Raw genomic sequence first — 56,691 nt, forward strand, 5'->3', positions numbered from 1 at the left:
GATCGGCGGCCCGCCACGGGTCCGCTTCGGCCGCAAGGCGGTCGGCGAGCGCGCCGGCGGGCCACAGGTCGTGGAGGGACGGCTGGGCGTCGCGGACTGCGGTGGCCGGGACGAGCCCCAGGAGCACCCGGGCCGCGCCGGGGCGCAGCCGCACCCCCGCGATCACGGTCCCCGGGGCCAGTGGCACGTCCCGGGGGCCGGTGTCGGGCCCGGCGACTTCGAGGCGACCGCCAGTCCACAGCAGGTCGGTGCAGGCGTCGGGGACGATGCGGGCCGCAGCGGCGCCCGGGCTGCGGCGCACCCACAGGCACGGCGACCACGCGGCCGCATCGCCGGGCGCGGGCCGCTCCGCGTAGCCCTCCTGGGGGCCGCCGGGCGCGGTGTCCATGCCCCCGACCGTAACGCGCTGCACCGACATCGGCGGCGGCCTGCGCGACTGCAGGGCGGGGCAGTGTCGGACCCTGCGTGTAGGTATTGGAGGATGCAGTCCAGTTCACCAGGCCGCGCCTTCGCGCGCCGTGCCTCCGAACCCATGTGAAGGAGCCCCCGATGTCACTGTCGAGTGCCGACATCGCCCATCTCGAAACGGTGCTGGCGCAAGGGAAGAAACCGAAGGTGGTGTTCACCGACGCCGCCGGGCAGGTCGCCGGGCGCACCGGGAAGGTCGTCGCCCTCGACCCGGCCGGCGTCGACGACTTCGTGCAGGTCGCGTTCGGGTCCGACGAGCTGTCGTTCTCCGCGGCGGAACTGCGCCTGCCCGCCCCCGGCGAGGGGGCCCGGCGCACGCCCGCGCCCCGGCAGCGCTCGACCGCCCCGGCCGGGCCCGGGCTGCTCCCCGACGACGCGCCCGAGCCCAAACCCGCACCGAAACCAGTTGTGAGCGAGAGGAAACCCGTGACCGAACCCGAGACGCCCGCGCCCGAGCCCGTGGTGAAGAAGAAGGCCGCCCGCCCGCGCGCGGCCGCCGCGAAGCACCCCGAGCTGACCGTCACGCTGACCTATGAGGACGGCGAGTGGTCCGTGGCGGCCACCCGCGGCGCCCGCACGGTCGTCAAGGGCGCGAAGGTCGCCCACACGAACGCGCTGACGATGTGCCAGGCGTCGGGGTCGGACGAGGTCAACGAGGTCGTGTCCGAAGTGGTCGAGAAGATCCGCTCCGAGGCCGCCGAGGAGGCCGCCCGCCTGCGCCGCCAGCTCGAAGAGGCCGAAGCGCGCCTCGCCGAACTGAAGTAAGCCGCCCCGCGCGGAGCCGACGGGCCCGGTCCGCCTTGCGGCGTCCCGGGCCCGGCTGTCTACCCGGGGCCTGCGACCGGGGGCGCGGCCCCCGCGGTCGGGCGTGTCCGTTCGCGGCCGCCCCCGGCTGCAACAGTGCCACTGGGGACCGACACTCGCCGCCGGGCCGCGCCTCGGCGGCGGCCGGGGCGGTTAGTCGCGGGCGTGCTTGATGTAGATCATGACCGCTTCGCGGGTGGTCTTGACGCCCAGGGACTGGCGGGCGGCGGCGATGCGGCGGTTGGCGGTGCGCAAGGAAACGAACTCGGCCTCCGCGGCGGCGGCGATCGTCGAGCCGGCGGCCAGGCGCGACAGGAGCGCGCGCTGCTCGGCGTCGAGGTCGAGGCCGTCGGCGGCCTCGGCCTTCCCCGGAGTGAGCCCGAGGGGGCCGACGCGGCGCAGGTCCGCGGCCAGGTTGAGCGCGAGCTGCCCGGAGGCGACGGCGATGATCCCCGCCCCGCGCGCGGCGGCCAGGACCGCTTGGGACGCGGTGTGGTCGTCGCCGACCGTGCCGTGGCACACCAGGCGCCGGTCGGCCAGGTCCCACGCCGGCTCCAGGAGCGCGAACCCGCGGTGCGCCGACCAGCCCGCGGCCGCGCAGCGGCGCACCAGCGTGTCCGCGTCGCCCGCGGCGGGCACCACGTGCAGGGGCACCTGTTCGCCCATCAGGCGTCACCGCCTTCGAGGGGCGCGGCCGACAGCAGCACCGCGGCCTCGGTGCGGGTCTTCGCGCCGAGCTTGCGCATCCCCGAGCGGATGTGCGTCTCCACCGTCTCGGCGGTGATCCCCAGGATCTCGGCGATCCGCCGCGACGGGTGACCGGAGGCCACATGCCGCAGCACCTCCGCCTCGCGGTCGGTCAGGCCCCCGCCCCCGCGCGCCGAACGGCGGTCGCGGCGCACGTCGTGGCGGCGCAGCCCCCGCCGGGCCCGCCCGGCCAGGACGATCAGCCCGTGCTCGTCGGCGATCCGCTCGGCCGCCTCAAGGGCCGCGACCGCGGCCTGCGGGTCCCCCGAGTGCGCCGCGAGCGCCAGGAGGCACCGGACCTGCTCGCGGGCGGCGAGACCGTCCCATGCCGAGGCGGCCTGTGCGAACGGCCCCGGCGCGGCCTTGTCCCACGCGGCGAGGGTCGTCGCCACCGGCGCCGGCCACGGCGTGGTGTCCGCGGCGACCGGCTCGGTCCCGGTGTCGTAGGCGATCCACCGGCCGGTGATGTGCGCGAGCCCCCCGACCAGGCCCGGCTGGGCCTCGGGGGCCTCGGGGCCGGGCTGGCCGTCGAGCCACGCGGTCTCGTGCTCCAGCCACGCCACGAGCCCGTCGAGCGCCGCCGGGGCGTCGTGCAGGCGCGACAGGCGCGCCCGCGCCGCACCCAGGGCCCCGGTGTCGGCCTCGGCGAGCGCGATGGAGGCGGCGATGAGCGTGTCGGCGACCGCCGGGAGCGCGTGGTCGGCGAGCGACTGCGCGGCCGCGATCACGTTGTCCAGGCCCGTCCCCGACAGGACCAGGCACCACGCGGCGGCGGCCAGGAACCGGGTCTGCCACGAGTAGGCGCCGTCGGCCCCGGCCCGGTCGGCCGCCTCGTGCGCGACCGCCTCGGCCTCGACCAGGCGCGCGGCGTCGGCGAGGGCGATCACCCGCGACCACGCGCACCACGCGGCGGTCGTCGCGTCCCCCGCCGCACGCGCGAGGGCCTCGGCGGCGGCGAGCGCGTCCGGGTCGTCCCCGGCCAGCGCCGCGGCGAGCCCGGGGTGGTCGAGCTCGGGGTAGGCGGCGCGGATCTCGTCGGCGAGCAGGTGCCGCTCGGACGCGCTCGCGCACAGCAGCCGCAGCTGGTCGGTCTCGGGCCCCTCGGGGGCCTCGGCGAGGGCGGCCCGGGCGCGGCCGGTCTCGCCGACGGCCAGGAGCGCCCACGCCCGCACCACGGCGGTGTCGCCGGAGGCGGGCGCCCGGTCGAGGACGGCCAGGGCGGCGTTGGTGCGGCCCGCTTCCAGGGCCGCGCGGGCGGCGGGGACGGCGTGGGCGGGGTCGAGTTCGGCGGCGAGCAGGAGCGCTTCGGCGCGGGTCTGCGGGGACCCGTCCTCGGCGGCCGCGAGCGCGGCGGCCAGGGCGCGGCCGGCGAGCCCGGCGGCGTGGGCGTGGCGGGCGGACTCGACGCCGCCGGTGGCGTCGGCGAGGTGCTCGTGCATGGACCGGCGGGCCTCGGCGTCGAGGATGCCCGCGGCGATCTCGGCCATCCACGGCGACGCGGGGCGCAGGAACGGGCCCTCGGGGACGGCGAGCCCGGCGTCGGCCAGGACCTGCGCGCCCTCACCGAGGAGCGTGGGGTGCGCGGGGCGCCCGAGCAGGCCCAGGACGGCCAGGGCGGTGCGCCCGGCGCGGGGCAGGTCGGCGATGGCCGCCGCGGCGGCGGAGGCGGGGTCGCCGGGCAGGCCCGGGTCCGGTTCGCCCGGGCCGGTGTGGGCGGCCCGCTTGGCGAGCGCGGTCAGGGCGAGGGGGTTGCCGCCGGCGCGGGAGGCCAGCGCCGCGGCGCGTGTGGGCGCCAGCGCCGGGGCGCACTCGGCGACCAGGGCCGCGGCCTCGGCGTCGGTGAGGTCGGGGACGGCGATCACGGTGGCGGCGGCGAGGAGGCGCGCGAGGGCGTCCTCGCCGAGCCGGTTGGGGGTCCGCAGCGCCGCCGCGACCGGGAGGCGCTCGGCCAGGACCGGCAGGACCGCGAGCGTGGCCGCGTCGCACCACTGGAGGTCGTCGATGACCAGCAGGCCCCCGCGGGTGCGCGAGTACACGGCCTCGGCCAGCAGCGGGAGGTCCTCGGCGGGCATGCGCGCCCTGGTGGCCCGCTCCAGGGCGAGCGCGGGCTGGCCCGAGAGCATCGCGAGGCCGCCGCCGGCGTGCACGGGCCGCTTGGAGGCGCGCGCGAGGCGCTCCAGCAGGCGGGTGCGCCCCGAGCCGGGCGGGCCGGTGACGACCACCAGGCCCGGTCCCGCCAGCGCGCCGGCCATGGCGCGCAGTGCATCGTCGCGGTTCGCGACCCCGTGGGGCGCCGGGGCGACGGGGGGCGCCAGTCCGGGGGTGGGCGGGGCGGCCAAGGGGGCTCCTTACGCTGTGGCACGAATGGGGGAGGCGGCCGGGCGGTCGCGGTTTGTAATCTCGTTGTTGTCGACGGACCGCCGACGCCTCTCATGATATTGCGGAAGCTTCGATGCCGCAGACCGGCGTCGGCGACCGGAGTGCCGCATACCGGACGGTACGCCCGGACGGACCGACGAGACTACAGGAGAGGGCGGACACGGGGACCATGGTGGCAGGACAACTCACCACGAGCGTGGCGGGCATGTGCGAGGAACTGGCCGGCAAGGTCTCCAGCGCGTCGCGCCCCGTGGTCGAGGAGGTCGCGTCCCGGCTGGGGCAGCCCCTTCGCGTCGCCGTCGCCGGACGGTTGAAGGCCGGGAAGTCCACGCTCGTCAACGCGCTCATCGGGCGCCGCGTCGCGCCGACCGCGGCCGGGGAGTGCACGCGGGTGGTGACCCAGTTCCGGTACGGCCCGGCCGACCGGGTCGACGTGGTCGCCCGCAACGGCGTCAAGCACGCCGTGCCCTTGGACGCGAACGGGATGATCCCGACGTCGCTGCCGATCCCGGCCGACGAGGCCGCGATGATCGACGTGCAGCTGTCCTCCGACCGCCTGCGGGACCTGACCGTGGTCGACACGCCCGGGTTGCAGTCGGTGAACACCGACATCTCCGAGGCCGCCCGCGAGATGCTGTTCGCCGCGCCGATCGCCGAGGACGTCGACGACGACTCCAAGGCCGCCGTCGAGTCGGCCGAGGCGATCATCTACGTGTTCACCCAGCAGGTCCGCGCCGACGACGTCGAGGCGCTCGAAGCGTTCTCGAAGGCCTCGCAGCAGCTGTCGTCCTCGCCGATGAACGCCCTGGGCCTGTACAACAAGGCCGACAAGCTCGCCCCCGGCCCCGGCCAGGACCCCTGGCCCGTCGCGGGCCCGATCGCCGGGGACCAGGCGAACGTGCTGCGCCGCGCCGTGTGCGACGTCGTCCCCGTCGTGGGCCTGCTCGCCGAGACCGCCGAGGCCGGGCTCCTGACGGCCGCCGACTGCGAGGCCCTGCGGACCCTCGCGGGGCTCGGGGAGGAGAAGCGGGCGCTCATGCTCGCCTCCGCCGGGCTGTTCCTGTCGACCGAGTCGCCCGTGGACGAGCACCAGCGCCGCCGCCTCCTGGAGCGCCTGGACCTGTACGGCATCCACTTCGCGATCGCCCACCTCCAGGCGTCCCCGCACCTGGCGACCGGCGAGCTCGTGCGGCTGCTGTTCGCCGCCTCCGGGTTCCCGCGCCTGCGCACCACCCTCCACCAGATCTTCGGCGTGCGCGCCGACGTCATCAAGGCCGGATGGGCCCTGGGCCGACTCGACGCCGCCGCGGCCTCGGGCCCGGCCGCCGACCGCGACCTCCTGAGAGGCGCCGTCGAGTCGATCGTCGCCCGCCCCGAGTACCACCGGCTGCCGCTGCTGGAGGCGGCCGCGCAGGTCACCACCGGGCAGGTCGCGCTCCCCGAGGCCATGGAGGCCGAGGTCGCCCGGCTCGCGCTCACCGACGACGCCGGGGTCGTCCTGGGCCTGCCCGGCGAGGCGCGCCCGCAGCTGCGCCGCGCCGCCATCGAGGCGGCCGCGCGCTGGCGGGCCTTCGCCAACGGCGGCGCCACCCCGTCCCAGGCCCGGGTGGCGAACGTGGTGCATCGTGGTTTCCATCTGCTGGCCCAACGCCTCGGCTGACAGCGACAAGCGTTCACACTGTAAGGAGAGCAAAGTGACGAATCGACTCGGCGGACCGCTGGTGGGGGCCCTCGCGGGCCTCGCCGCCGCGGCCCTCGGCGCGGTGTTCCTCACCGGCGGCGGGTTCGATGCGCGCGTCCTGGCCATAGCCGCCGGCTCGGTCCTCGTCACCGCCGCCGTCGCCTTCATCGCCGGCAAGTCCATCGCCGCCGCCGCCCCCGCCCCCCTCAAGCCCCCGCCGTTCGCCCCCGCGCCCGGCACCGGCGCCTCCGGCGCCATCCCCGTCAACCAGCTCCAGGACTCGGCGCGGGCCGCCCAGAACGCCGCCGACCGCACCGTCCTGGTCGAGGCGTGCGTGTGGATGCGGGACCGCGCCACCTCCCCCGCGCTCGCCCAGCACCTCGACGGCGCGTTCGTGAAGGTCGGCGTCGCCCAGGTCGACGCCACCGGCCAGCGCTTCGACCCCGCCGTCCACGAGGCCGGGTCCACGGTCGCCGCGCGGGGCCCCGCCGACGAGGGCATCATCGCCCGCACCGAGCAGATCGGGTACACCGACCGCGGCCGCATCCTGCGCCACCCCATCGTCACCGTCTACCGGGGCCAGGGGGTGCGGGCATGACCGACACCGCCGCCCCCGCCGCCGCGGCGTCCTCCCCGGCGAACCCCGCGCCCGCGAAGAAGGCCGCCGCCAAACCGAACCCGGCCGTGGCGATCCACAAGCTGTGCGCCAAGGCCGCGAAGGCCGGGAACGCGTCTCTGCGGACCGTGGACGCCCGCGCGGCGGCCGAGGTCGACGAGGTCGCGCGCTGGCAGCCCGACAAGCCCGTGGCCGTGGTCGTCGGCGAGACCAAGCGCGGCAAGTCCTCGCTGGTGAACGCGCTCCTGGGCATGCCGGGCCTGTCGCCGGTGGACGCGCAGGTCGCCACGACCGCGTACCTGGAGTTCGCGTACGCCGAGCAGGCGTCGGTGCGGGCCTGGCAGCCCGGTGCGGCCGACCCGATGCTCCTGGGCGTCGGGGACCTGCGGAACTGGGCGACGCGCCTGGGCACGATGCCCCCGGGGATGATCCCGCCGCGGCGGATGCTCGTGGGCCACCCCTCGGCGCTGCTCAAGCACATGTCGGTGGTGGACACGCCCGGCACCGGCGGCCTGGACCCCGACCACGCGCAGATCGCCCTCGAAGCGGTCGCGCGGGCGACGTGCCTGATCATGGTCACCGACGCGTCCTCTCCGATGGCGAAGACCGAGCTCGACTTCCTCACTGAAGCGTCGAAGCGCGTCAACTTCGTGGTGTTCGCTTTGACGAAGACCGACACGTACCCGGGGTGGAAGACCGTCCTGGAGGAGAACCGGTCGCTGATCGAGGCGCACGCGCCGCGGTTCCGCAACGCCCCGCACTTCCCGGTCTCGGCGATGCTCGCCGAGCACGCCCTCAACTCGCAGGGCCCCACCCGCCAGGCCCTGGCCAAGGAGTCGGGGATCGGGCGCATGCAGCGCGCCCTGGTGAAAGTGGGCGCGGCGGGGAAGGCCCTGGTCGCGGCGAACGTGGTGCGCGCGGTGCGCACGGAGTTCTCGCGTCTGGCGGTCTCGGCGCAGGAGGACATGAAGGCGTACGACCCCGACCCCGAGACGGCGAACCGCCTCAAAGAGGAGAAGAAGTCGGCGCTGAACGCGCGCCGCACCGAGACGAAGAAGGCGAACCTCGCGTTGCGCGTGGAGACCCAGCGCGCGAAGATCGAGGTCCAGGGGCGGCTGCGCGCCCACCTCCAGGAGCTCGAAGAGGCCCTGCTCAACGAGTTGGAGAAGGCCAACAAGGCCGCGCTCGAATCGCTGCCCCAGCGCATCGACATCGCCCTCCAGGGCATCGCCGCGCGCCTCTCCGGTGAGCTGCACCAGCGGTTCGTGCTCCTGGCCGAGCGCGTCCTGCGGCAGGTGTTCACCGAGGACGAGCTCATGCAGGCGACGAACTCGATCTCCGCGGGCCTGCGCGCCGCGGCCTCGGGGCGCGCGCGGCGCGACGCGAACCAGGACGGGGCCCTGCTCATGGCCTCCTCCGCGGGCGTGGCGATGATGGCCGGGCGCGCGGTGACCGCGGGCGCGGGCATGATCGGCCTGACCGCCGTCGCCGGATCGGTCGCCTCGGTCGCCTTGACGGCCTCGGGCGTGGGCATCGGGCTCGCGGCGGCGGCGTTCCTGCTGTACCGGCGCAAGATCCAGGGCGACCGCCAGGCCGCCAAGCAGTGGGTGCAGCGCGTCATCGCCGAGGCCCGCGCGAACCTCAACGAGGAGATCGGGTTCCGCTTCACCGAGGTCGAGTTCGTGTTCAACTCCACGCTCGACGACGCCTTGGAGCGCCGCGCCGCCGAGTTCGACGCGCGGATCTCCGCGGCCGAGAACGCCGCCAAGGCCGACCAGGCCGCCCGGGCCAAGAAGCAGGCCGCGTTGAAGCAGCGCCGCGACTCCATGGCCCAGAAGGTCAAGCAGCTCGACGAGGTGCTCGCCAAGGCCCGCACCCTCGTACCAGGAGATGAGGAATCCGATGGATGAGTTCGACGAGTTCGATCCCGAAGGGGGCGAAGGCGACTTCCCCGACCTGGACGACGACGGCGAGGAGGCCCCCGGGTTCGACGAGTTCGACACCGGCGAGGTTCCCGACGAGGACGGCCTTGAGGCGTTCGCCTTCGGCGACGGCGACGACGTCGACGAGGACGAGCCGCTCGACGAGGGCTTCGGCGTCGACGCCGAGTACGAGGAGGCCGACGACGAGACCGCGGGCGGCGACGAGACCGCCTACGCCGCCACGTACGAGGACCTGCTCCTGGACGAGGCCGACAACCCGCCGACGTTCCCGCCCGAACTGGACCTGGACGTCCCCGAGCCCGTCGACGGCTACCCGTGGGTCGACCTCGACGCCCTCGGGTCGGCCGAGGCCGAGCCGTGGGTGAACACCGTCGACGCCTCCGAGTACGCGATCGCCGACATCGACGACCCGGCCGCGCAGGCCCTGGCCCGCTTCTGGCAGGGCTAGACCGCATCCCGGCTCGGCGGGCCCGGCAGCCGCCGACCGACCGCGCACGGCCCCGCACCATCGGTGCGGGGCCGCCGCCGTCCGCACCCGCAGCCCGCCGGTGCGGATCGACAAAGGTGAATGGCGTCCCTGTGCACTGTCCGAAGTCGCCACACCCGGCGCGAGTCGGGAGGAACACAATGAAACGGACGCCCCGTCCGCCGACCCGCCCCCGGGCCTTACGTTCGCGCAGGTTCGGGGAAAACCGCAGGCCCGTGCGGTGCAACGACCCCCGCGGGCGCCGCTGCGGCCCTCCACTGTGGCGCGGTCGCGGGCCGCGGGGTAACCCGTCCGGGTGCGACCGGGTGAAATTTCGGGACCTGCCGACACCGAAAGGGGCGAACCGGCGGTAGATTGGGGGCTCCATTACCGTCGAGTCCGACGCCCGATCCCCCTCTCCGGGCACAGGCCCGTCCCCGTACGACCGACCGGGAGCCGTGGTGAACGAACCAGACCACTACCGCGTCCTCGGGGTGAGCCCGCAGGCACCACGCAACGAGATCCAGGCCGCCTACCGCCGCCGCCTGCGCGAGACCCATCCCGACCGCGGCGGCGACGAGGCCGAGTTCCACCTCGTCCAAGGCGCCTGGGAGACCCTCTCGCACGCCGGGCTGCGCCGCGAGTACGACCTGCTGCGCTTCGGGCGCCGCGCCGCCCGCCGCTACGGCCGCGCCGCCGCCAAGCCCTCCCACCGCAAGGTCCGCGGCTGGAACGTCGCGCCCCCGCCCGAACCGGTCCAGCACGCCTTCCCCGCCGAAGGAGCCCTCGTCGCCGTCCCCTGGCACGCCCGCCTGCGCCTGGCCCGGCCCGTCTACCGGCCCTCCGCGTGGATCGCCGCCGCCCTGAGCATCGCCGTCGCCGGCGTGTGGACGTTCATGGGCCTGGGCTTCCTGGGCCAGGCGTTCGCCTCCGACTCGTGGATCTTCCTGCTCCTGGCCATCCCGGTGACGATCGCGATCGCGATGATCGTCGTCGTCCAGACCAGCCGGGCCCTGCGCCGCCGCCCCGACACGGCCCCGCCGGTGCCGACCGGGCGATTGATCTTCGCGACCCTGTTCGCCGCCATGGTCATCGCCCTCGCCGGGCCCTCCACCCCCTGGGGCTGGGCCCTCGGCGTGTACGTCCTCGCGGGGTCGGCGCTGGCGTGGACGGTCAAGCGCGTCCGCTTCACCGTGGCCCTGCGCCGCCAGGTCGGCGCCGCACTGCGCCAGTTCAACGCGTTCGGGCCCGTCGGGACCCGCCCGAAGGCCGACCGGCCCACGGGCAAGCTCCTGCGCGAAGTCCTCACGAACCTGCCCGCCGCGCGCCTGTTCGTGGCCCTCCCGGCCGAGCCGGACACGCGCGTGCCGCACGCGATCGTGTGCGGCGACCGGATCGCGCTGCTGTGCGCCCCGGTCGGGCGCGACAGCTCCGACGTGGACTCGGTGAACCTCCCCGAGGCCGTCAAGGTCCTCACCGCGGCCCTGCCCGACGCGCACGTCCAGGGCTGGGTCCTGTGGCCCACGCTCCCCGAGGCCGCCCGCGCCGGAGAGGACGCGGCCGTCCACGACGTCGCGGTCGGCCAGGCCGCCGCCGACATCGGACTGTGGCTCGCCGCCGCGGGCCCGGTCTACGACCTGCCGGTCCTCCAGGCCCTGCGGCTGCGCCTCGCCGCCGTCCCGGGCCCGCGCACCGGCGACCGCGCCCCCGCCGTCCGCACCTGACTCTTACGCTGCGCTTATGCGCGCTCCGTGAGCAATCGCACCCTCCACACGGGCGGGTGCGGACAGTAGGGTTCAGGCAATGGACGCCACCGCCCGCGCCGACCGGATCGTCGCCGACCGCCTCCGCGCCGCCGCAGGCCGCGAACCCCTGCCCGGCCCCGCGACCGGCTCCAGCGCGGCCCAGATCGCCGCCTCGGTGAGCGCCGGATCGGCGCACGCGGACCGGTTCGCCGCCGAAGTCGCCGCGGCCGTCCGCGGCACCGCCCTCGCCTTGGGGGCCGCGCGGGCGCACCCGACGGACCTGTGGGCCGCCGCCGCGGCCGAGCACCCCGACCCCTCGGTCTGGTTCGAGCAGGCCGTGCTCCTGGGCCACCCCGTCCACCCCCTCGCCCGCTCGCGCGGCGAGCTCACCGACGACGAGATCCGCGCCTACGCCCCCGAGCACCGGGCCCGCATCGACCTTGGCCTGTACGCCCGCGACGACCTGAGCGAACCGCCGCAGTGGCTGTCGCTGTGCGGCCCGAGGGGGCAGCTCCCGGTCCACCCGTGGCAGGCCGCCCGCCACGGACTGACCGGCCCGGCCCGGGTCTTCACCGACGCCGCGCCCCTGATGAGCCTGCGCACGATCGCGACCGGCGAACTCCAGATCAAGACCGCAGTGGACCTCCAGTTGACGTCGGCGGTCCGCCACGTCTCGCCCGCGGCCGTCCACAACGGCCCGCTCCTCAGCCGCCGCCTCACGGCCCCGGCCGCCGCGCACGGCATCGCGATCCTCCCCGAACGCGCCGCGGCCACCGTCGGGCCCGACGGCGAGCCCCGCCCGTGGCTGGCCGCCGTCGTCCGGCCCGCCCCGCACGTCATCGGCCACCCGCGCGCCGTCCCGCTCGCCGCGCTCGCCGAGACGTGCCCCTCGGACGGGCGGCCGATCGCCGTGGCGTTCACCGGCGACGACCCAAAGGCGTGGTGGGAGGCGTTCGTCGCGGTGGCGCTGGCGCCGCTGCGGCTGTTCGCCGACACCGGCGTCGCGCTCGAAGCGCACGGGCAGAACACCCTCGCGTCCTTCACCGGCGACCGGCCGGCCGCGCTGGTGTACCGGGACTTCGGCGGGGTGCGCGTCCCGCCCGCCGACTGGCCCGGCGTCGTCGGCGACCTGCCCGAGCCCGATCCCCAAGCGCGCCTGGTGAAACTCCTGGCCGCCATGTTCCCCACGACGCTGACGTCGATCGTGGAGGCGTTCGCCGACTGGTCCGGCACCGACCCCGGCCAGTGGTGGTCCGCCGTCGCGGCCCAGGTGCGGGGCCTGGGCCTGGAGGCGTGGATCGCCGACGCGGTCCTGCGCGACCCCTGGCCCCTCAAGGCCACCACGGCGATGCGCCTGGCCGACAACCCGACCGACGACATCTGGGCCCGCGTCGACAACCCGCTGGCGGCGGCGTGAACCTGACCGACCAGATCCTCGCCGCGGCCTGGCGCGAAGACCTCAACGGCCACCGCACCGGAGCCGCGCCCGTCCCTGAGGGCCCGTTCAACCAGCTCGACTACCCCGACGGCGGCGACGACGGCGACCCCGTGAAGACCCTGGAGGCGATCCTCCACGCCCCCGTCCCCGCGCACCTGGCCGCGGAACTGGAGTCCGCCAAGCGCGGCCGGGCCCTGGCGAAGACCCGCGCCGCCGCCAAGCGCAGGCATGTCGCGGCTCTCGCCGCGCGGGTCGGCGCGCCGAGCCTCGCGCACCTGGTCGCCGCGTGCGGCCACGGCCCCGACACCGCCGCGCGGCTCCTGGAGACCCTCGCGACCGACGGGCACCAGCTCCACCCGTGCGCCCGGACCCGCCTGGGCTGGAACCGGGACGACCTTGAACGGTACGACCTGGAGACGCCCCGCCCGATCCGCGTCCGCCTCGTCGCCGACCGCGCCGGGGTCCTGGAACGGTCCGGGGCCGACTTCCGCACCCACCCGATGCTCGCCGGGCTCGACCTGAGCGACCCGGTCGTCCCCGTCCACCCCTGGCAGCTCGAACACCGCGTGCTCCCCCGCTACGCCGACCTGTTCGCCACCGGACGCCTCCGCGTACTCGACCAGACGCTCCCCGCGTGGCCGACCGCCGCCATCCGCACCCTCGCCGGGCACCGCGCCCCCGGGTTCCTCAAGCTCGCCGTCGGCATCCACATCACCTCCACGCGCCGCGACATCTCCCCCGCGACCGCGCTCCTGGCCCCCGTCCTCTCAGCGCACCTGACCGCACTGGACGCGGGCGGGACGCACCGGCTCGTTCCCGACCTCGCCGGGGCGTGGCTGCCGGGCCGCCGCGACCTCACCGCGATCGCCCGCGCGCCCCTGTCGACGGCGGCCCCGGCCGGGACGGTGTGCGTGCCCGCGACCGCACTCGCCGCGATTTCGCCGGTCACGGGCGTGAGCATGGCCGCCGAGTACGCCCACTGGCACGGCGACCCGGCCGCGTGGCTGCGCGCCTACGCGGACCTGTTCGTGCCGCCGGTGCTCGCCAAGGCCGCCATGGGCATCGGCCTCGAAGCGCACCTCCAGAACAGCCTGGTCGCCATGGACGGGCCCGTCCCGGTCGCGGCCGTCTCCCGCGACCTCGGCGGGGCGAGGCTCCACCTGCCGACCGTCCCCTTCGACGTGACCCTCCCGGAGGGGAGCCCGGTGAACGCCGCCTCGATGGACCAGGTGCGCGCGAAGGTCGCGTACACGCTGTTCCAGAACCACCTCGCCGCCCTCGTGGCCGCGCTGGCGCGCGACTGCGGCCTGGACGCTGGCGCGTTCTGGGCCGACCTGGCCGACCGCATCGCCGCCCTCGACCTGCCCGCGGCCGACCGCGACTGCTACCTCGCGCCGCATCTGCCGACCAAAGCGCTGCTGTCGATGCGCCTGCACCCGGGCACCGAGGTCGAAGCGCTCGTGGACAACCCGTTGGCGCGCCGATGATCCCCGCGAAGGTCCGCGCCGCCGTCGAGGCCCTCGCCTCGCCCGCCAGCGCCTGGGTCTACGACCCCGCCGCACTGACCGCGCGCCTGGGAGCGGTGCGCGCGGCACTGCCGCAGTGGACGGTCCTGTACGCGATGAAGGCGTGCGCGAACCCCGCGGTCCTGGCCGCGGCCGTGGACGGCGCGGACGGCGTCGAGTGCGCCTCCGGCGGGGAGCTCGCGGCCGCGCGGGCCGCCGGGGCGCGGCGCCTGGCGTTCTCGGGCCCCGCGAAGACCCCGGCCGACATCGCGGCCGCCGCCGCGGGCGGGGCGCCGTTGACGATGCACGCCGAGAGCGTCCGGGAGCTGGAGGCGCTCGCGGCCGCCGGGTTCGCGGGGCCGGTGGCGGTGCGGGTCAACCGGGGGAGGGCCCTGCCCGGCTCGCACCAGATGACCGGGGCGCCCACGCCGTTCGGCATGGACGAGGAGGCCGCGCTCGCGGCCGCCGACCGCGGTGTCGCGCTGGGTCTGGACGTGGCCGGGTTCCATCTGCACGCGGTCTCGAACTGCCTCGACGCGGCCGCGTACGCAGCGCACGTCCACGACGCGCTCGACTGGGCCCAAAGGGCGGCGGCGGGCCGGTTCGGTCTGCGGTACGTGAACGTCGGCGGGGGCCTGGGGGCCGACCCGCGCGGGGACGTGATCGACCTCGGCGCCCTCGCGGCCGCGCTGGGCGACCGTCCGCGGGCGCTCCTGGACGCGGGGGTCGACCTGGTGGTGGAGCCGGGCCGGTACCTGGCGGCCGGCGCCGGGTGGTACGTCGCGGAGGTCGTGGACGTCAAGACCGTCGCGGGGCGGGCGTTCGCGCTCGTGCGCGGGGGCACGCACCATTTCCGGCTGCCCGCGGCGTGGGGGTACGCGCACCCGTTCGCGGTCGTGCCGGGCCCGCGGGAGGGCGCGGTGCTGACCGATGCGGAGGTCAGGGTGTGCGGTGAGCTGTGCACGCCCCGCGACGTCCTCAACGCAGGCCAGCGGGTCGCGTCGATCGGGGCCGGGGACCGGCTGGTGTTCGCGGACGCGGGCGCGTACGGCTGGGAGATCTCCCACGACCGGTTCCTGGGGCACCCGGGCCCTGACATGGTTGTCATCGACTGATCGGCCGATCCGCAAACGTTCGCCGTGCGTCTACCATGAAGGACCCTGGCGTGCCCGGTCCGTCCCGACCAGGTGCGCTACCGCCTCGATCCCCCCATTGAGGAGTCCGTATGCCGAATCGGCGTTTTGCCCGGCGGACCCATCGCGACGCGGCGCGCCTCGCCGCCTCGGGCGAGCACCGCAGAGCCCTGCCCGCGTTCGCGGCGGCCGCGGCCGAGTACCGCGACCGCCTCGCGGGCCATCCGGGCGACCGGGCGTCCCGTGAGGACTTCGCCGACCTGCTCGCGTCCACCGCGTCCTCCCATGCGGCCCTGGGCGAGTACCCGGCCGCGTTCGCCGCCGAGCGCGAACGCGCGCAGGCCACCGAGCCGCTGAGCGCGGTCGGCGCCGCGCGGGCCCGCCAGCGCCTGGACTTCGCCGAGTCGGCCGTGCGCGCCGGGCGCCTGCTGACCGCCGCCGTGCAGGCCGACGCCGCGCTGAACGCCCTGGACGACACCGACCCCAGCGACCCGGCCGCGCCCGGGTTCGCCGACCTCGCCTCGGCCCTGGCGCGCGCGGCGCGCGTGTTCGGCCGCGCCGCCGACCCCGACCTCACCGTCGGCGCGGCGGACCAGGCGGCGCGGATGCTGCTGGCGGCGGGCCGCCAGGACGCGCTGCTGCGCGACAGCCTCCGCCTGGCCGCGGCCCTCCACGCCGCCTCGGGCCGCGGCGCGCACGCGCGGGGCGCGAAGGAGCTGCTGGGCAAGTACTTCCCCGACGCCGAGCCGGTGACGGCCCCGAACCTCGTGACGCTGCGGACGGCCCTGGAGACGGCCGCGGGCCAGGGCGCGTTCGCCGACCCGGCGCTGATCCGGCGCCTGTGCCCCGACCCGGCCGGGCGCGAGGCGCCGCCGACGGTCACGGCCCGCTGCGACCTGGGCCTGGCCGCGGTCGCCCTGCACGCGGCCGAACCGGCCGTGGAGGCGCTCGCGCGCACGAGCCCGGGCCTGGCGTGGCGCATCGCCACCGAGGTCCACTACCTGCTCGCCGCGGCCGACCGGCACGGCGAGCGGAACCTCCACCTGAACTTCCGCGACCACGGCCCGGTGTGGGTGGCGATGCTCATGGTCCTGGTCGAGGACGGCAAGCGGGGCCCGCTCATGGCCGACCTCGCGCTGGCGCTCGCGGGCCTGTGCGACCGCCTCCACACCCGCCACGCCGCCCCCGAGCACGAGCCGCTCATGCGCGCGGCCCAGCGGTTCATCGCCGCCCACCCCGACCGGTGAAGGTCCTGGTGGTCGACGCGTGCTGGCGGGGCGCGCCCGGGACCGGCTCGCCGACGGCGGTCGTGGACGGCGAGGGCTTCGCCGGGGACCTTGCGCGCGTCCCGGTGGCGGCGGGGACTTCGCACGCGGTGTTCCTCGACCGCACCGACCCGGCGGTGGTGGGGCTGCGGTTCTTCACCGCGGCCGGGGAGCTGCCCGCGTGCGGGCACGGGACCCTGGCGGCGCTGGCGGTCCTGGAGGGCCTGGAGGGGCGGGAGGAGTGGCGGCTGCGCGCGGGCGGGCGGGTGTTCGCGGGCGGGGTCGGCGCGGAGGGCCCGTGGTTCGACGCGGGGACCGCCAGGCACCGGGCGGTGGAGGCGGGCGCGGTCCTGGCGGCGCTGGGCGTCGCGGCAGCGGGCCCGGTGGTCGCGGCGGGGACGGTGCGGGAGCGGCTCCTGGTGCCGGTCCGCGCGGGTGATCTCGCGGGCCTGGCGCCGGACTTCGCCTCGCTCAAGGACGCGTGCGACGCCGCGGGCCTCTTGGGCTGCTTCGTGTACGCCGAGGTGCGGGAGCGGTGGTTCGCGGCGCGGATGTTCGCGCCCTCGATCGGGGTGGCCGAGGACGCGGCGAACGCGAACAGCGCGGCGGCCCTGGCGGCCTCGCTCGTCGGTGAGGCGCCGCTGCGGCTGGTGGTGTCGATGGGCGACTCGCTGGGGTCGCCTTCGCGCATCCGCGCGGAGGCGTTCCCCGGCGGCGGGGTGCGCCTGTCGGGCCGGGTGGGGCCGCCGCGGGTGGTCTAGGACCCGTTGAACCAGCCGGGGGCGTCGAGGCGGAACGGCTCGCCGGGGGCGAGGGCCGCCAGGCCCGCCTCGATGCCGTCGAGGCGCTCGGGGCCGATCCGGTCGGCCCATTCGGCGCGGACGCGGTCGAACGTGCGCGCGGACCGGTCGAGGACGTCCAGGCCCCGGGCGGTCAGGCGCACGGCCTTGCGGCGGGCGTCGGCGGGGTCGGGGGCGCGCTCGACATAGCCTTGCTGTTCGAGGGCGGCGATGGTCTTCCCGGCGGCCTGCTTGGTGACGCCCAGGCGGGCGCCGAGTTCGACGGCGGTGGTCCCGCGGGTGCCGATGGCCTGGAACACGAACCCGTGCATGGGCCGCAGGTCGGGGTGTCCGGCGGCGGCGAGGTCGGCGTGGACGGCGTCGACGGCGGCGCGGAACGCGGCGAACAGGCGCAGCGGGAGCTCGTGTCCCGGGGGCGGCTCAACCATGATCGACAACCAGGTTTACTATATGGGCAACCATGTTGTCCATTCTAGGAGACGCCCCCATGCGCATCGTCCGCAGTGCACAGACCCGCCGCACCGCCACCCCCGCGGCGGTCATGACCACCCTCGCGTCCCCGACCCTCGGGGGCGCCCCGCATCCGCTGTGGCGCGTCGAGGCCGCCCCCGGCGCCGCCGGGCCCCTGCACCTGATCGACGCCGACCAGGTGTGGGCGTTCACGACCGGGACCGCCGAGGTCGAAGTGGACGGCGAACGCACCCAGGCCGCGGCGGGCGACACGCTCGTGGTCCCCGCCGGGGCCGCCCGCCGCTTCACGCCCGGCCCCGAGGGGTTCACCGCGATCGTCACCGGCCCGGCCGGGATGCGCGCGTCCATGCCCGCCTCCCCCGACGAGAAGATCGACATCGCCTGGGCCGCTTAGGCCCCGGCGAGGCGGTCCCTGCGCCGGGCGGCGAAGTCGCGCAAGGCCCGCAGGAAGTCCACGTGCCGGAACCCCGGCCAGTACACGTCGCAGAACGACAGCTCCGCGCCCGCCGACTGCCACAGCAGGAAGCTGGAGAGCCGCCGCTCCCCCGAGGTCCGGATGATCAGGTCCGCGCCCGGCAGGTCCGCGGTGTACCGGTGCGCGTCGATGTCGTCCTCGGTGACCCGCGCGGCCAGGTCCCGGAGCCCCCCGCCGCGGGCGGCCTCGGCCTCCAGGAGCGAGCGGACGGCGTCGACGATCTCGGTCTGCCCGTCGTACCCGATGGCGACCGTCAGGTGCGCGCCCTCGCGGTGCGCGGTGGCCTCCGCCGCGCCCTTGAGGGCGCGCGCGGTCGAGTCCGGGACGGTGTCCAACCTGCCGGCCAGGTGCAGGCGCCACGGGTTCGCGGGCGCGGTGAGCCGCTCGGCGACGATCTGCTCGACCATCGCCATCAGGTGCGCGACCTCGCCCGAATCGCGCTTGGCGAGGTTGTCGGCCGAGGCGACGTACACGGTGACGTGGCCGATGCCGAGCTGGTGGCACCAGGCCAGGAGGTCGTCGAGGTGCTCGGCCCCGTACCGGTGCCCCACCCCGGCGTCGGCGAACCCCTGCGACCGGGCCCACCGCCGGTTCCCGTCCATCGCCACGGCCACATGCCGCGGCAGCAGGGCCGGGTCCAGGCGCCGCCGCAGCCGGCGTGCGTACATCCGGTACAGCCCTTGGGGAACGCGCATGAGAGCGAGCCTACCGGCACCTCACAGCCGGGTGTCGGCGTAGCGGGTCATGGCCGCGGCCAGGAACGCGGCGTGGCCTTCGGCGACCTGCTCGCAGGGGTCGCGGAAGCGGGGGTCGCCGGTGTAGAGGGCGGCGAGGCGCCGGTAGGCCTCGGGGGCGGGCCGGGAGTCCCAGTGGGCCTCCACGAGGCGGTAGTGGTCGGCGACGACGTCCTGCACGGCCGCGTCCGCGGGACCCAGGCCCTCGCCCCGGAGGGCGGCCAGAGCGGTGTTGATGCGGTCCATCTCGGCGGGGACGGCGCGCCGCTGCTCGGGGGTGAGGCGCGAGAGGGCGGTGAAGGCGCGTTCGACGACCTGCTGCGCCCACGCTTCGCGGGCCTGGGCGCGGGTGTCGGGGGCGTCGAGTCCGGTGAACCAGGTGTCGGGCGCCATGGGGCGGCCTCCTTCGAGTTGGCGGATGGTCGCCTCGACGGTGCCGGCGAGGCGGGCGAGGCGCGCGGCCTCGGCGGCGAGCTGTGTGGCGTGGCGGCGCAGGGCCTCGGTCTCGTCCAGGTCCCCGGCCAGGACGGCGCTGATGTCGCCCAGGCCCAGGCCCAGGCGTTTGAGCAGGAGGATCTGCTGGAGGCGCAGGAGTTCGGCGCGCCGGTAGCGGCGCTGGCCGCCGGGGCCGGTGCCGGCGGGGGCGAGGAGGCCGATGGCGTCGTAGTGGCGCAGGGTGCGCGCGGTGGTGCCGGCGAGGCGGGCGACCTGCGCGGTGGTCCACTCGTCCATGCGGGGTTCCTGCCTTTCCGTCGGGTGCGGGTTCGACGGTATCGGCTGACGCGGCGTCACCCGCAAGGAAAGAGAGACGCGGGTCACCGCCGGGCGGCGCGTCGATGGCGGCGGTGGTTCGTTGTTTACATGGGGCGGCATTGACCCACTCACGTGGGGCGGATTTCCCCCTGGGGTCTCCCCGCTCACGCGGGGCAGGAGAAGAGAACGAGCGGCCCCCAGCATCGCTGGGGGCCGCTTTCCAACCCGCTCACGCGGATATGAGCCGTGCAAAGACGGCGACTCGATCGACATCGAACCGTTTGCCCCGCCACCGCGGGGATTCACGGGGAAGGGCCCCAGCCTCTGGCTGGGGCCCTTGCACCTTCTGCGTCAGGCGGCGCGGATGGCGGCCTTGCGGAAGTCGCGGTTGAGGCGGCCGATGACGTCGAGGCCGATCTCCTTGGGGCACGCGGCGGAGCACTCGCCGGTGTTGGTGCACCCGCCGAAGCCGGCCTCGTCGTGGGCGGCGACCATGCCGAGGACGCGGGTGGCGCGCTCGGGCTGCCCTTGCGGGGTCAGGCCGAGGTGGGCGACCTTGGCGGCCATGAACAGCATCCCGGACCCGTTGGGGCAGGCGGCGACGCACGCCCCGCAGCCGATGCACGCGGCCGCGGAGAACGCGGCGTCGGCGTCCTGCTTGGGGATGGGGACGGCGTGCGCGTCGGGCGCGGTGCCGGTGGGCGCGGAGATGTACCCGCCCGCCTGGATGATCCGGTCGAACGCGGACCGGTCGACGACGAGGTCCTTGATGACCGGGAACGCCCCGGCCCTCCAGGGCTCGACGTCGATCGAGTCGCCGTCGCGGAACTTCCGCATGTGGAGCTGGCAGGTCGTGGTCGCGGCCTGCGGGCCGTGCGGCTGCCCGTCGATGACCAGCGAGCAGGCCCCACAGATGCCTTCGCGGCAGTCGTGGTCGAACGCGACGGGGTCCTCGCCCTCGGAGATGAGGCGCTCGTTGAGGACGTCGAGCATCTCCAGGAAGGAGGCGTCCTCGGAGACCTCGTCGAGTTCGTAGGCGACCATCCCGCCCTTGGCGTCGGCGTCGGCCTGACGCCAGATTCGCAGCTTGAGTTTCACTTGTAGCTCCGTTGGGTGGGCTTGACGTACTCGAACACGAGGGACTCCTTGTGGAGGACCGGCTCGTCCTCCCCGTACTCCCAGGCCGCGACGTACGAGAAGTGCTCGTCGTCGCGTTTGGCCTCGCCCTCGTCGGTCTGGGACTCGGCGCGGAAGTGCCCGCCGCACGACTCGGTGCGGTGCAGGGCGTCGATGCACATCAGCTCGCCGAGCTCGAAGAAGTCGGCGACCCGCCCGGCCTTCTCCAGCTGCTGGTTGAGCTCCTCGGCCTTGCCGGTGACCTTGACGCGCTTGTAGAACTCGGCCTTGAGGTCGCGGATGAGGCCGATGGCCTTGCGCAGGCCCTCGTCGGTGCGCTCCATCCCGCAGTACTCCCACATGATCTTGCCGAGCTCGCGGTGGAAGGAGTCGACCGTGCGGTCCCCGTCGTTGCCCAGGAAGAACGCGATGCGCTCGTCCACTTCCCGGCGGGCGGCCACCACGTCCTCGTGGGTCTCGTCGACAGCCTCGAAGGGCCCGTCGGCGAGGTAGTCGGAGATCGTGTTCGGCAGGACGAAGTACCCGTCCGACAGGCCCTGCATGAGCGCGGAGGCGCCCAGGCGGTTGGCGCCGTGGTCGGAGAAGTTCGCCTCGCCGGTCACGAACAGGCCCGGGATGTTCGACGAGAGGTCGTAGTCGACCCACAGGCCGCCCATCGTGTAGTGCACGGCCGGGTAGATGCGCATGGGCCGCTCGTACGGGTTCTCGCCGGTGATCCGCTCGTACATGTCGAACAGGTTCCCGTACTTCGCCTCCACGGCCTGCTTGCCGAGCCGCTTGATGGCGTCGGCGAAGTCGAGGTAGACGCCGAGCCCGCCGGGCCCGACGCCGTGCCCCTCGTCGCACACGACTTTCGCGGCGCGGGAGGCGATGTCGCGGGGCACGAGGTTCCCGAACGCGGGGTAGCGCCGCTCCAGGTAGTAGTCGCGCTCGTCCTCGGGGATGTCCGCGGGGTGGCGCTCGTCGTGCTTGGACTTGGGTACCCACACGCGCCCGTCGTTGCGCAGCGACTCGGACATGAGCGTGAGCTTCGACTGGTGGTCCCCGGACTGCGGGATGCACGTGGGGTGGATCTGCGTGTAGCAGGGGTTCGCGAAGTACGCGCCCTTGCGGTGGGCCCGCCACGACGCGGTGACGTTGCAGCCCTTCGCGTTCGTGGACAGGAAGAACACGTTCCCGTACCCGCCGGAGGCGAGGACGACCGCGTCGGCCAGCTCGGTGGAGATCTCGCCGGTGACCAGGTCGCGCACGACGATGCCGCGGGCCTTGCCCTCGACGACGACCAGTTCGAGCATCTCGTGGCGGGTGTGCAGGTCCACCGTCCCGGCCGCGACCTGCCGCTGGAGCGCCTGGTAGGCGCCGAGGAGGAGCTGCTGGCCGGTCTGGCCGCGCGCGTAGAACGTGCGCGAGACCTGCGCGCCGCCGAACGACCGGTTGTCGAGCAGGCCGCCGTACTCGCGGGCGAACGGAACGCCCTGGGCGACGCACTGGTCGATGATCTCGGTGGAGACCTCGGCGAGGCGGTGCACGTTCGACTCGCGGGAGCGGAAGTCCCCGCCCTTGACGGTGTCGTAGAACAGCCGGTGCACGCTGTCGCCATCGTTGCGGTAGTTCTTCGCGGCGTTGATGCCGCCCTGCGCGGCGATCGAGTGGGCCCGCCGCGCCGAGTCCTGGAAGCAGTAGTTCGCGACCCGGTACCCCAGCTCGCCGAGCGTCGCCGCCGCCGAGGCCCCGGCCAGGCCGGTGCCCACGACGATGACGCGCAGCTTGCGCCGGTTCGCGGGGTTGACCAGCCGCCCGGAGAAGCGCCGCTTCTCCCAGCGCTCGCTGATGGGCCCGGCGGGGGCCTTCGTGTCCGCGACGGGCTCGCCCTCGCGGTAGTAGTCGATGCTCATGTCAACTCACCAAACCGAACGTGACGGACAGGGGCACGATCGCGAACCCTGCGACGATGATGACGGCCACGGCGAGCGCGGCCGCCTGGGTGCGCCTGCGCCACTTCGTGGTCGGTCCCGCGATGGTCTGCACCGCCGACCAGATGCCGTGGCGCAGGTGGAATCCGAGGGCGACGAGCGCGAGGAGGTAGAACACGGTGACCGGCCAGCGCGAGGGGTCGAACGTGGCCACGACGGCCCCGTACGCGTCGTGGACGTCCTTGACCGGGTTGACGGTGCGCCAGGTCAGGTCGAGCAGGTGCCAGACGACGAACAGGACGATGACGATCCCGCCCAGGCGCATCGTCAGGTACGCGTTCGGGGACTCGCCCCGGGCCTTGTGGCGGTGCGCGTACTTGACCGGCCGCGCGTGGTGCGAGCGCACCGACAGCACGATCCCGGTCCACAGGTGGACGGCGATGGAGGCGACCAGGCCGATGCGCAGCACCCACAGCAGCGACTCGTGGGGCAGGAGCGGCTCGCCGAAGGACCGCAGGCCCGCGGCGTAGGCGTTCATCTCCTCGCGGCCCTCGAAGACGTGGAGGTTCCCGGCCATGTGGGCGATGATGAACAGGACCATCAGGACCCCGGAGACGGCCATGGCGATCTTCAGGCCGATGTTCGACCGCCAGGGCTTGCGGGCCGCTTGGGCGCGTTTCGCCGCTCTAGCGGCGGTGCGCGTTTGCAAATCCGTAGACACGACCGGATGCTAGACGCGACAGGCGTCACGGGTCCAATTCATGGCCGGACCCTCTTCCATGCCGATACGTTATGGTCATGCGCCCGCAGCAGCTCCAGGCATTCCTCACCGTCGCACAAACCCGGCATTTCACTCACGCGGCCGAAGAACTCGGTGTGACACAACCGTCATTGAGCAAGCAGATCCAAGCCCTCGAAACCGAACTCGGCGCCCCCCTCCTCACGCGTTCGCGGGGCCGCATCGAACTGACCGACGCCGGCCAGACCCTCCTGCCCCACGCCCGCCGCATCACCGCCGCCCACGACGCCGCCCGCGCCGACATCGACGACGTCCTGGCCGTCCGCGCCGGACACCTGCGCCTCGGCGCCACCCCGTCCCTGTGCTCCTGGCTCATCGCCCCCCTGCTCACCCGCTACCGCGACACCCACCCCGGCGTCACCGTGACCCTCACCGAGGACGGCTCCGGGCCCCTCGCCGAACGCCTCGCCGCCGGCGACCTCGACCTCGCCTTCACCGCCGGCGACACCGGCGCCGACCCCACCCTCTCGGTCCAGCCGCTCCTGGCCGAGGCCCTCGTCGTCGCCTCCGCCGCCCACCTGCCCCCGCTCACCCGCCAGGCCTACATCGGACTCGCCCAACTCAGAGAGCAGGCGTTCGTGCTCCCCGCACACGGCTACGACCTGCGCGACCTCACCATCACCACCTGCGAGCAGGCCGGATTCACCCCCAGGACCGGCGTCGACGGCGGCGCCACCGACGCGATCGCCTCCCTCGTGGAAGCAGGCCTGGGGATCGCGCTGCTCCCGGCGATGATCGCCGCCTCCCGGCCCGGCCTGCGGGCCACACCGCTCGCGCCCCCGGGCGCGAGCCGCACGATCGCGCTGGCCTCGCGCCGGGAGGCGCCGTTGACGAAGGCGGCGGGGGCGTTCGCGGCGTCGCTGGAGGAGCATCTGACGGACCTGCACGCGTGGGGGCGGCTCCCGGAGGGCATGCGCGCCCTCTGAGGCCGCTAGGCGCCGGCGAAGGTGTCGCGGTCGAACATGGCGGCGGTCTGGCGCGCCGAGGGCGTCCCGGCGTCGGGGTCGGCCCCGGCGTCGAGGAGGACGGCCACGACGTCCTCGTAGTTCTTGAACACCGCCCCGGCCAGGGGCGACTGCTGGCGGTCGTTGCACCGGTCGACGGCCGCGCCCGCGCCGATCAGCGCGGCGACAGTGGCCGCGTGCCCGTGGTAGGCGGCGAGCATGAGCAGGGAGTCGCCCGAGCCGTTGGCCAGGTCGACGGGGAGCCCGGCGGCGACGAACGCCAGGAGCCGGTCGGTCTCCCCGGCGCGGGCCAGGTCGAACGCGGCCTCGGCGATGTCCCGGAATTCCTCGTCGTCGCTCATGCGCACCAGCCTTCCACACCCGCGCTCCGGGCGCAGCGCGTATCGCGCGGGGGCCTCTCCAGTGGACCGGACCGGCCCCGGTTCACCCGGGCAGGTGTCGGCCCGGGTATTGACACGGCTGCATCGGGGTGGGAAAGATTGATGCGGGCCCGCAGGCGCCTCGCTGACACGAACCGCCGCGTCGCCTCAATCGGTGGGGACAAGAACGGTGAGGACTCGGGCATGAACGAGCCGAAAATCCTAGGACAGTTCCAATTGGAACATCGGACCATCCAGGTCAGCGGCGACGACGGGAACGTCGGCACGGTCTGGCTGCAGCGGCTCCATCCGGATCCTCCCATGGCGCTGGGGTGCGTCGTCGAGCTCGACTCCTCGACGCCGCGGCTGCGCCTGTACCGGGCCGAGTGGCCCGATGCGCTCAGGGAGCTGGCGAAGGAGCAGACGATCAAGATCTGGCGGGCCGCCCGGGACTGAGCCGCGCCGCCACGGCCGCGGCCTTCGCGTCGGCCTCGGCGACCTCCGCGTCCGGATCGGAGCGCCACGTGATGCCCCCGCCCGCCCACAGGTGGGCCCGGGAGGCGTCGAGCGCGACGGTCCGGATCGTCACGCCCATGCGGATCTCCTCGCCCCGGACGTACCCGAAGGCCCCCATCGCCGGGCCCCGGCCCACCGGTTCGAGCCCGGCCGCCAGGTCGAGCATCGCCAGTTTCGGGGTGCCGGTGACCGAACCGGGCGGGCACATCGCCCGCAGCACCTCGGCGAGCCCGGTCCCCGCTTCGAGTTCGCACACCACCGTCGACTCGGCCTGCCAGAGCCGGTCCCACCGCGCCAGCGCGAACAGCCGCTCCACCGCGACCGTCCCGGGCACGGCGATCCTGGCGAGGTCGTTGCGTTCGAGATCGACGACCATGACGTGCTCGGCGCGCTCCTTCACCGAACCGAGCAGCTCGGCCCGGCCCGCCTCGGTCGCCGGGGCGGTGCCCTTGATCGGGTAGGTCGCCGCCCGGCCGCCCCTCACGGTCACGAACGCCTCAGGGGACCCCGAGGCCACCAGCCACCCGTCCCCCGACAGCACCCCGCCCCACGCCGCGCCCGGAATCCCGGCCACGGCCGCGGCCAGGCCCGCCGGATCGCCCGACCAGGGGGCCGCGCGGTGGCCCACGACGTTCGCGACGTACACCTGGCCCCGCCCGATCGCCTCCTGCACGGCCACGACCGCTTTCGCATGGTCGGCGCCCGACCACGACCGCCGCCACTCCCCCACATGAAAACTGCCGGGGACCGGGTCGGTGCGCCTCCCGTGGACGTAGGCGACGAGGACGAGATCGGGGACGGCCGGCACCGGCGTCGGAGCGCCGGTGGCGCCCCCCGCCATCACCGCGCCGGCGGCCGCCGAGACGAGGACGGCCACACCGCACACCCCGCCGTCCTCCTCAGCGTGGGGGCCGCTGTAGCGGGCGCAGAACGCCTCAGCGAGCGCCGCGGGGTCGCCCCCGTCGCCCACGCGCCATTCGAGCCGGTCCACCTCGACCAGGCGCGCCCGGCACGCCGGATCGGCACCGGGCGGCGCGGGGGGCACGGACCGCAAGATCGACATGGACCCATTGTCGCCGCGACCGGGCGAACCCGACCGGACCGAGTGGGGCACCTCACGCCGGAGCGATCGCCCCCAGCACCCCGCCCTCCGACGGCGCCGGCAGGAACTCCCCGCCCGTCGCCGCCGCCAACTGCGTCAGATTCTCCGCGTTCGCCTCACCGAACCCGACCGTGTACACCGTCGCCGACCCCGCCATCGACGCCAGCGCCTCCGCCGTCTCCCCCACCGTCGGCAGACTCGCCGTGTCCTCACCGGAGTTCGTCAGCACCACGATCACGTTCGCCGCACCCTCCACCAGGTTCGCGTTCATGTCCGCGTACGCCGCCACCAGGGAGTCGTACAGCGGCGCCCCGCCCTCGAACACGGCCTCCTCCGACAGGTCGTACAGCGTCTGGGTCAGCCCGCTCTTCGCGTCCCCCGACATCTCCGCGCTCTCGGCCACCGACCGCCAGTTCACGTCATCGCCCGCACCGACCCCGTACTCCCACAACCCGGCCCGCCACGTCGGCTCCATCTCGCCGATCATGTCGACCGCCACCCGCACCGCCGCGATCCCCGCCTCGACCGTGTCGCCCTCGTACTCGACGTGCTCCTCCATCACCGCCGACGACCAGTCCAGCAGGAACAGCACGTTCAGATCCTGCGCGCCCGACTGCCACGCCCGCACCGCCGCACCCACCGCCTCCGGCGTCGCCTGACCCAGCGCCGCCGCCGCATCGTCAATGGGCTTCAACTCAGGATCAGAGAACGCACCCGACGACACCTGCCCGGCCACATACTCACCGAACATGTCCGCGATCTGCGCATCCGTCTCCGACACCCACGCCGCACCACCCAGCACCATGTACGACGCCACCGCACTCACCGTCGACCCCGACGGCGTCACCGGCACCAGCGGATCGGCCGAATCCGACGTCGAGTTGAAATCCTCCACCTGGTAGTCCAACATCGTCATCACCTGCGACGCGTCGGCCGCCTCGATGTACGCGTTCTTCAACCCCTCGCCGTCCGCCGCCGACGACCCCGCCTCGATCGCCGCCGCATACGCATCCGACGCCTCCTGCGAGAACCCCCCGGCCCCATCCGACGACGCGTTCAACAACGCCACGAGCCCCTCAGTCGACGACCGCGGATTCGCCGCCGCCAGACTGATGTCCCCAGCCGTCGCCGCCGACACCACCTCCGCCCACGTCGGCGGCTCCCCACCGATCCAACCCAGCTCCGTCGCCGTCGACTCCGCGACCGCCAGCACCGACCCCGCCTCGCCCAACGCCACCGGCTCCGACGACACATACCCCGCCGTCGCCTCACTCGACGTCATCCACGACGCCCACACCTGCGCATCAGGCGCCCACGCGATCGGCCGCTTCCCGAACGACATCGCATTCCACGACCCCGTGATCCCCCGCGACGCATCCGCCGCCGACACCTCAGTCACCTCGACCCCGACGCACTCGCCGTTCAGCTCCGGCTGCTCCCGCTCCCACTCCTGCGCCGCATCCCCCAAAGACCCGAACACACTCGGCGCCGCCGCCACCGTCACCCGGTACACGTCCCCCGAGCAACCCGACCGCAACAACGCCACGAAACCCCACGTCAACCCCGACGCCACCAGCACCGACACCAACGTGATCACAATCCACGGCGCCACCGGCATCTTCTGGCCGCCCTTCTTGCGCCGCCGCCCCGTCCGGTGGGACTTGACCTTGTGCTCAATGCCGAAAACCATGCGCTTCACTCCTGGGGGGATCGTCGGCAGCCAGTCTAGAGCCCGCACGTCGAAGGCCCGCCCACAGTAGTGAGCGGACCTCCCGTCAACCTACTCCCCGAACGCCTCGATCGGCGGACACGTGCACGCCAGGTTCCGGTCCCCCCACGCATTGTCGATCCGACCCACCGGCGGCCAGTACTTCGCCGCCGACACCCCGCCCGGCCACGCCGCCTGCGTCCGCGAATACACCCGGTCCCACGCATCGGCCGTCGCGACCGCGGCCGTGTGCGGGGCGGCCCTGAGTGCGGAGTCCTCGACCGCGACCGCACCCGACGCGACCTCGGCGATCTCCGCCCGGATCGCGACCATCGCATCGACGAACCGGTCCAGCTCCGCCAGATCCTCCGACTCGGTCGGCTCCACCATGAGCGTCCCTGCCACCGGGAACGACATCGTCGGCGCATGGAACCCGTAGTCGATCAACCGCTTCGCCACATCCTCCACGGTCACCCCCGACTCCTTCGACAGCTCCCGCAGATCCAGGATGCACTCGTGCGCCACCAGACCGTGCTCACCGGTGTACAGCACCGGGAAGTGATCCCGCAGCCGCGCCGCCACATAGTTCGCCGCAAGGACTGCGGAAGCCGTCGCGGCCGTGACACCGGCCGAACCCATCATCCGCAGATACATCCACGGAATCTGGAGAATCCCCGCCGAACCCCACCGCGCCTGCGACACCGGACCCACCGGCCCCGTCGCCTCCGACGGGTCCGAAGGCAGGAACGGCACCAAATGCTCCGCCACCGCCACCGGACCCACACCCGGACCGCCACCGCCATGCGGAATGCAGAACGTCTTGTGCAGATTCAGATGCGACACATCCGCACCGAACCGACCCGGCTTCGCCCACCCCAACAGAGCATTCAGGTTCGCCCCGTCCACGTACACCTGACCGCCCGCGTCATGGACCCGCGCGCACACCTCCACGATCGTCGACTCGTACACCCCGTGCGTCGACGGATACGTGACCATCAACGCCGCCAACTTCTCCGCGTGCGCCGCGATCTTCGCATCCAGATCCGCCAGGTCCACGTTCCCGGCCTCATCGCACGCCACCACCACGACCCGCATCCCGGCCAGGACCGCGCTGGCGGCGTTGGTGCCGTGGGCGGAGGCGGGGATGAGGCAGACGTCGCGGCCGGTCTCGCCGCGGTCGTGCTGCCAGGCGCGGATGGCCAGGAGCCCGGCGAGCTCGCCCTGCGATCCGGCGTTGGGCTGCACGGAGACGGCGGCGTAGCCGCACACGTCGGCGAGCCAGCCTTCGAGCTGGTCGATCAGGGCCCGCCAGCCGCGGGTCTGGTCGGCGGGGGCGAGGGGGTGGACGTCGGCGAACGCGGGCCAGGAGATCGGCTCCATCTCCGCGGCCGCGTTGAGCTTCATCGTGCACGACCCCAGCGGGATCATGCCCCGGTCGAGCCCGTAGTCCATGTCGGCGAGGCGCTTGAGGTAGCGCATCATCGCCGTCTCGGAGTGGTGGGCGGTGAACACCGGGTGGGTCAGGTACGCCGACTCGCGTGCCAGCCCCGTCGGGACCGCGGCGGCGGCCGGTGCGGCGAGGGGCACGCCGAACGCCGCGCACACGTCCGCGAGGTCCGCTTCGGTGGTGGTCTCGTCGCACGAGGCCGCGACGGTGTCGGCGTCCACGCGGCGCACGTTCACGCCCCGCTCCGCGGCCGCCGCCACGACCGCGTCGGCGCGGCCGGGGACGGCGGCGGTGACGGTGTCGAAGAACGCGTCCGAGGCGAGGGCGATGCCCGCGCCGGTGAGCGAGGCGGCCAGGCGGGCGGCCTGGCCCGCGGCGTGCTCGGCGATGCCGCGCAGGCCCTTCGGGCCGTGCCACACGGCGAACGAGGACGCGATCACGGCCGGGAGCACCTGCGCGGTGCAGATGTTGCTCGTGGCCTTCTCGCGGCGGATGTGCTGCTCCCGCGCCTGGAGCGCCAGTCGCAGGGCGGGCTGGTCGCCCGAGTCGCGCGAGACGCCCACGAGGCGGCCCGGCAGCTGCCGTTGCAGCTTCTCGGCGACGGCCATGTAGCCCGCGTGCGGCCCGCCGAAGCCCATCGGCATCCCGAACCGCTGCGTCGACCCCACCGCGATGTCCGCGCCGAACTCGCCCGGCGCGGCCAGGAGCGTCAGCGCGAGCAGGTCGGCCGCGACGGTCACCAGCGCGTCCTGGGCGTGCGCCGCCTCGGCGACCGCGCTCCAGTCCCGCACCGCCCCGTCCGCACCCGGGTACTGGAGGAGCACCCCGAAGGCGCCTTCCGGAATCCCCGCGGACAGGTCCGTCACCTGAAGGTCGATGCCCACCGGCTCGGCCCGCGTCTTGAGCACTGCGAGGGTCTGCGGCAGGACCCCGGCGTCCACCGCGAACACGTCGCCTGCGCCGCGCTTCGCAGCGCGGCGCGCCAGCAGCATCGCCTCGGCGGCCGCCGTCGCCTCGTCGAGCAGGCTCGCACCCGCCACCGGCAGGCCCGTCAGGTCCGCGACCATCGTCTGGAAGTTCAGCAGCGCCTCAAGGCGCCCCTGCGAGATCTCCGCCTGGTACGGCGTGTACGCGGTGTACCACGACGGGTTCTCCAGCACGTTCCGGCGGATCACCGCAGGCGTGTGCGTCCCGAAGTACCCCAGGCCCAGCATCGAGCGCATCGGCCGGTTCAACTCGGCCAGCCCCTTGAGCTCGGCCTGCGCCTCGGTCTCGGAGACCGCGGGGGGCAGCGCCAGCCCGTCGCGGGAGCGGATCAGCGCCGGCATGCAGGCGTCCATGAGCGCTTCGAGGCTGGGGTACCCGACCGCCTTCAGCATGGCGTCCTGGTCGGCGGGATCGGTCCCGATATGACGGGCGGCGAAAACGGAACGGTCGGTCACGGTACCTCCGGTGACATGGGACGACACTGGCATCCCCTCGTCTGTCACCGGGTGAGCGGCTTCAGAGCGGCCTGTTCCGAACGGTCCTGGTACCTGAGAGTTTGAAGCGAGGGACTTGCCCCTTCGGTGCCGTGTAGCGCATGAGGCCCACGATCTCTCCCGCCCGGTTTTCCGGCTCTGCCGCCATCGTAGGTCAGGACACCCCGCGTCGGCGACCGGGCACACCCGCAGTGTGGCCCACCGCCGACTGCTCCAGCGCGTGCAGCTGCGTCGGCGCCTTCACCGGCGCCTCACCGGGCAGGGTCGCCAACCGCCCCATCACCTCGGTCACCGTCGACCGCACCGCGATCCCGAAGACCCCCTGGCCGCCCCGCAGCAGGTCGATCACCTCACCGGCCGACCGGCACTCGTACACCGTCGAACCGTCCGACATCAGCGTGATCTCCGCCAAGTCCTTCACCCCGCGCGACCGCAGCGCCTCCACCGCCTTGCGGATGTTCTGCAACGACACCCCCGCGTCCAGCAGCCGCTTGATCACCTTCAGCACGATGATGTCCCGGAACGAGTAGAGCCGGTTCGACCCCGAACCCGACGCCGCCCGGATGCTCGGCTCCACCAGTCCCGTCCGCGCCCAGTAGTCCAACTGCCGGTACGTGATCCCCACGACCCGGCACGCCGCCGTCCCCCGCCAACCGCGAATCTGACTGGGCGGGACCACCTGGCGTCCCGAGGGTTCACTGTGGGCGTCCATGGCGCGTCCTCCGAGGTCAGCGGGTGTCCTACGAGGGTGAGCCTAAACGCCCCGACCCTCCACCATGGGCTGAACCAGAGAAAACCTCGGCAGGCACGCGAGGCGTCAGCGGTTCTCCTCGAAATCCTCGGGCGTGACCTCTTCGAGGAACTCCCGGAACTTCTCCACCTCGTCCTCCTGCGTGTCGGGGAGGACCACCCCGGCCTCGTCCAGCACCGCGTCGGCGCACCAGATCGGCGCCTCCGTGCGCAGCGCGATCGCGATCGCGTCGGAGGAACGGGAGGAGACGCGCGTGCGCCCGTCGAGGACGAGCTCCGCGAAGTAGATCGTGTCCCGCAGCTCCGTGATCTCCACCGACGTCAGCGTCACGTCGAGCGCGTCGAGCACGTCGCGGATCAGGTCGTGGGTGAGCGGACGGGAGAGCTGCACGTCCTGCTGCTGATAGGCGATCGCGGCCGCCTCCACCGTCCCGATCCAGATCGGCAGGTACCGATTCCCGTCGACCTCTTTCAGGAGCACCACCGGCTGATTGCTCGGGAGTTCCACGCGGACCCCGACCACGGTCATCATCCGCACCGGTAACGCCTCCAACGGTATCGCCGTCAAATGAAAGGACCCGCCAGGGAAAGCCCGGGCGGGTCCTGAGACTCTCAGCCTACTGCGCCGATGACGCGCGCGCAGCGCGCGCCGGGGTACGGCGCGACGGTCAGGCGGCCGGCTTCGGACCGGAGATGAACACCAGGCGGAACTTGCCGATCTGCACCTCGTCGCCGTTGCCCAGGCCCGCGGTCTCCACGCGTTCGCGGTTCACGTAGGTGCCGTTCAGGCTGCCCACATCGCGGACGGTGAAACCCGCCGCGTCGCGGTGGAACTCGGCGTGGCGCCGCGAGACGGTCACGTCGTCGAGGAAGATGTCGGAGTCGGGGTGGCGTCCGGAGGTCGTCACCTCGGTGTTGAGGAGGAAGCGCGCACCGGCGTTCGGTCCGCGGCGGACCACGAGCAAGGCGGTGCCCGCCGGGAGGGAGTCCGCCAACCGGGCGGAGTTGAGCTCCGCGTCGACCTCGCCGCCTTCCTGCAAGGCGGACAGGTTCATCGTGGCCGTGACATCCGGCGGAGGGAACTCGTCATTCGAACGCGTCATGGGATTGCCACCTTCTAGCAAGTCTGGACCCTCTGGTCACTCCGTAAGCTTCGCATATGCTCCGGCGTCGAGCAAAGCACTGAGCGAGCCGGCATCCTCGACTTCGATGTCGAACATCCAGCCCGCCGCATAGGGGTCGCTGTTCACCAATTCCGGGGATTCCGACAATTCGTCATTGCACGCAAGAATCTTACCGGTCAAGGGAGCGTACACGTCGGAGACGCTCTTGGTCGACTCGACTTCGCCGACCACCTCACCGGCTCGGACCTCGGCTCCGGCCTCCGGAAGTTGGACGAATACGACGTCGCCCAGCGCGTTCTGCGCGAACTCGGTGATGCCGATGCGCACGACGTTGCCGTCGCGGACCTCGACCCACTCGTGCTCCGCCGTATAGCGCAGTTCTTCCGGAATCACCTGGTGCCCCCCTCTGCGAGCGCCCCCGCCCTGTTGCGGGGTCGGACGTCCATGACGGTATCGCCCGTCAGAACGGACGTTGCGGCGGGGCGGCGGCCGCGTGACCGAACGCCGCTCGCAGAAGCAGCGGTGGGACCGCTACCCTGCTCACGCCGCGAACTCCGTGCGCGGGCTGCCCGCTTTGAGGAGCCCGCGGGCCTGCCGCAGGTACACCAGGGCCGCGAGCCAGTACAGGCCCAGGCCCCACCAGGCGAGGGCCCAGCCGAGCGGCTTGGCCCAGAAGTCCGCCTCGGGGACGAGCCCGGCGATGACGAGCACCGGGAACGTGCAGAACACGATCGTGGTGGACGCCTTCCCGAGGAAGTGCACTTGGGGCGGGGCGTGGCCGTGCCAGCGCAGCACGATGACCATGCCGACCATGACGGCCTCGCGGGCGAGCGCGGCCAGGGTGAACAGCCACGGCAGCAGGCCCACGTAGGTGAGGGCCAGGAGCGCGGTGAGGATGTAGAGGCGGTCGACGAACGGGTCGAGGAGCCGCCCGAGCTTGGAGACCTGGTTGAGGTGGCGGGCCAGCTGCCCGTCGACCCAGTCGGTGCCCGATCCGACCGCGAGGACGACGGCGGCCTGCCAGTAGTACTGCGTGCCCAGGAGGAGGTAGCAGAACAGGGGGATGCCGAGGAGGCGCACGGCGGTGATCAGGTTCGGCCAGGTCCACACGCCCCATCCGGCCGGTGGCGCAGCGTCGGCTGACTTGCTCAAGGCGTTCCTCTCGGCGGCGCCGGTCGCCGTGGCGGCCCGGTGCCCTGGGTCGGTCTCCTCTCGCTCGCCGGCGGGCGAGCGGTGTGTGGTCGTTTCGTTTCGCTTCGGTGGGTGTACCGCGATTCTAGCGGTAGGGGCCGACACCCGTACCGGGGAAATTCGAGCCCTTGTATGTGTTGCTGACGGGCGAAGCCCGGCGTTATAGGGAGCTGAGCCCGAGGTCGGGCCGTGATTCCACAAGAGGCGGTACGCCTCGGAGTCGATATAACTCTTATAGAAAACGTGATAGGAAACAACCCGGGCCGGTCCTGTGGGACCGGCCCGGGTCTCGTCTGGGGGTTCCGGACGGGCTTAGGCGGGCGGCGCGCCGGGGATGAACTTCTCGGGCTCCTCCTTGCGGAAGAACGCGTTGGAGGACGGGACGGCGAGCAGGACGACCACCAGCAGGGAGCCGAGGATCGCCAGGGTGAAGGTGGCGTAGCCGACCCAGGTCGTCCACGCCGGGTAGGCGCCGGTGACGGCGTCGAAGAGCGCCTGGACGTCGAGGCCCTCGGCGTCGCCGGTGGCTTCGAGGCCGGCCTCCATGAAGGAGACGGCGAAGAACTGCGTGGCGGCGAGGAACCCGCCGCAGACGAGGACGAGCGGCTGGACGATCCAGGTGAGGATGCGGCCGACGCGGTTGCCCGCGCCGTTGAGGAACGCGAGCACCAGGATGAGCGCGGCGAACACGAACGGTCCGATCGCGTTCAGGCCGCCGCCCTCGAAGGTGGTGCCCTCGGGGAGGTCGGACACGGCGTAGCCCTGGGCCGCGAGCTCGGCTTCGGCTGCGGCCTGGGCGTCGGCGCCGTAGAGCAGGCCGGCGACGGCCTGGACGACGAGGAGCAGCGCCAGGAGGATCTGGAGCCACACCGCGAGGGTGACCGATCCGGGGCGGGTCTTGGCGGGCGGGGTTGCGGACATGCTTGCCTCCGTGCGGGTTCACGGGCGCGGCCGTGGCGGCCGGACCACTGGGGGTGGTTCCCCCACGCTAGCAAGCATCGACGCCCGTCGCTGGAAGGAATACCCGTCCTTCCGCGGCAGTAGGCGCAGGGCCCCGGGCTCGGTCGTGAGGACTACTCCCCTGCGTCCTCCTCGGCCCGCTGGAGCGCCCTGCGGCGCACGGCCACCGCCGCGCCCACCAGGCACCCGGCCATCGGCACCGCCAGGAGCCACAGGGCCCACGCGGTCGCCGCGAGCACCGCGACGCCGCCCAGGAGGATGCCCGTGCCGCTCAGATCCGCGCGAGTGCCGTCGAGGGCGAGCGCGAACAGGTCCCGCCACCGCTCCCCCGGCGCCCACTCGGCCGCGGCGCGCAGCAGGACCGTGACCGCGAGGGCCGCGACGACGAACGTCGCCAGGGCGAACCCGGGGCGGCCCGGGACGCCCTCCTGCGCGAGCACGGCGAGGTTGAGGATGAGCACCAGGGCCGCGCCGACCATCGCCAGGCCAACGCGCCAGCCGGTGCGCCAGGCGTCCCGGAAGTCCGCCCAGAACGAGCCCCACGACGTGGGGTCCCCCTCGGTGTAAGCCCGCAGGTGCCGGGCCGCGGCCGCCAGCGCGGCCGGGACCGTCACGACCGGGAGGGCGGCGAGGGCGAACCACACGCCGGTCAGCAGGCATTCGGCGAAGAGCGCGAAGCCCTCGCCGAACGCCTGCCGCCTGGGTCTGGCGATGGCGGCCATCAGCCCTTGACCCCGGAGGTGGCGATGCCCTTGATGAGGAACTTCTGGAAGACCAGGAAGAACAGCACGACGGGGACGAGGGACAGGAGCGTCATCGCCATCATGCCGCCGTAGTTGGAGACGGCCTCGGTGTTGTTGTAGGACTGGAGGAGCCGCGGCAGGGGGAACTTCTCGATCTCGTGGAGGTAGATCAGGGGGCCCATGAAGTCGTTCCAGGAGCCGATGAACGTGAAGATCGAGGAGGTCACGATCGCGGGGCGCAGGAGCGGCAGCATGATCGAGAAGAAGATGCGGAAGTGCCCGGCGCCGTCGATGGTCGCGGCCTGGTCGAGTTCGCGGGGGATGCCGCGCAGGAACTGGATGTACATGAACACGAAGAACGCGTCGAGGGCGAGGAACTTGCCGATGACGAGCGGGAAGATCGTGTTGACGACGTCGAGTTCGGAGAAGATCAGGTACTGCGGGATGAGCATGACCTGGCCGGGCAGCAGGAGCGTCGCGATGACCACGGCGAACATGGCCTTGCGGCCCGGGAACTCCAGGCGGCCCAGGGCGTAGGCGGTGATCGAGCAGGAGACGACGATGCCGACGACCGAGAGGGCGGCGATGACGAACGAGTTCCAGAAGAACCGCCACAGGGGCACCCCGGCGAGGCCGTCGAAGGCGCTCGCGAAGTTCTCCCAGGTGATCGTGGACGGGATCGGGGACAGGTCGGTGATGATGTCCGCGTTGGGTTTGATGGACGCGGTGAGCACCCAGAACGCGGGGTAGAGCACGACGATGAGCGACGCCAGGAGGCACAGGTGCCACAGGACGGAGCGGCCCTTCTCGCCCGCGGTGCGCTGCCTGCGGCCGACGATGCGGGGTTCGGTGGTGGCTTCGGCGGTCATTTGTTGTCCTCCCCCGCGTAGTAGACGAGGTTCTTGGCGGCGCGGAACATGATGAGGGTGACCACGCCGACGGCGAGGACGAGCATCCAGGCCCAGGCGGAGGCGTAGCCCATGCGCAGGTCGACGAAGGCGAGCGCGTAGATGCGCACGGTGTAGAAGAGCGTGGACCAGGCGGGGCCGCCGGCGGTGCCGCCGATGATGAAGGCGGGGCCGAACATCTGGAACGCGTGGACGGTCTCCATCAGGACGTTGAAGAAGATGACCGGGGAGAGCATGGGGATCGTGATGTGCACGAACCGGTGCCACTTGCCCGCGCCGTCGACCTCGGCGGCCTCGTAGAGCTCGCCGGGGACCTGGAGGAGCCCGGCCATGAAGATGACCATGGGCGCGCCGAAGGTCCAGACGCTGAGGAGCACGAGCATGAGGATGGAGACGTCGGGGTTGCCGATGAACCCGCCGCCCTCCCAGCCGAAGAGGCTCATGAACTGGTCCTGGGGGCCGTCGGCGGCGAAGAGCGCCTTCCATACCAGGGCCATGCCGACGCTCATGGCGATGAGCGAGGGCATGTAGAACGCGGCCCGGTAGAAGCCGATGCCGCGGCGCTTCTGGGTGAGGAGCATGGCGACGGCGAGGGACGCGAGGAGCTTGAGCGGGACGGCGAGGACGACGTACAGGAGCGTCACCTTGACCGCCCGCGCGAACATCGGGTCGGCGAACATGGCCGTGTAGTTGTCGAAGCCGATGAAGTCGCCGCCGAGGACCAGGTGGTAGTCGGTGAACGAGAGGTACAGCGACCACAGCATCGGGCCGACGGTGAACACCAGCGAGCCGATGATCCACGGGGTCATGAAGGTGTAGCCGGTGAGCAGTTCGCCGCGGCGCGAGAGCGAGGGGCGGCGCTTGGCGGCGCCCTTCGGCTTCTTGGCCTTTGCGGGGGCTCCGGCCTCGTCTGCCGCGGGCGGTGCCGCGGTCGGAGGAGCTGTCACGGTGAGGTTCCTTATCGGCGTTGGCTTTCGGGCCGCGCGGCGTGTGCGCCGCGCGGCCCTCGGAGGGTCTACTGCTCGGCGGCGAGGAGGGTCTCGGCCTCGGTGAAGAGCAGATCGGCGGCTTCGGCCGGAGTCATCGCCGCGTACTGGACCTGCTGGTAGATCTCAAGGAACTTGGCCTCGATCGCGCCGGTGGCGGCCGGCGGGGCGGGCGGCGGGGTGGTGAGGTACTGCGAGACGCTGGCCTCGTAGTCGAGGACGGCCTGTGCGTACTCGTCCAGCTCCACGTTCTCCAGCCCCACGTTGGTGGCCGGGATGCCGCGGTTGGTGCCGAGGATCGCGATCGCCTCGGGGTCGCCGAGGAAGAAGTCGATGAACTTGGCGGCGGCCTCGGCCTGCTCGGTGGTCGCCGAGATGACCAGCTGCATGGAGGGCTTCAGGTAGAGGCCGAGGTTGGCCGGGTCGACCGTCGGCGGGGCCGCCAGCGCCAGGGTGCCGCCGTTCTCGGCGACCGTGGGCGCGAGGCCGGGCATGAAGTTGTCCCAGCTGATCTCGGAGCCGAGGACGTCTTGGACGAGGCCGTCTTCAGTCCATTCGATGGTGGTCTCGACGGGCGGGACGAGTCCGGCCTCGTAGAGGTCGGCGGTGCTGGTCCACCATTCGGCGAGTTCTTCCTTGGTGAAGTTGAGGGCCTTGCCGTCCTCGGTGTAGAACGAGCCGCCCTGCTGGCGCAGCCACAGCTCCATGAAGTGGTACTGCCCGGCCCAGTCGCCGCCGCCCCACTTGCCGTCGCCGAGGGCGGGGGTGAGGGTGGTGATGGCGGCCTTGTAGTCGTCCCAGCTCTGGCCTGCGGCGGGCGCGTCGATGCCGTTGGCCTCGAACCAGTCGGCCCGGTAGAGCAGGCCGAGGGTGTTGCCCGCGGCGGGGACGGCGACGAGGGTGCCGTCGAGCTTGGCGGTCTCCAGGAAGCCCTCGCGGAAGTCGTCGGTCTTGACGACGCCTTCGAGGGGCAGGAGCATTCCGGAGCCGCCGAACTGGCGCAGGCGCGAGTAGTCCATCTGGAAGACGTCGGGCAGGTCGCGGGAGGCCATGCGGCCCGCGAGGCCCTCCCAGTAGGTCGGGAAGTCGGCGAAGTTCGCCTTGACCTTGATGCCGACGTTCTTCTCCTCGAAGAGGGCGATGACGTCCTGGGTGAGGCCGGCGCGGGTGTCGTCGCCCCACCATTCGAAGCTGATCTCGATGGGGTCGTCGGCGGTCCCGGCGGGCCCGTCGTCGTCGCCGCAGGCCGCGGCGGCGGCGAGGACGGCGGCGGCTGAGGCGCCCGTGAGGAGGGATCGGCGCCGCAGGCGGTGAGGGTGGCTGATCATCGTTGATTGCTCCTTCTGAATTGAGGGGTCCCGCCGGGGCGGGCCTTCGGGATCTATTGAGTTCGCCCCGACAGTCGTCGGGTGGCTTGCTCCCAGGGGGCTTGCGTCCCTTGGGGTTCGTGGCGCCGTGGCCGCGCCGAGGCGCGGGCCGCGGCGCGGCGCGGCTCTGGTCCGGGGCCGATGAGGCCGAGGGCCTGGGCCTGGACGAGGGCGTTGCCGAGGGCTGTGGCCTCGTCGGGTCCGGCGAGCACGGGGCGGCCGGTGGCGTCGGCGGTGAGCTGGCAGAGGAGGGTGTTCTTGGACCCCCCGCCGACGATGTGAACGGTATCAACCGGGTCGCCGGTGAGGGCTTCGAGCGCGTCGATCGCGCGCCGGTGCGCGAGCGCGAGGGAGTCGAGGACGCACGCGGCGACCTGGGCGGGGGTCTCAGGGACGGGCTGGCCGGTCTCGGCGCAGTAGGCGCGGATGCGCTCGGGCATGTCGCCGGGGTCGGCGAAGCGGGGGTCGTCGGGGTCGACGACCGAGCGCAGGCGCTCCTCCGCGGCGGCGGCGTCGAGGAGGCCCGCGAGGTCGATGTCGTGGCCTTCGCGGCGCCAGGTGTCGACGGACTCTGACAGGAGCCAGAGCCCGGCGACGTTGCGCAGGAACCGGATCGTGCCGTCGGCGCCGCGCTCGTTGGTGAACCCGGCGGCGAGGGCCTCGGGGGTGGCGATCGGGGTGTCGCGTTCGGTGCCGACGAGGGACCAGGTGCCGCAGGAGATGTAGGCGGCGCGGTCGCTCTCGTAGGGGACGGCGGCAACGGCGGCGGCGGTGTCGTGGCTGGCGGTCGCGATCACCCGGGTGGTGCCGGCGAGGCCGGTGGCCGCGGCGATCTCGGGGAGGATCGGGCCGAGGACGGTGCCGGTGGGGGTGACCGGGCCGAGCACACTGCTGAAGTAGGTCGCCAGGTCGTCGGCCCAGCTGCCGTCCGCGAGGTCGATCAGTCCGGTGGTCGAGGCGTTGGTGGCCTCGCACGACAGCTCGCCGCTGAGCCAGTAGGCGATCAGGTCCGGGATGAGCAGCAGGCGGTGCGCCGACGGGCGCAGCCGGTTCGCGAGTTCGGCTTCGAGCTGGAAGACCGTGTTGAACGGCTGCGGCTGGATGCCGGTCCGCTCGAACAGCTCGGCCTCGCTCACCGAAGCCAGCACTTCGGCCTTGGCCTTGGCGTTGCGGGCGTCGCGGTAGCAGAGCGGGTTGCCCAGCAGGTGCCCGTCTGCGTCCACGAGTCCGTAGTCCACGGCCCAGGAGTCGACGCCGATGGACGCGGCGTCGCCGACGGCGCGGAGGCCGTCGAGGACGCCGGACCACAGGCCGAGCACGTCCCAGTAGAGGCGGCCGCGGACCTGGACGGCGCGGTTGGGGAACCGGGCGGCCTCGGTGAGGCGCACCTGGTTCCCCTCGACATGCGCGGCCATGACGCGCCCGGAGGACGCGCCGAGGTCGACCGCTGCCAGGACCGTCATCTCAGGAAGCCCTGCGGGTTGCCCGAGTCCACGGGGATGTGGACGCCGGTGGTGAGGCCGAGGTCGGGGCCGACGAGCGCGTAGACGGCGTCGGCGACCGAGGACGGGAGCACCTCGCGCTTGAGGAGGGTCCGGCCCGCGTAGTACTGGCCGAGGTCCTCTTCCTTGACACCGTAGACCGCCGCTCGCTTGGCGCCCCAGCCCCCGGCGAAGATCCCGGAGCCGCGCACGACCCCGTCGGGGTTGACGCCGTTGACGCGGATGCCGTGCTCCCCCAGCTCGGCGGCGAGGAGCCGCACCTGGTGGGCCTGGTCCGCTTTCGTGGCGGAGTACGCGATGTTGTTGGGGCCGGCGAACACCGAGTTCTTGGAGGCGATGTAGACGATGTCGCCGCCGAGGCCCTGGGCGATCATGACCCGGGCGGCCTCGCGGGAGACCAGGAACGAGCCCTTCGCCATGACGTCGTGCTGGAGGTCCCAGTCCGCGGCCGTGGTGTCGAGCAGCGGCTTGGACAGGGAGAGCCCGGCGTTGTTGACGACGAGGTCGACGCCGCCGAACGCGAGCGCGGCCGCGTCCAGTGCGGACGTGATCGCGCTTTCATCGGTGACGTTGCAGGACACTCCGACAGCGACGTCGGCCGAGCCGATCTCGGCGGCCGTGGCGGCGGCCTTCTCGGCGTCGAGGTCGGCGATGACGACGCACGCGCCTTCGGCCGCGAGGCGTTCGGCGGTGGCCTTGCCGATGCCCCCGGCCGCGCCGGTCACGAGCGCGACGCGCCCGGCGAGCGGCTTGGGCTCGGGGCGGCGCTGCAGCTTGGCCTCTTCGAGGGACCAGTACTCGATGCGGAACTTCTCGGACTCGGCGATCGGCTCGTAGGAGGAGACCGACTCGGCGCCGCGCATCACGTTGATCGCGTTGACGTAGAACTCGCCCGCGACGCGCGCGGTCTGCTTGTCGGCGCCGAAGGAGAACATGCCGACGCCGGGGACCAGGACGATCGCCGGGTCCGCGCCGCGGATCGCCGGGGACTGCGCGGTGGCGAAGCGCTCGTAGTAGGCGCGGTAGTCCTCGCGGTAGGCCGCGTGGCGGTCCTGGAGCTGCGCGATCACCTCGTCCAGCGGGGCGTCGGCGGCGGTCTCCACGACGAGCGGGCGGACCTTGGTGCGCAGGAAGTGGTCCGGGCAGGAGGTGCCCAGGGCCGCGAGCTCCGGCATCCGCTCCGAGGCGAGGAAGTCGAGGACTTCGGGCGCGTCAGTGAAGTGGCCGACCTGGCGGTGGTCGGTGGAGGCGAGGCCGCGGACGACGGGCGCGAGCGCGGCGGCCCGGTCCCGGCGCTCGGCCTCGGCGAGCGGGGCCCACCGGGCGACCTTGGCGCCGAACGGGTCCGGCTTGCCGTGCGCGGCCAGGTAGGCCTCGCAGCCGCGGATGATCTCCAGCGAGTTCGCCTCGCACTCCTCGGAGGTGTCGCCCCAGGCGGTGATGCCGTGGCCGCCGAGGACGCACCCGATGGCCTGCGGGTTGGCGTCCTTGATCGCGGCGATGTCCAGGCCCAGTTGGAAGCCGGGGCGACGCCACGGGACCCACACGACGCGGCCCGCGAAGCAGGCTTCGGTGAGCGCGGGCCCGTCGGCCGCGGTGGCGAACGCGATGCCGGAGTCGGGGTGGAGGTGGTCGACGTGCGCGGCGTCCACGAGGCCGTGCATGGCGGTGTCGATGGAGGGGGCCGCTCCTCCCCTGCCGTGGAGGCAGTAGTCGAAGCGCTCGACCATGGCGTCCTCGTCGTCCACGCCGGGGTAGGTGTCCACCATGGCGCGCATGCGGTCCAGGCGCAGCACCGCGAGCCCGGCCGCCTTGAGGGTGCCGAGGTCGCCGCCGGAGCCCTTGACCCACAGGAGCTCGACGTCCTCCCCGGTGACCGGGTCGGTCTCGGCGCCCTTGGCGGAGGTGTTGCCTCCCGCGAAGTTCGTGTTCCGCTTGTCGGCGCCGAGGCGGTTGGAGCGGGCGATCAGGTCAGTGACGGCGGTCATCTATGCGCCCCATCCGGCCTGCGCGCCGCCGACGCGGGCGGCCTTGATCTCCTCGGCGTACCCGGAGGCGGCGTAGGCGGCCATCGGGTCGGCGTCCAGGCCCTTGGCGGCGCGGACCTCGGCCAGGAGCGGGCGCACGTCGGTGTTGTAGGCGTCCATGAGGACCGCGTTCGCGCCGAGCACGTCCCCGGCGCTCTGGGCGGCGGCGAGCGCCTCGCGGTCGACCAGGAGGGCCTTGGCGGTCGCCTCCTGCACGTTCATGATCGAACGGATCTGGCCGGGGATCTTCGGCTCGATGTTGTGGCACTGGTCGAGCATGTACGCGATGCCCGAGGCGGGGAGCAGGACTTCCCGGAGGGTCAGCTCGTGGAGGATGCGGAAGAGCTGGAACGGGTCGGCCGCGCCGACCATGAGGTCGTCGTCGGCGTAGAACCGGGAGTTGAAGTCGAAGCCGCCGAGCTTGCCCTCGCGCAGCAGGAACGCCACGATGAACTCGATGTTCACGCCGGGCGCGTGGTGGCCGGTGTCGATGACGACCTGGGCCTTGGGGCCGAGCTTGAGGCAGTGCGCGTAGGCGGTCCCCCAGTCGGGCACGTCGGTGGTGTAGAACGACGGCTCGAACAGCTTGTATTCGAGCAGGAGCCGCTGGTCGTCGCCGAGGCGGGCGTAGACCTCGGCGAGGCACTCGGCGAGGCGGTCCTGGCGCCCGGCGATGGAGTCCTGGCCGGGGTAGTTGGTGCCGTCGGCGAACCAGAGCTTGAGGTCGGACGAGCCGGTGGCGTCCATGATGTCGACGCATTCGAGCAGGTGGTCCACGGCCTTGCGGCGGACCTTCGCGTCGGGGTGGCAGACCGAGCCGAGCATGTAGTCGTCGTCCTGGAACGTGTTCGAGTTGATCGTGCCGATCCGCACGTCCAGGTCGGCGGCGTGGCGGGCGAGGTCGGCGTAGTCCGCGGTCTTGTCCCACGGGATGTGGAGGGCGACCGACCCGGCCGCGCCGGTGTACTTGTGGACCTGGGCGGCGTCGGCGAGCTTCTCGTACGGGTCGCGCGGCACGCCCTGCTGGGCGAAGACCTTGAAGCGGGTGCCCGAGTTGCCGAACGCCCAGGAGGGCATCTCGATGCTCTGGCCCGCGAGGACCTGCTTGGCGTACGGGGTGCGGTCACTCATTTGCCGGCTCCTTCAGCCGCGGCGTCGGCCGCGGCCAGTTGGGTCTCCAGGTTGAACACTTCGGTGAGGACGTTGAACGCGTCGTCGGCATGGGCGCCGCCGGTGCCCTCGAAGAACGGGGCCATCGACTCCTGCCAGCGGGCGTTGACGTCGGTGCGGGCCATGGCCTCGCGGGCGGCGTCGAAGTCGGGGGTCTCCAGGTAGCCGACGAGGAGGCCGTCCTCGGCCAGGAACAGGGAGTAGTTCGTCCATCCGGTCGCGGCGAGGGCGCGGAGCATGTCGGGCCAGACGGCGGCGTGCCGCTCGCGGTACTCCTCGATGCGGTCGGGCCTGACGCGGAGGGTGAAGCACACGCGGGTGGGCGGCGCAGCGGTCACGGGGTTCCTCCCTGAAGGGTGCGGGGCTCCGGCGTGTGAACGCCGTGTTTTTGAATCGTTTCATGAACGGATTTCGATAAAGTAGAACGCGAAGCAAGCGCTTGTCAAGCCACGGCCGGGAACAAATTCGAGCACGGTTCGGTATATGCTCCTCAAGCTCGCCGTTCATGGTTGAACCGTTTCAATCGGCGGGCCGATGATCCTCCCGCCCCCCGATAGACTCATTGAGGTGACCATGACCACTACCAGTATGAAAGACGTCGCGCGAGCGGCCGGCGTCTCGGTCGGGACGGTCTCCAATGTGCTCAACCGGCCCGAGGCCGTCGCCGAGGAGACCCGCGCCCGCGTGCTCGCCGCCATCGCCGATCTCGGCTACGTGCGCAACGACTCCGCGCGCCAGCTCCGGGCCGGGCGCAGCCGGACCGTGGCCATCGTGGTCCTCGACGTCGCCAACCCGTTCTTCACCGACGTGGTCCGCGGGGCCGAGCCGCTCGTGGAGTCCGCGGGCGGCGTGGTGACCGTGTGCGACTCCGGCGAGGACGTGCGCCGCGAGCGCCGCCACCTGGAGCTGCTGGAGGAGCAGCGGGTCCTCGGACTGCTCATCACCCCCGTGGACGACTCGTCCGCGTCGTGGATCGAGCGGCTCACCGGCCACGACATCCCCGTGGTCCTGGTGGACCGCGGCGCGGGGAGGCACCCGCACTGCTCGGTGGCCGTGGACGACGTCGCGGGCGGTCGCCTGGCCGCGCGCCACCTCGTCGAGCGCGGCCACCGCAAGATCGCGTTCATCGGCGGGCCCTCGGCGATCCCGCAGGTGGCCGACCGGTACGAGGGCTGCCGGGAGGTGTGCGAGGAGTCCGGGACCGAGCTGGAGGTGTTCGCGACCCCGGGCCTGAACTTCCAGGCCGGGCGCGAGGCCGTCGAGGCGATGCTCGGGCGCGAGGACCGGCCCACGGCCGTGTTCTGCGCCAACGACCTCGTGGCGCTCGGCGCGCTCCAGGGCCTGACCATGCACGGCGTGAAGGTGCCGCAGGAGTGCGCGATCGTCGGCTACGACGACATCGACTTCGCCGCGGCCGCCGCCGTCCCGCTGTCCTCGGTGCGCCAGCCGCGGGCCCAGCTCGGGCGCACCGCCGCGCAGCTGCTGTTCGACGAGATCGCCGAGGGCGGGGACCACACGCACCGCAACGTGGTGTTCCAGCCCGAGCTCATCGCGCGGGCCTCGACGGCGCTGGAGCTGTAGGGACCGAACCCCCGGCCCCGGTACTGTACCGGTAAAGCAATCTTTGGTAGCGTCACCGCTACCGGGCCGCAGCGCGCCCGGGTTACCGCTCACTACCGAGCCCTTCCACCGTCCTTCCGGAGGCGATCATGGCCGACCACCACCGCGCACGCATCGAGTTCGATCCCCGCTTCACCGTCGCCGAGGTCCCCGCGCGGCTCTTCGGGTCGTTCGTCGAGCACCTCGGCCGGTGCGTCTACACCGGCATCTACGAGCCCGAGCACCCCACGGCGAACGCCGACGGCCTCCGCGAGGACGTCCTCGAACTCATCCGCGAGCTGGGCCCGACGATGGTCCGCTACCCCGGCGGGAACTTCGTGTCCGGCTACCGGTGGGAGGACGGCACCGGCCCCAAGGAGGACCGGCCCCGCCGCCTCGACCTCGCGTGGGGCACCACCGAGACCAACCAGTTCGGCCTCGGCGAGTTCATGAAGTTCTGCCGCGCCGCCGGCGTCGAGCCGAACATGGCCGTCAACCTCGGCACCCGCGGCCTCCAGGAGGCCCTCGACCTGTTCGAGTACGCCAACCACCCGTCCGGCACCTACTGGTCGGACCTGCGCCGCTCCCACGGCGACGAGGAGCCCTACGGCATCAAGCTGTGGTGCCTGGGCAACGAGATGGACGGCCCCTGGCAGATCGGCCAGCGCACCGCCACCGAGTACGGGCGCATCGCCGACCAGACCGCGCGGTCGCTGCGGTTCATCGACGGCTCCGACGACCTCGACCTGGTCGCGTGCGGCTCGTCCTCGCGCGGCATGCCGTTCTTCGGCGCGTGGGAGAACGAGGTCCTGACGCACACGTACGACTCGGTGGACTTCATCTCCGCGCACGCCTACTACCACCCGCTCGACGGGGACGTCACGAGCTTCATGGCCTCGGCGCAGGACATGGAGCTGTTCATCGACGGGGTCATCGCCACGGCCGACGCGGTGGGCGCGAAGCTCAAGAGCGACAAGAAGATCAACATCTCGTTCGACGAGTGGAACGTGTGGTACCAGACCGCGCCGACCGGCGAGCGGCCCGAGCCGTGGTCGGTGGCGCCGCGCCAGTTGGAGGACTCCTACTCGGCGATGGACGCGGTCGTGTTCGGGTCGCTGCTCATCACGCTGCTGCGCCGCTGCGACCGGGTCACCGCCGCGTGCCTGGCGCAGCTGGTGAACGTGATCGCGCCGATCATGACCGAGCCGGGCGGGCCCGCGTGGCGCCAGACCACGTTCTTCCCGTTCGCGGAGGCCTCGAAGTGGGGCCGCGGGACGGTCCTGAACGTGAACGCCTCCTCCCCCGGGTTCGCGACCGCGAAGTACGGGGAGGTCTCGGCGCTGCACTCGGTCGCGGTGGCGGGCGAAGACGGGTCGGTGACGGTGTTCGCGGTCAACCGGGACCTGGAGACGCCGATGACGCTGGAGATCGACGCGTCGTCGGTGTCGGCCGCGGACGTGACGGTCTCGACGCTGACGGACGAGGACCGGCACGCGAAGAACACGCTCGACGACCAGACGCGCGTCGCCCCCGCGGCGAACGAGAGCGTCGTGGTCAAGGACGGCGTGATCACCGTGGAGCTGCCCGCGATGAGCTGGAACACCATCCGCATCGCTTAGGGACGCAAGGGAGGCCCGGACTCCGGTCCGGGCCTTTCGTCATGCCGGGAGGAGGCCGCGGCCGTCGCGGACCTCGAAGACGAGCTGCGTCTCGGTCTGGCGGACCATCGGGTGGACGGTGATGTGCTCCAGGATGAGGTCGCGCAGGGCCTCGGGCCCGGCGACGGCGACGTGCAGGAGGAAGTCGTCGTCGCCGCCGACGTGGAAGACCGTGAGCACCCCGGGCAGGGTGGTGAGCCGCTCGTAGAGGTGGTGGACGAGTTCGCGGCTGTGGGAGCCGAGGCGGACCTTGACGATCGCGTGGAGGGGGCGGCCGAGGGCCTCGGGGCTGATGCGGGCGCGGATGCCGGTGACGACGCCGGATTCGCGCAGGGCCCGGACGCGGTAGGCGCAGGTGGACTCGGCGACGCCCGCGCGGGAGGCGATGGCGGCGTTGGTCATGCGGCCGTCCTCGGCGAGCGCGGCGAGGATCGCGAGGTCGGTGCCGTCGAGGGGGACGGGTTGCGTTTTCTTCGACCGCAGGTCGGTCATGACGGCTCCTTCCGCAGAATCCGCACGGGTATCGGCCGGTGCCGGTGGTTCGTGCGGCAAGTATTGCAGCAGGTTGGGGATCTGCCTAGAGTCCGGTCATGACTTCGCCGTGGCTGCAACCCGACACGATCGCCGTTCACGCCGGCCGCGAGGACCTCGCCGGACTCGGCGTGCACGCCCTCCCGATCGACCTGTCCACCACCAACCCGCTGCCCGACATCGAGGCGGGCGGCCTCTCGTACGAGGCGATGGCCTCCGGCGGGACGCCGACCCCCGAGGGCGGCAACGTGTACGCGCGGCTGTGGAACCCCACGGTCGCGCGGTTCGAGGCGGCGCTCGCGCAGTTGGAGCGGACCGAGGAGGCCGTGGCGTTCTCCTCGGGGATGGCGGCGATGACCGCGGCGATCCTGGCCGCGACCGCGGGGACCGGGCGGCGGCACGTGCTGGCGGTGCGGCCCCTGTACGGCGGGACCGACCACCTGTTGTCGACGGGCCTGCTGGGGACCGAGACGACGTACTGCGCGGCGGGCGGCGTGGCCGCGGCGCTGCGGCCGGACACGGCGCTGGTGGTCCTGGAGACCCCGGCGAACCCGACGCTGGAGCTGGTCGACATCCGCGCGGTGGTCGAAGCGGCGCAAGGGGTCCCGGTGCTGGTGGACAACACGTTCGCGACGCCGGTGCTCCAGAACCCGGTCGATTTCGGGGCGTCGCTGGTGCTGCACAGCGCCACGAAGTACCTGGGCGGGCACGGCGACGTGATCGCCGGGGTGATCGCGTGCGGGGCCGAGACCGCGGCCGCGCTGCGCCGGGTCCGGGCCGTCACGGGCGGGCTGCTGCACCCCCTCGGCGCTTACCTGCTGCACCGCGGGCTGACGACGCTGCCGGTGCGGGTGCGGGCGCAGCAGGCGGGGGCCGAGCGGGTCGCCTCGTGGCTGCGGGAGCATCCGGCGGTGGCGCGCGTGCACTACCCGAGCGGGGACCCGCTGGTGGGCGTGCAGATGCGCGGGCCGGGCGCGATGATCGCGGTGGACCTGCGCGGGGGCTTCGCGCAGGCGAGGCACGTGACGGGCGCGGTCGCGCTGTTCACGCACGCGGTGTCGCTGGGCGGGGTGGACTCGCTGATCCAGCACCCGGCGGCGCTGACGCACCGGCCCGTGGCGGCCGACGCGAAGCCCGCCGACAGCGTCGTCAGGCTCTCGATCGGCCTCGAATCGCCCGAGGACCTGATCGCGGACCTGGACCGGGCGCTCGCGGCGCACCGCCCGGCCGCGGTCGCTCACAGCGGCAGGGCGTAGCCCAGCTCTTCGGCGGCGACGGACCAGAAGCCGTTCTCGTCGGCCACGGCGGTCGCGTCGGCGGCGGCGAGGCGTTCGAGGAGGGCGTCGGTGAACGCGTCCCCGGGGTCCTCCTCGTCGTCGCTGAACCCCGCGGCGGCGAGGCGTTCGGCCTCGGCGGCGGCCTCTTCGTAGATCGCGGCGCAGGCGTCGAAGGCCTCGCGGCTGGCGTTGACCGGGGACGGCTCGCCGCCCTCGGGCAGGAGCCACACGGTGCCGTCGGCGCGGTCGAGACCGATGGCGCTCAGGCCGGGGTCGACCGCGAGGAGGTCGAAGTCGCGGCCGCCGGTGCAGGCCTGCGGGAGCGGCGGGGTCTGCCACTGCCCGGGGTACGGCAGGCCCGTCACTGCGCGAACTGCTCGATCATGTCGTAGAGCGCCTGCGCGGCTTCGGCTTTGCCGTCCACGGCGGGCGCGTCGGCGGGCAGGCGCCGCCACAGCCATTGGAGCAGCTCCCCCGGCGTCCCGGAGACGGTGGCCTCGGCGCCGGTCGAGACGCCCTCGGCGACGTCGATGCCCGCCGCGGTCACGGCCACGGTCCACTCCCGATCCCCTGCGTCGAGCGCGACTTCGAGGCCGAGGTTCGCGGCGAGGGCGTCGGCGACCCACTCGCGGTAGGCGCGCGAGCCCCACGACAGCATCACGGTCGCCATCTCGTCGATCCCGTCCACGGCGAGGGCCGGGTCGATCGCGGAGACCGGGAGTGCGGCGGCGAGCTCGGCGTCCACGCGGTGGATCACCGTCTCCTGCGCCATGCGCCTGATCCAGAACCCGACGGTCTGGTCGGGCCCGTACCAGGTGTGCGCCAGGCTCTCCGGGCCCCGGTCGTCGAACTCGGCGAGGAGCTCGGCCAGCGCGGCGTCGAACCGCTCGACGGGCGTGCCGGTCCGCTCGATGCCGTCGGCCTCGGCCGGTTCGCGCAGCAGCCGCATCGACTGGATCTTGTGGTCGTAGACCTCGGTGACGTGGTCGAGCAGGTCGCTCGCGGTCCACTCGGGGCAGCTGGGCACCCGGGCCCCGGGGTCGGCCGCTGCCGCGGCGGTGCGCAGGCGCGCGGCCTCGGTGACGAGGTGGGCTTGGAGGTCGGCGAATTCCATGCCCGAATCTTCGCACGCGGGTACGACGGTGTCAGCCGCGGCGGGCGCGCCAGCCCCCGGCGGCGGTGATGTCCTCGCCTTCGGGTGCGTTGGCGACGAAGCCGGTGGCCCAGGTGCCGTCGTCGAGTTCGACCTTGCCGAGGGTCATGGGGGCGGGGAGGGCGGCGAGGAACGCGCCGAGGGCGGCGGGGGCGAGGAGCCAGCGCTCGCCGGGGAGGGAGGCGCCGTCGGCGGCCCTGACGACGAGGGGTTTGGGGGGCGTGGTGTCGAGTTCGTACATGCGGTAGGCGGGGGCGGTGGCGACGGGTCCGGCGAGGCGGGCGCCGAGGGCGGTGAGCTGGTGGTTGAGGGGCATGCCGGTGAGGTGGGCGCCGAAGACGACGAGGTCGGCGGCGGGGGCGAGGAGGGGCGCGGGGGCGTCCTGGTAGCGGGCGGCGAGGTCGATCGCCACCTGGTCGTGGAAGGCGGGGACGATGACGCTGAGGCCGAAGCCCTTGGTGCCTGTGGCCCCGGCGGGGACGGCGACGGCGGCCATGTCGAGGAGGTTGACGAAGTTCGTGTAGGTGCCCATGGCGGCGTTGACGGTGATGGGGTCGGCTTGGACTTCGGCGATGGTGGGGTGGAGGGGCGCGGTGGGCAGCAGGAGGGCGTCGAAGCCGTCGAGGAGGACGGCGGCGCGGGCGCGGGCCGCTCGGAGGCGCTGCTGGTCGGCGACGAGGTCGGCGCCGGTGAACTTGCCTGCGCCCCTGACGATCTCGGCGACGATGGGGTCGGCGTCGGGTCCGGTGATGTGGGTGCCGAACGCGGCGGCGCGTTCGGCGAGGAGCGCGCCTTCGTAGAGGAGCAGTGCGGCGTCCAGGAGCGGTCGCACGTCGATGGGGACGAGTTCGGCGCCCGCGGCGGCGAAGCGGTCCAGCGCGTCCTGCCACAGCGGCCGGAAGTCGGGGTCGAGGGCGGCCAGGTCGGCGTCGAGCGGGACGGCGAGGCGGGGCGCGGGCGGTGCGGCGAGGGGGAGGTCGGCGGGCCAGGGGCGGGAGGCGGGGTCGCGGTCGCTGGGGCCGGTCATGACGCGGAGGGTCTCGGCGGCGAGGGCGAGGTCGGGGGCGAAGACGGTGAGGCAGTCGTAGGAGGGGCAGGCGGGGACGACGCCGTCGACGGGGACGAGGCCGAGGCTGGCCTTGATGCCGGTGAGCCCGTTGAGGGCGGCGGGGACGCGGCCCGATCCGGCGGTGTCGGTGCCGAGCGCGAAGTCCGCGATGCCGAGGGCCACGGCGACGGCGGACCCGGAGGAGGAGCCGCCGGAGATGCGGGCCGGGTCGGCGGCGGCGCGCACGGGCCCGTAGGGGCTGCGGGTGCCGACCAGGCCGGTGGCGAACTGGTCGAGGTTGGTCTTGCCCAGGCAGACCGCCCCGGCCGCGCGGAGGCGGGCGACGGCGGTGGCGTCGCGGTCGGGCGTGTACGCGAAGGACGGGCACGCGGCGGTCGTGGGCAGCCCGGCGACGTCGATGTTGTCCTTGGCGGCGAAGAGGAGCCCGGCGAGGGGCAGGCCCGGGTCGACGGCCGCGGCCTCGGCGAGGACGTCGGCCTTGTCGCGCAGGCTGATCCAGACCTCGGGCCGGTCGACCTCGATGATGCGGGCGTAGGCGGCCTCGACGCGTTGTGCGGTGTTCACTCGGTCCCCTGTCTTGTTGTGGGTGTTGCCTATCCGATGACCAGCAGCGGCGCGCCGGGCGCGGCCTGCTCGCCGGGCCGGGCGAGCACGCGGCGCACGGTCCCCGCGACCGGGCAGGCCACGGGCATCTCCAGTTTCATCGCTTCGAGCACGACGACGGCGTCCCCGGCGGCCACGGTGTCGCCTTCGGCGACGTTGACGCGCCAGACGCTCGCGGCCATGGGCGCTTCCACGAGGGTCTCACCGGGGGCGAGCTCGATCGCGTCGGCGCCGCCGGGGGCGGGCTCGGTGTGGTCGCGGTCGAACTCCCCCGCGTCGGCCCAGCGCCGCCGCTCGGCCTCGAACGCGGCGGCCTGGCGGGTGCGGAACGCGTCGATGGACTCGGCGTTGTCGGCGAGGAGGCGCCGGTAGTCGGCGTACGCGAACGTCCCTTCGCGGATGTCGATCTCGGCGCGTCCGGCGGCGAGGTCGCGGCGGGTCTCGGCGAGCTGCTCCTCGGAGACGCGCTCGAAGACGACGCGGTCGAAGAAGCGCAAGAGCCACGGCAGGCCGTCCTTGAAGGAGGGGAGGTCGCGCAGGCCGGCCCAGATGGGGGCGGTGCGGCCGACGAGCTGGTAGCCGCCCGGGGAGTCCATGCCGTAGATGCACATGTAGGAGCCGCCGATGCCGACGGTGCCTTCGGCGGTCCAGGTGCGGGCCGGGCGAGGTACACGTCCCCGAGGCCGAGGACGAGCCATTCGGCGGCGGTGGCGATCCCGGCGACGTCCTCGACGGAGTCGAGGCCGTTGATGCGGCGGATGAACTCGATGTTCGAGGGGTTGAACAGGGCGTCGTCGCGGACGTTGGTGGAGTAGCGGGCGATGGCCTCGTCCACGACCGCGTCGTTCCAGGAGATCGGCAGGCGCACTTCGCGGGAGGGGACGGTCATGTCGCCGGTGTCGGGCAGGTCCGCTTCGAGTTCGGTGAGGAGCCCGGTGAGAGTGCGGATGGGGAGCACGTCGGGGTCGACGTGCAGGTGGAGGGAGCGCACGCCGGGGGTGGTGTCGATGAGCCCGGCGGGGTTCGCGGCGGCGAGGGCGTCCATGAGGGCGCCCACGCGCATGCGCAGCGCCAGGTCGAGGTGCATGGGCCCGTATTCGAGGAGGATCGCGTCGTCCCCGGCGCGGCGGTAGGCGACGGCGGGCCGGTCGTCGCCGCCTTCGACGAGCGCGAGGGTCGCTTCGTCGCGGGCGGCGTTCACGAGCGGGACGGGGGCCGCGGTGGGCTTCGCGCGCAGGCGGTCCGCCTCGGCCTCGGCCACGGGCAGGAACCGGACGGTGTCGCCGGGGCGCAGCTGCCCGAGCTTCCACCGGTCGGAGGTGGTGACGGTGAACGGGCACGCGAACCCGCCGAGGCTGGGCCCGTCGGGGCCGAGCAGCGCGGGCGTGTCGCCGGTGAAGTTGACGGTGCCGACCGAGTACGGGTTGTCGTGGAGGTTCGAGGGGTGGAGCCCGGCCTCGCCGCCGTCGGTGCGGGCCCACTCGGGGCGGGGGCCGTCGAGGCGCACCCCGGAGCGTCCGGCGTGGACCTGCACGGACCACTGGGCGTCGTAGATCCGCTCCATGTCGGCGACGGTGAAGTAGTGCGGGGCGGGCTGGGGCCCGGGGGTGACGGCGAGGGTCCACTCGTGGCCGAAGGACGGGCGGTCCGCCGCCGGGACCGGGGAGCAGGTCCCGGCGGCGGGGACCGGGAGGAGGCGGTCGCCCGCGCGCAGCTGGTCGCCGGTGTAGCCGCCGATGCGCCCGGGAGGGAACGTCGAGGCCGAGCCGAGGAACGTCGGGACGTCCAGTCCGCCTTGGAAGAGCACGTAGGTGCGGGCGCCCGCGTCGGCGATCGGGCCGACCGCGAGCTCCCCGCCCGCGGGCACCTCGATCGGGACCCACTGCTCGACGGGCGCGCCGTCGAGCGTGACGGGCGCGGGCGCGCCGGTGACGCACACCGTCACGGGCACGCCGAAGCGCAGCGTGGGGCCCGCGATCGTGCATTCGAGGCCCGGGACGCCCTCGTCGTTGCCGAGGGCGCGGTTGCCGAGCCGGAATGACAGGTCGTCCATCGGCCCCGACGGCGGCACCCCGACCTGCCAGTGGCCGATGCGGCCGGGGAAGTCCTGCACCGTGGTGAGGACCCCTGCTGCGATGACGTCGATGCGCGGGGAGGCGTCCTCGATGGTCGCGACGGTGCCCGTGTCGTGCTCGACGGCGAGCACCCGCGGGTCCGCGGCGGCGGCACGGAGCTGCCCGAGGTTGGTGTGGACCCCTTCGATCCGGGTGTCCCCCAGGGCGTCCGCGAGGGCGGCCCAGGCGGCTTCGCGGGTCGCGCCGGTCGTGATCACCTTCGCGAGCATCGGGTCGTAGACGGCGGGGACTTCGAGCCCGCGTTCGATCCACGTGTCGACGCGCGCCCCTTCGGGGAGGTCCACGCAGGTGAGGAGCCCGGCGCTGGGGAGGTGCCCGCGGGCGGGGTCCTCGGCGTAGACGCGGGCCTCCACGGCCGCGCCCGTCACGGCCGGACCGCTGTCGGGGACGCCGTCGAGGAAGCCGGTGTCGCCCGCGGCGGCGCGGATCATCCACTCCACCAGGTCGATCCCGAGGACGGCCTCGGTGACGGGGTGCTCGACCTGGAGGCGGGTGTTGAACTCCAGGAACGACGCCTCCTCGCGGTCGGCGTCGTAGATGAACTCGACGGTCCCCGCGGACAGGTACTTCGCCTCGGCGGCGAGCGCGCGGGCGGCGGCGTGCATGCCGTCCCGGACGGCGTCGGGCAGGCCGGGGGCCGGGGCCTCCTCGATGACCTTCTGGTGGCGGCGCTGGAGGGTGCAGTCGCGGTCGGCGAGGGAGACCACGCGACCCTCGCCGTCGCCGAAGACCTGGACCTCGACGTGCCTGGCGTGCAATACGTAGCGTTCGATATATACCGAGTCGTCTCCGAAGTTGTCGGCGGCTAGGCGCTTGACGGACGCGAACACCTCCGCGAGGGACCCGGGGTCCTCGGCGACGCGCATCCCGATGCCGCCGCCGCCCGCGGAGGCCTTGACGATGACCGGGTAGCCGACGGCCTCGGCGGCCGCGACGGCGTCGGCGGCGGTGTCGAGCGCGGCGGTCCCGGCGGCGAGCGGGACCCCGGCGAGGGTGGCGGCCTCGCGGGCGGTCACCTTGTCGCCGAACTGTTCGAGCTGCCCGGGGGTGGGGCCGATGAAGACGAGCCCGGCTTCGGCGACGCGGCGCGCGAACTCGGCGTTCTCGGCGAGGAACCCGTACCCGGGGTGGACGGCCTGCGCGCCGGTGTCCTTGGCGGCCGAGAGGATCGCGTCCACGTTGAGGTAGGACTCGGCGGGGGCCGCGGGCCCCACGCACACCGCCCGGTCGGCCTCGCGCACGTGCAGCGATGCGGCGTCGGCCTCGGAGTAGACGGCCACCGTCTCGATCCCGAGCCGGTGGGCGGTCCGGGTGATCCGCCGGGAGATCTCGCCGCGGTTGGCGATGAGGATGCGCTCGAACATGGGTCTCGCTCTCAAGGTGCTAGGGCCGGACGGCGTTCGCGAGGTGGGCCCAGGTCAGGGCGGCCTCGGCGCGGCCGACCACGATGGACCGGGACGTCTCGATGTGGCGGGTGAGGATCGCGGTCGCCTCGCCGTAGCGGCCGTCGAGGGCCCCTTCGGCGATGGCGATGTGCTCGGCGATGGTCGACTCCATGCGCTCCGCGGTGAAGTAGTCGAACATGCGGGCGGGCCGGATGCGGTTGTTCACGACCTTCAGGGCCTCGGCGAGCTGCGGGTTCCCCGAGGACGCCAGGAGCGTCAGGTGGTAGCGCTCGTCGGACTCCACGAACCCGGCGTCGGGCCCGGGCGGGGCGTCCCGCAGCCGGTACCAGCGGTCGAGCTCGGGGCCCAGGAGGTCCGGGTCGTGCTTGACGTCGGGGTCGGCGTCGGCGCGGGCGAGGCCACGCAGCTCCAGGGTCAGGCGCACCTCGTACAGGTCGTTGAGCTGGTCGATGCGCGGCCGGTACGGGTACAGGCCGTCCACTTCGCGGGAGACGAGCCCGTCGGCGGCGAGGCGGCTGAGCGCCTCGCGGACCGGGGTGCGCGAGACGCCGTAGTTCCCGGCGAGGCGCTCCTCGCCGAGCCGCCTGCCCGGCTCGTACCGGCCGTTCATGAGGTCGGCGCGCAGGGCCATGTAGACGCGTTCGGCAAGGGGGCCTTCGGTGTCCGGCAGCGGGGAGAAGCTCATATGGACATCGCCTCCCGGACGCGGGTCTCGGCCTCGGCGCCGGTGGGGCCCGAGGAGGCCACGCGCCCCGAGCGGAGCACGTAGTACCGGCTCGCGGCCTGGAGCGCGAACCCGAGGTGCTGCTCCACCAGGAGCACGGACAGGCCGCCGCGCTTCGCGAGGTCCACGATGGTGGACTCGATCTCGGCGACCACGTTCGGCTGGATGCCCTCGGTGGGCTCGTCGAGGATGAGCAGGCGCGGCTCGGTGATGAGCGCGCGGGCGATGGCGAGCTGCTGGCGCTGGCCGCCGGAGAGCAGGCCCGCCTGGCGGCCCAGGAGCGGGCGGAGCGCCGGGAACAGGTCGAGCTGCGCGTCGATGAGGGCCCGGCCCCGCTTGCGCCCGTCGGCGACGAGGCGCAGGTTCTCCCCCGCGGTGAGGTGCGCGAAGCACTGCTGGCCCTGGGGGACGTACGCCATTCCGGCTTTGACGCGCTTGTTCGCGGCCTTCCCGGTGATGTCGGCGCCGTCGAGCTCGACGGCGCCCTTCATGGCGGGCAGGAGGCCTACGACTGCGCGCAGGAGCGTGGTCTTCCCGGCCCCGTTGTGGCCCATGACGGAGACGACCTCGTCGGGGCCGACCTCCAGGTCCACGCCGTGGACGACGGCCGAGCGGCCGTACCCGCAGGTGAGGTCATGCAGTCGCAGCATCGGCGCTCTCCTTCGCGGTGCCGAGGTAGACCTCCTGGACGCGGGGGTCGTCGGAGACCTCGTCGACGGTGCCGGTGGCGAGCACGGCCCCGGCGTGGAGGACGGTGACGCGGGAGGCGAACGCGCGCATGAAGTCCATGTCGTGCTCGACCACGGCGACGGCCCGGTCGGCGGCGATGTCGTGGAGGAGCCGCCCGGTGGTCTCGCGCTCCTCGTGGCCCATCCCGGCGATCGGCTCGTCGAGCAGGAGCACGTCGGCGTCGCCGACCAGGAGCATCCCGATCTCCAGCCACTGCTTCTCGCCGTGC

At 73.3% G+C, this 56,691-nt stretch carries 50 protein-coding genes, 2 pseudogenes and 1 riboswitch (2 of these 53 running past the window's edge); of the genes and pseudogenes, 17 read left to right on the top strand and 35 right to left on the bottom strand.

The features are described 5' to 3' along the window. Nucleotides 1–418, bottom strand: a pseudogene (locus ACFFXY_RS23455) (helix-turn-helix domain-containing protein); its annotated part reaches 311 nt to the left of the window's first position; the annotation flags it as partial. Nucleotides 419–549: 131 nt separating this feature from the next. Between ACFFXY_RS23455 and ACFFXY_RS23460 the strand changes: the two are divergent. Continuing rightward, the gene (locus tag ACFFXY_RS23460; RefSeq protein ID WP_382356386.1) at nt 550–1,233 is read left to right on the top strand and encodes a hypothetical protein; all 684 of its coding nucleotides are present in this window, start codon (nt 550–552) and stop codon (nt 1,231–1,233) included. 192 nt (nt 1,234–1,425) lie between these two features. Here ACFFXY_RS23460 and ACFFXY_RS23465 read toward each other — a convergent pair whose 3' ends face one another. Continuing rightward, complete coding sequence (locus ACFFXY_RS23465; protein WP_359952045.1) at nt 1,426–1,938, bottom strand: LuxR family transcriptional regulator; 513 nt, start codon at nt 1,936–1,938, stop codon at nt 1,426–1,428. Next, nucleotides 1,938–4,358, bottom strand: a complete 2,421-nt coding sequence (locus tag ACFFXY_RS23470) for a helix-turn-helix transcriptional regulator (RefSeq protein ID WP_382356388.1) — start codon at nt 4,356–4,358, stop codon at nt 1,938–1,940. Before ACFFXY_RS23470 ends, ACFFXY_RS23465 begins: the two co-directional genes overlap by 1 nt. A gap of 209 nt (nt 4,359–4,567) precedes the next feature. Here ACFFXY_RS23470 and ACFFXY_RS23475 point away from each other — a divergent pair, with 209 nt between their 5' ends. From ACFFXY_RS23475 to ACFFXY_RS23520, 10 genes are all read left to right on the top strand, one after another. Then, nucleotides 4,568–6,058, top strand: a complete 1,491-nt coding sequence (locus ACFFXY_RS23475; RefSeq protein ID WP_382356390.1) for a dynamin family protein — start codon at nt 4,568–4,570, stop codon at nt 6,056–6,058. A 34-nt stretch (nt 6,059–6,092) separates the two neighbouring features. Continuing rightward, nucleotides 6,093–6,677 carry a nucleotide exchange factor GrpE gene (locus tag ACFFXY_RS23480; RefSeq protein ID WP_382356392.1) on the top strand — a complete coding sequence of 195 codons (585 nt, stop codon included), beginning with the start codon at nt 6,093–6,095 and terminating at the stop codon, nt 6,675–6,677. After that, complete coding sequence (locus ACFFXY_RS23485; RefSeq protein ID WP_382356394.1) at nt 6,674–8,605, top strand: dynamin family protein; 1,932 nt, start codon at nt 6,674–6,676, stop codon at nt 8,603–8,605. Before ACFFXY_RS23480 ends, ACFFXY_RS23485 begins: the two co-directional genes overlap by 4 nt. Continuing rightward, nucleotides 8,598–9,086, top strand: coding sequence for a hypothetical protein (locus ACFFXY_RS23490; protein WP_382356396.1), 489 nt, complete (start codon nt 8,598–8,600; stop codon nt 9,084–9,086). The genes ACFFXY_RS23485 and ACFFXY_RS23490 overlap by 8 nt, the downstream gene beginning before the upstream one ends. Nucleotides 9,087–9,565: 479 nt before the next feature. After that, complete coding sequence (locus ACFFXY_RS23495) at nt 9,566–10,828, top strand: J domain-containing protein (RefSeq protein WP_382356398.1); 1,263 nt, start codon at nt 9,566–9,568, stop codon at nt 10,826–10,828. Nucleotides 10,829–10,907: 79 nt separating this feature from the next. Beyond that, on the top strand, nt 10,908–12,266 hold the full coding sequence (locus ACFFXY_RS23500; RefSeq protein WP_382356400.1) for an IucA/IucC family protein: 1,359 nt from the start codon (nt 10,908–10,910) through the stop codon (nt 12,264–12,266). After that, nucleotides 12,263–13,774 (top strand): IucA/IucC family protein, encoded by a 1,512-nt coding sequence (locus ACFFXY_RS23505; protein ID WP_382356402.1) that lies wholly within the window; start codon nt 12,263–12,265, stop codon nt 13,772–13,774. Before ACFFXY_RS23500 ends, ACFFXY_RS23505 begins: the two co-directional genes overlap by 4 nt. Further along, entirely contained in the window at nt 13,771–14,907 is a 1,137-nt protein-coding gene (locus ACFFXY_RS23510; protein WP_382356404.1) for a type III PLP-dependent enzyme domain-containing protein, read from the top strand. The genes ACFFXY_RS23505 and ACFFXY_RS23510 overlap by 4 nt, the downstream gene beginning before the upstream one ends. A gap of 110 nt (nt 14,908–15,017) precedes the next feature. After that, complete coding sequence (locus ACFFXY_RS23515) at nt 15,018–16,172, top strand: hypothetical protein (protein WP_382356406.1); 1,155 nt, start codon at nt 15,018–15,020, stop codon at nt 16,170–16,172. Then, nucleotides 16,169–16,951, top strand: a complete 783-nt coding sequence (locus tag ACFFXY_RS23520) for a PhzF family phenazine biosynthesis protein (RefSeq protein ID WP_382356408.1) — start codon at nt 16,169–16,171, stop codon at nt 16,949–16,951. The genes ACFFXY_RS23515 and ACFFXY_RS23520 overlap by 4 nt, the downstream gene beginning before the upstream one ends. On the opposite strand, the gene ACFFXY_RS23525 is transcribed toward ACFFXY_RS23520, so the two are convergent. Next, entirely contained in the window at nt 16,948–17,418 is a 471-nt protein-coding gene (locus ACFFXY_RS23525; RefSeq protein ID WP_382356722.1) for a MarR family winged helix-turn-helix transcriptional regulator, read from the bottom strand. The genes ACFFXY_RS23520 and ACFFXY_RS23525 overlap by 4 nt on opposite strands. A gap of 59 nt (nt 17,419–17,477) precedes the next feature. On the opposite strand from ACFFXY_RS23525, the gene ACFFXY_RS23530 reads away from it, so the two are divergent. Continuing rightward, nucleotides 17,478–17,855, top strand: coding sequence for a cupin domain-containing protein (locus ACFFXY_RS23530; RefSeq protein ID WP_382356410.1), 378 nt, complete (start codon nt 17,478–17,480; stop codon nt 17,853–17,855). Here the strand turns inward: ACFFXY_RS23530 and uppS are convergent. The 5 genes from uppS to ACFFXY_RS23555 form a co-directional block, all read right to left on the bottom strand. Next, entirely contained in the window at nt 17,852–18,631 is a 780-nt protein-coding gene (gene uppS / locus ACFFXY_RS23535) for a polyprenyl diphosphate synthase (RefSeq protein WP_382356412.1), read from the bottom strand. The genes ACFFXY_RS23530 and uppS overlap by 4 nt on opposite strands. A 21-nt stretch (nt 18,632–18,652) precedes the next feature. Next, nucleotides 18,653–19,402 (bottom strand): MerR family transcriptional regulator, encoded by a 750-nt coding sequence (locus ACFFXY_RS23540; RefSeq protein ID WP_382356414.1) that lies wholly within the window; start codon nt 19,400–19,402, stop codon nt 18,653–18,655. Nucleotides 19,403–19,774: 372 nt separating this feature from the next. Then, nucleotides 19,775–20,521 carry a succinate dehydrogenase/fumarate reductase iron-sulfur subunit gene (locus tag ACFFXY_RS23545; protein WP_382356416.1) on the bottom strand — a complete coding sequence of 249 codons (747 nt, stop codon included), beginning with the start codon at nt 20,519–20,521 and terminating at the stop codon, nt 19,775–19,777. Then, the gene (locus ACFFXY_RS23550; RefSeq protein ID WP_382356724.1) at nt 20,518–22,449 is read right to left on the bottom strand and encodes a fumarate reductase/succinate dehydrogenase flavoprotein subunit; all 1,932 of its coding nucleotides are present in this window, start codon (nt 22,447–22,449) and stop codon (nt 20,518–20,520) included. The genes ACFFXY_RS23545 and ACFFXY_RS23550 overlap by 4 nt, the downstream gene beginning before the upstream one ends. Before the next feature lie 7 nt (nt 22,450–22,456). Beyond that, nucleotides 22,457–23,194, bottom strand: coding sequence for a succinate dehydrogenase cytochrome b subunit (locus ACFFXY_RS23555; protein ID WP_382356418.1), 738 nt, complete (start codon nt 23,192–23,194; stop codon nt 22,457–22,459). A 77-nt stretch (nt 23,195–23,271) separates the two neighbouring features. Between ACFFXY_RS23555 and ACFFXY_RS23560 the strand changes: the two genes are divergently transcribed. Continuing rightward, complete coding sequence (locus tag ACFFXY_RS23560) at nt 23,272–24,198, top strand: LysR family transcriptional regulator (RefSeq protein ID WP_382356420.1); 927 nt, start codon at nt 23,272–23,274, stop codon at nt 24,196–24,198. Between the two features lie 5 nt (nt 24,199–24,203). On the opposite strand, the gene ACFFXY_RS23565 is transcribed toward ACFFXY_RS23560, so the two are convergent. Further along, nucleotides 24,204–24,578 (bottom strand): ankyrin repeat domain-containing protein, encoded by a 375-nt coding sequence (locus tag ACFFXY_RS23565; RefSeq protein WP_382356422.1) that lies wholly within the window; start codon nt 24,576–24,578, stop codon nt 24,204–24,206. Between the two features lie 255 nt (nt 24,579–24,833). Between ACFFXY_RS23565 and ACFFXY_RS23570 the strand changes: the two genes are divergently transcribed. Continuing rightward, nucleotides 24,834–25,052, top strand: a complete 219-nt coding sequence (locus tag ACFFXY_RS23570) for a hypothetical protein (RefSeq protein ID WP_382356424.1) — start codon at nt 24,834–24,836, stop codon at nt 25,050–25,052. On the opposite strand, the gene ACFFXY_RS23575 is transcribed toward ACFFXY_RS23570, so the two are convergent. The 17 genes from ACFFXY_RS23575 to ACFFXY_RS23655 all read right to left on the bottom strand — a co-directional run bounded on the left by ACFFXY_RS23575 (nt 25,024) and on the right by ACFFXY_RS23655 (nt 43,916). Beyond that, entirely contained in the window at nt 25,024–26,226 is a 1,203-nt protein-coding gene (locus tag ACFFXY_RS23575; protein WP_382356426.1) for a chorismate-binding protein, read from the bottom strand. The genes ACFFXY_RS23570 and ACFFXY_RS23575 overlap by 29 nt on opposite strands. A gap of 1 nt (nt 26,227) precedes the next feature. Continuing rightward, nucleotides 26,228–27,904 carry a vWA domain-containing protein gene (locus ACFFXY_RS23580; RefSeq protein WP_382356428.1) on the bottom strand — a complete coding sequence of 559 codons (1,677 nt, stop codon included), beginning with the start codon at nt 27,902–27,904 and terminating at the stop codon, nt 26,228–26,230. 90 nt (nt 27,905–27,994) lie between these two features. Beyond that, entirely contained in the window at nt 27,995–30,844 is a 2,850-nt protein-coding gene (gene gcvP, locus ACFFXY_RS23585) for an aminomethyl-transferring glycine dehydrogenase (protein ID WP_382356430.1), read from the bottom strand. Nucleotides 30,845–30,882: 38 nt separating this feature from the next. Further along, nucleotides 30,883–30,983, bottom strand: a riboswitch (glycine riboswitch). Nucleotides 30,984–31,004: 21 nt separating this feature from the next. Then, nucleotides 31,005–31,562, bottom strand: coding sequence for a MerR family transcriptional regulator (locus tag ACFFXY_RS23590; RefSeq protein WP_382356432.1), 558 nt, complete (start codon nt 31,560–31,562; stop codon nt 31,005–31,007). A 105-nt stretch (nt 31,563–31,667) separates the two neighbouring features. Further along, nucleotides 31,668–32,138: a bifunctional nuclease family protein gene (locus ACFFXY_RS23595; RefSeq protein ID WP_106365715.1), complete on the bottom strand. Its 471-nt coding sequence runs from the start codon at nt 32,136–32,138 to the stop codon at nt 31,668–31,670. 130 nt (nt 32,139–32,268) lie between these two features. Beyond that, on the bottom strand, nt 32,269–32,703 hold the full coding sequence (locus ACFFXY_RS23600; protein WP_106365716.1) for an FHA domain-containing protein: 435 nt from the start codon (nt 32,701–32,703) through the stop codon (nt 32,269–32,271). Nucleotides 32,704–32,739: 36 nt separating this feature from the next. Next, nucleotides 32,740–33,117: a glycine cleavage system protein GcvH gene (gene gcvH / locus ACFFXY_RS23605; protein WP_359952096.1), complete on the bottom strand. Its 378-nt coding sequence runs from the start codon at nt 33,115–33,117 to the stop codon at nt 32,740–32,742. A gap of 147 nt (nt 33,118–33,264) precedes the next feature. Beyond that, complete coding sequence (locus ACFFXY_RS23610) at nt 33,265–33,876, bottom strand: CDP-alcohol phosphatidyltransferase family protein (RefSeq protein WP_382356435.1); 612 nt, start codon at nt 33,874–33,876, stop codon at nt 33,265–33,267. 351 nt (nt 33,877–34,227) lie between these two features. After that, nucleotides 34,228–34,836: a hypothetical protein gene (locus tag ACFFXY_RS23615; RefSeq protein ID WP_382356437.1), complete on the bottom strand. Its 609-nt coding sequence runs from the start codon at nt 34,834–34,836 to the stop codon at nt 34,228–34,230. Nucleotides 34,837–34,988: 152 nt separating this feature from the next. Next, the gene (locus ACFFXY_RS23620) at nt 34,989–35,597 is read right to left on the bottom strand and encodes a DUF624 domain-containing protein (protein WP_382356439.1); all 609 of its coding nucleotides are present in this window, start codon (nt 35,595–35,597) and stop codon (nt 34,989–34,991) included. Beyond that, on the bottom strand, nt 35,597–36,487 hold the full coding sequence (locus ACFFXY_RS23625) for a carbohydrate ABC transporter permease (protein WP_382356441.1): 891 nt from the start codon (nt 36,485–36,487) through the stop codon (nt 35,597–35,599). The genes ACFFXY_RS23620 and ACFFXY_RS23625 overlap by 1 nt, the downstream gene beginning before the upstream one ends. After that, nucleotides 36,484–37,473, bottom strand: a complete 990-nt coding sequence (locus ACFFXY_RS23630; RefSeq protein WP_382356443.1) for a carbohydrate ABC transporter permease — start codon at nt 37,471–37,473, stop codon at nt 36,484–36,486. Before ACFFXY_RS23630 ends, ACFFXY_RS23625 begins: the two co-directional genes overlap by 4 nt. A gap of 68 nt (nt 37,474–37,541) precedes the next feature. Next, a complete protein-coding gene (locus tag ACFFXY_RS23635; RefSeq protein WP_382356445.1) occupies nt 37,542–38,840 on the bottom strand; it encodes an ABC transporter substrate-binding protein in 1,299 nt (432 codons plus the stop codon). Between the two features lie 53 nt (nt 38,841–38,893). After that, nucleotides 38,894–40,342 carry a rhamnulokinase gene (locus tag ACFFXY_RS23640; protein WP_382356447.1) on the bottom strand — a complete coding sequence of 483 codons (1,449 nt, stop codon included), beginning with the start codon at nt 40,340–40,342 and terminating at the stop codon, nt 38,894–38,896. Next, nucleotides 40,339–42,369 (bottom strand): bifunctional aldolase/short-chain dehydrogenase, encoded by a 2,031-nt coding sequence (locus ACFFXY_RS23645; RefSeq protein WP_382356449.1) that lies wholly within the window; start codon nt 42,367–42,369, stop codon nt 40,339–40,341. The genes ACFFXY_RS23640 and ACFFXY_RS23645 overlap by 4 nt, the downstream gene beginning before the upstream one ends. Continuing rightward, nucleotides 42,370–43,539, bottom strand: a complete 1,170-nt coding sequence (gene rhaI, locus ACFFXY_RS23650) for an L-rhamnose isomerase (RefSeq protein ID WP_382356451.1) — start codon at nt 43,537–43,539, stop codon at nt 42,370–42,372. Further along, a complete protein-coding gene (locus ACFFXY_RS23655) occupies nt 43,536–43,916 on the bottom strand; it encodes an L-rhamnose mutarotase (RefSeq protein WP_382356453.1) in 381 nt (126 codons plus the stop codon). Before ACFFXY_RS23655 ends, rhaI begins: the two co-directional genes overlap by 4 nt. A gap of 235 nt (nt 43,917–44,151) precedes the next feature. Between ACFFXY_RS23655 and ACFFXY_RS23660 the strand changes: the two genes are divergently transcribed. Both ACFFXY_RS23660 and arfA read left to right on the top strand, forming a co-directional pair. Then, complete coding sequence (locus ACFFXY_RS23660; RefSeq protein ID WP_382356455.1) at nt 44,152–45,159, top strand: LacI family DNA-binding transcriptional regulator; 1,008 nt, start codon at nt 44,152–44,154, stop codon at nt 45,157–45,159. 128 nt (nt 45,160–45,287) lie between these two features. Next, entirely contained in the window at nt 45,288–46,796 is a 1,509-nt protein-coding gene (gene arfA, locus ACFFXY_RS23665) for an arabinosylfuranosidase ArfA (protein ID WP_382356457.1), read from the top strand. 39 nt (nt 46,797–46,835) lie between these two features. Here the strand turns inward: arfA and ACFFXY_RS23670 are convergent, their stop codons facing one another. Continuing rightward, entirely contained in the window at nt 46,836–47,327 is a 492-nt protein-coding gene (locus ACFFXY_RS23670; RefSeq protein ID WP_382356459.1) for an Lrp/AsnC family transcriptional regulator, read from the bottom strand. Between the two features lie 98 nt (nt 47,328–47,425). On the opposite strand from ACFFXY_RS23670, the gene ACFFXY_RS23675 reads away from it, so the two are divergent. Continuing rightward, on the top strand, nt 47,426–48,622 hold the full coding sequence (locus ACFFXY_RS23675; RefSeq protein ID WP_382356461.1) for a trans-sulfuration enzyme family protein: 1,197 nt from the start codon (nt 47,426–47,428) through the stop codon (nt 48,620–48,622). Here ACFFXY_RS23675 and ACFFXY_RS23680 read toward each other — a convergent pair. The 7 genes and pseudogenes from ACFFXY_RS23680 to urtD all read right to left on the bottom strand — a co-directional run. Continuing rightward, nucleotides 48,604–49,008: an SUKH-4 family immunity protein gene (locus tag ACFFXY_RS23680; protein WP_382356463.1), complete on the bottom strand. Its 405-nt coding sequence runs from the start codon at nt 49,006–49,008 to the stop codon at nt 48,604–48,606. The two genes, ACFFXY_RS23675 and ACFFXY_RS23680, sit on opposite strands and share 19 nt — an antisense overlap. Then, on the bottom strand, nt 49,005–49,757 hold the full coding sequence (locus tag ACFFXY_RS23685; protein ID WP_382356465.1) for a maleylpyruvate isomerase family mycothiol-dependent enzyme: 753 nt from the start codon (nt 49,755–49,757) through the stop codon (nt 49,005–49,007). Before ACFFXY_RS23685 ends, ACFFXY_RS23680 begins: the two co-directional genes overlap by 4 nt. Nucleotides 49,758–49,788: 31 nt before the next feature. Next, a complete protein-coding gene (gene atzF, locus ACFFXY_RS23690; RefSeq protein ID WP_382356467.1) occupies nt 49,789–51,429 on the bottom strand; it encodes an allophanate hydrolase in 1,641 nt (546 codons plus the stop codon). A 29-nt stretch (nt 51,430–51,458) separates the two neighbouring features. Further along, nucleotides 51,459–54,967, bottom strand: a pseudogene (uca, locus tag ACFFXY_RS23695) (urea carboxylase). A 19-nt stretch (nt 54,968–54,986) separates the two neighbouring features. Next, entirely contained in the window at nt 54,987–55,694 is a 708-nt protein-coding gene (locus tag ACFFXY_RS23700) for a GntR family transcriptional regulator (protein ID WP_382356469.1), read from the bottom strand. Further along, nucleotides 55,691–56,383 carry an urea ABC transporter ATP-binding subunit UrtE gene (gene urtE, locus ACFFXY_RS23705; protein WP_382356471.1) on the bottom strand — a complete coding sequence of 231 codons (693 nt, stop codon included), beginning with the start codon at nt 56,381–56,383 and terminating at the stop codon, nt 55,691–55,693. Before urtE ends, ACFFXY_RS23700 begins: the two co-directional genes overlap by 4 nt. Then, nucleotides 56,367–56,691: the end of an urea ABC transporter ATP-binding protein UrtD gene (gene urtD, locus ACFFXY_RS23710; RefSeq protein ID WP_382356473.1), read on the bottom strand. It continues 431 nt past the right edge of the window; the window shows 325 of its 756 coding nt (coding positions 432–756); the start codon falls outside the window, past its right edge; it ends in the stop codon at nt 56,367–56,369. Before urtD ends, urtE begins: the two co-directional genes overlap by 17 nt.

It is taken from the genome of Glycomyces mayteni, from assembly GCF_042428885.1.
Lineage (GTDB): Bacteria > Actinomycetota > Actinomycetes > Mycobacteriales > Micromonosporaceae > Glycomyces > Glycomyces mayteni.

What these genes read in the sequence shown, in the direction of transcription:
- arfA (WP_382356457.1), top strand. Translation starts at nt 45,288, where the DNA reads ATGGCCGACCACCACCGCGCACGCATCGAGTTCGATCCCCGCTTCACC.
- ACFFXY_RS23675 (WP_382356461.1), top strand. Translation starts at nt 47,426, where the DNA reads ATGACTTCGCCGTGGCTGCAACCCGACACGATCGCCGTTCACGCCGGC.
- ACFFXY_RS23485 (WP_382356394.1), top strand. Translation starts at nt 6,674, where the DNA reads ATGACCGACACCGCCGCCCCCGCCGCCGCGGCGTCCTCCCCGGCGAAC.
- ACFFXY_RS23530 (WP_382356410.1), top strand. Translation starts at nt 17,478, where the DNA reads ATGCGCATCGTCCGCAGTGCACAGACCCGCCGCACCGCCACCCCCGCG.
- ACFFXY_RS23525 (WP_382356722.1), bottom strand. Translation starts at nt 17,418, where the DNA reads ATGGTTGAGCCGCCCCCGGGACACGAGCTCCCGCTGCGCCTGTTCGCC.
- ACFFXY_RS23615 (WP_382356437.1), bottom strand. Translation starts at nt 34,836, where the DNA reads ATGTCCGCAACCCCGCCCGCCAAGACCCGCCCCGGATCGGTCACCCTC.
- ACFFXY_RS23640 (WP_382356447.1), bottom strand. Translation starts at nt 40,342, where the DNA reads ATGACGGTCCTGGCAGCGGTCGACCTCGGCGCGTCCTCCGGGCGCGTC.
- ACFFXY_RS23660 (WP_382356455.1), top strand. Translation starts at nt 44,152, where the DNA reads ATGACCACTACCAGTATGAAAGACGTCGCGCGAGCGGCCGGCGTCTCG.
- ACFFXY_RS23500 (WP_382356400.1), top strand. Translation starts at nt 10,908, where the DNA reads ATGGACGCCACCGCCCGCGCCGACCGGATCGTCGCCGACCGCCTCCGC.
- urtE (WP_382356471.1), bottom strand. Translation starts at nt 56,383, where the DNA reads ATGCTGCGACTGCATGACCTCACCTGCGGGTACGGCCGCTCGGCCGTC.
- ACFFXY_RS23475 (WP_382356390.1), top strand. Translation starts at nt 4,568, where the DNA reads ATGGTGGCAGGACAACTCACCACGAGCGTGGCGGGCATGTGCGAGGAA.
- ACFFXY_RS23645 (WP_382356449.1), bottom strand. Translation starts at nt 42,369, where the DNA reads ATGACCGCCGTCACTGACCTGATCGCCCGCTCCAACCGCCTCGGCGCC.
- ACFFXY_RS23700 (WP_382356469.1), bottom strand. Translation starts at nt 55,694, where the DNA reads ATGAGCTTCTCCCCGCTGCCGGACACCGAAGGCCCCCTTGCCGAACGC.
- ACFFXY_RS23620 (WP_382356439.1), bottom strand. Translation starts at nt 35,597, where the DNA reads ATGGCCGCCATCGCCAGACCCAGGCGGCAGGCGTTCGGCGAGGGCTTC.
- gcvP (WP_382356430.1), bottom strand. Translation starts at nt 30,844, where the DNA reads ATGCCAGTGTCGTCCCATGTCACCGGAGGTACCGTGACCGACCGTTCC.
- ACFFXY_RS23490 (WP_382356396.1), top strand. Translation starts at nt 8,598, where the DNA reads ATGGATGAGTTCGACGAGTTCGATCCCGAAGGGGGCGAAGGCGACTTC.
- ACFFXY_RS23685 (WP_382356465.1), bottom strand. Translation starts at nt 49,757, where the DNA reads ATGGAATTCGCCGACCTCCAAGCCCACCTCGTCACCGAGGCCGCGCGC.
- ACFFXY_RS23580 (WP_382356428.1), bottom strand. Translation starts at nt 27,904, where the DNA reads ATGGTTTTCGGCATTGAGCACAAGGTCAAGTCCCACCGGACGGGGCGG.
- ACFFXY_RS23510 (WP_382356404.1), top strand. Translation starts at nt 13,771, where the DNA reads ATGATCCCCGCGAAGGTCCGCGCCGCCGTCGAGGCCCTCGCCTCGCCC.
- ACFFXY_RS23565 (WP_382356422.1), bottom strand. Translation starts at nt 24,578, where the DNA reads ATGAGCGACGACGAGGAATTCCGGGACATCGCCGAGGCCGCGTTCGAC.
- ACFFXY_RS23460 (WP_382356386.1), top strand. Translation starts at nt 550, where the DNA reads ATGTCACTGTCGAGTGCCGACATCGCCCATCTCGAAACGGTGCTGGCG.
- ACFFXY_RS23515 (WP_382356406.1), top strand. Translation starts at nt 15,018, where the DNA reads ATGCCGAATCGGCGTTTTGCCCGGCGGACCCATCGCGACGCGGCGCGC.
- ACFFXY_RS23540 (WP_382356414.1), bottom strand. Translation starts at nt 19,402, where the DNA reads ATGGACGAGTGGACCACCGCGCAGGTCGCCCGCCTCGCCGGCACCACC.
- ACFFXY_RS23600 (WP_106365716.1), bottom strand. Translation starts at nt 32,703, where the DNA reads ATGACGCGTTCGAATGACGAGTTCCCTCCGCCGGATGTCACGGCCACG.
- ACFFXY_RS23670 (WP_382356459.1), bottom strand. Translation starts at nt 47,327, where the DNA reads ATGACCGACCTGCGGTCGAAGAAAACGCAACCCGTCCCCCTCGACGGC.
- uppS (WP_382356412.1), bottom strand. Translation starts at nt 18,631, where the DNA reads ATGCGCGTTCCCCAAGGGCTGTACCGGATGTACGCACGCCGGCTGCGG.
- ACFFXY_RS23590 (WP_382356432.1), bottom strand. Translation starts at nt 31,562, where the DNA reads ATGGACGCCCACAGTGAACCCTCGGGACGCCAGGTGGTCCCGCCCAGT.
- ACFFXY_RS23465 (WP_359952045.1), bottom strand. Translation starts at nt 1,938, where the DNA reads ATGGGCGAACAGGTGCCCCTGCACGTGGTGCCCGCCGCGGGCGACGCG.
- ACFFXY_RS23625 (WP_382356441.1), bottom strand. Translation starts at nt 36,487, where the DNA reads ATGACCGCCGAAGCCACCACCGAACCCCGCATCGTCGGCCGCAGGCAG.
- rhaI (WP_382356451.1), bottom strand. Translation starts at nt 43,539, where the DNA reads ATGAGTGACCGCACCCCGTACGCCAAGCAGGTCCTCGCGGGCCAGAGC.
- ACFFXY_RS23560 (WP_382356420.1), top strand. Translation starts at nt 23,272, where the DNA reads ATGCGCCCGCAGCAGCTCCAGGCATTCCTCACCGTCGCACAAACCCGG.
- ACFFXY_RS23635 (WP_382356445.1), bottom strand. Translation starts at nt 38,840, where the DNA reads ATGATCAGCCACCCTCACCGCCTGCGGCGCCGATCCCTCCTCACGGGC.